We start from the raw sequence: 54,955 nt of genomic DNA on the forward strand, positions 1-54,955 counted from the left end.
GCCGACCAACCTTACCGCATCAAACGAAGCCACCGACACGCTGCCCGCGCCCTCGCCCAATGGCCGCTGGCTCGCCTGGGCGGCGATGGCCCGCCCGGGTTACGAGGCCGACCGGCTGATCATCTGGCTGCGCGACCTGCGGACCGGCGCGGTACGTCCGCTGACGGAACCGTTCGACCGGTCGTTCGGCTCAATCGCCTGGACGCCCGATTCGCGCTGGATCGTCGCCACCGCGCAAGACACTCTCGACACGCCCGCCTTCCGCATCGATCCGCGCACCGGGCGGGTCGAAAGGCTCGACCTGATCGCCGGCAACGAAGCGCATATCGCCAATGTTGTGCCGCTGCCCGGCAACCGGCTGCTGTTCACCCGCGATTCGGTGGGCAATCCGGCCGAACTCTATCTGTCGGCCAATTGGCGCCAGGCGACCCCGCTGACCGATGTGGCGACCACGCAGATGGGCCAGCGCGCCTCGATTGCGACCCGCCGCTTCAGCTTTGCCGGCGCGGGCGGGGCGACCGTCTGGGGCCAGATCCACAAGCCGGAAACGGTGCATGGGCCGCTGCCGGCGATCCTCTATGTCCATGGCGGGCCGCAAGGCTCGTTCAACGATAGCTGGTCGACCCGCTGGAACCCCAAGGTGCTGGCGAGCCAGGGCTATGCCGTGATCTCGATCGATTTCCACGGCAGCACCGGCTACGGGCAGGCCTTTGTCGATGCGATCAACCGCGATTGGGGCGGCAAGCCGCTGGTCGACCTGCAAAAGGGGCTGGAGGCCGCGTTGGCGATCGACCCGCAGATCGACGGCACCCGCGCCTGCGCGATGGGCGCGTCCTATGGCGGCTACATGATGAACTGGATTGCCGGCCAGTGGCCCGACCGGTTCGCCTGCCTGGTCAACCATAACGGCCTGTTCGATATGCGCAGCTTCTATTACGCGACCGAGGAGCAGTGGTTTCCGCGCTGGGATTTCGGCGGCACCTATGGTGAAGCCCGCGCGGTGTATGATCGCTGGAACCCGTCGGACCATGTCGCCAACTGGCGCACGCCGATGCTGGTGGTGCTGGGCGAGCGCGATTACCGCGTGCCCTATACGCAAGGGCTGGGCGCGTTCACCGCGTTACAGGAACGCGGGATTCCCGGCCAGTTGCTGGTGTTCCCGGACGAAAACCACTGGGTGCTCGGGGCGAAGAACTCGCTGCAATGGCACAACACCGTGTTCGCCTGGCTGGACCGCTGGCTGCGCCCGGCAACGCCGGCTGCCACCGCGCCTGCACAATGAGCGATCCGGCGCGCCTTGCCCGGGCGCGCCGCGCGCTGGCCAAGATTGGCGGCGAGGCGATCGGGCGGCACATCTTCCTCTGCGCGCTCAGCGACAAACAGCAATGCTGTTCCGCGGCGGAAGGTGACACCGCCTGGCGCTATCTCAAGATGCGCTTCAAGCAGCTCGATCTCAGCAAACCCGCCGATGGGCGTGTGCTATGCCAGCGGAGCAAGGCCAACTGCCTCCAAGTCTGCGAAGCTGGGCCGATCGCGGTCGTCTGGCCTGACGGGGTGTGGTATCATTCCTGCACTCCGGAGCGGCTCGAGAGGATCATCCAGCAGCATCTGATCGGCGGCGAGCCGGTCGAGGAGTTGCGGCTCTATCCCGACGCCGATCCGCTGGCCGGGCCAGTCGCGACCTACTGAAGGCGCCTAGCGCCGGTCGGTATCATCGACCGATTCGTCGTGGCCCGTCCCGGCGGAGAGGAACACCAGCCCCATCAGCGCCGACATCAACAGCATCGCCAAACCGATGCCGAGCGCAGTGGCGATGTAGAAATGGACCGAAATCATGCCGTTCCGGGCATAGAGCAGCCCCAGCGCGACGATCACCACCGCCACCGTCACGGCGAACATCCAGCGCATCAGCCGGCGATAACGCGCCCAGACGTAAGCGGCGCTTTCAGGATCGTCGAGAGGGCTGGACGGCATCACCCCCCTTTGCGCCCGCCGGCCGGGCTTGGCAATCGCCAAGCTGGCCTGCGCGGATTCGCCAAGCGCGCGCTTTCATGGCATCCTGCCGCGCAAGGGATGAAGGAGGACGCGATGGAAATTGCCCGGATCATCGCCGGCCGCACCAGCGGCGAGGTTATCACGGTCGCCAGCGCCATGCCGGTGCGCGACGCGGTAGCGCTATTGGCCGAACGGCGCATCGGCGCTGTCCCTGTGGTCGATGATGGCGCCGTGGTGGGGATCTTCTCCGAACGCGACGTGCTCTATTGCCTCGCCAAGGAAGGGCCGGCCTTCCTTGACCGGAATGTCGGCGAAGTGATGACCGCGCCCGCAATCACCGTTGATCCCAGCACGGTCGCGGTCGAGGCGTTGGCGTTGATGACGCGGCGCCGGGTGCGCCATCTGCCGGTCTGTTCGGCCGAGGGGATGTGCGGCTTCGTCTCGATCGGCGATCTCGTCAAATCGCGGATCGACGAAATCCAGCAGGAAGCCGAAGCGATGCGGATCTATATCCAGCAGGGCTGAGCTTGAGAGTGCGCCCCCCACACCCTAGATCGGCCCAATGACCATGCCCGATGCCGCCGCCATTCCCACGCTGACTGACGGGGCCGCCCGCCGGGTCGCCGCCATCGCCGCGCGCCAGCACAAGCCGGCGATCCTGCGGCTGGCGGTGGATGGCGGCGGCTGTTCGGGCTTCCAGTATCGCTTCGAACTGGCGGATGCGCCGGCTGCTGACGACGCTGTCAGTGAACATGACGGGGTGCGGCTGGTGGTCGATCCGGTCAGCCTCGACCTGATTGCCGGGGCCAGCGTCGATTATGTCGAATCATTGGGCGGGGCGGCCTTCCGCGTGACCAATCCGCAGGCCGCATCGGGTTGCGGCTGCGGCTCCAGCTTCGGCATCTGAGCGCGCGGCGCCCGTGAAAATCGCCAGCTTCAACATCAACGGCGTGCGCGCGCGGCTGCCGCGCCTCCTCGAATGGCTGGAGGAAACCCGCCCAACGGTCGCCTGTCTGCAGGAAATCAAGACACAGGATGAGGGCTTTCCCGCCGCCGAGTTCGAGCGGATCGGCTATCAGGCGATCTGGCACGGGCAGAAGGGATTCAACGGCGTCGCGATCCTGGCGGACGGCACCATGCCGGTGGAGGTGCAGCGCGGGCTGCCCGGCGATGCCGCCGACGAGCAGGCGCGTTATCTCGAAGCAGCGGTGGGCGGCGTGCTGATCGCCAATCTCTATCTGCCCAACGGCAACCCGCATCCCGGGCCGAAATTCGATTACAAGCTGGCTTGGCTGGAACGCCTGCGCGCGCGGCTGGCGACCTTGTGGGCGAGCGAGCAGCCCTGCGCCGTGGTCGGCGATTTCAATGTCATCCCCGAGGACAAGGACGTGTTTTCGGTGCGGGCGATGGCCAGCGATGCGCTGATGCAGCCCGAAGCGCGCGACGCCTATGCCCGGATCCTCGGCGATGGCTGGACCGACGCGATCGACACGCTGAACCCGCGCGGCGGGGTGTGGACCTTCTGGGACTATCAGGCGGGCGCCTGGCAGCGCGATCACGGCTTTCGGATCGACCATTTGCTGCTCAGTCCGGAACTGGCCGACCGGATGGTCGCCGCCGGCGTGGACAAGGCCTATCGCGGGCGGGAAAAGGCCAGCGACCACGCCCCCGTCTGGGTCGAGGTTCGCGACTGAGCCGGTCCCGCCCGCGTGCCGGGCGTCAGCGGTAGAAAACGTGCGTATCGATCGTCGCGCGGGCGATCTTGGTGCGGCTCCACCCCGGATTAACGTAGCGGGCGTGGAAATAGAGCGAATCGCGCGCCTCGCTGTCCCACTGCCCGTCATGGGCGATCGTGGCGATGGCGGTCGCGCGGCGCCATGCGGCCGAACTGCGCTCTACGGCCGGCATCCGCCCGCCGCGAACGAACGAGAATTGCGACGGCTGATAGACAACCCCGCAATAGCTGCCGGGGAACAGGCGCGATTTGCTGCGATTGACCACCACCTGGGCAACCGCAAGCTGCCCTTCGAGCGGTTCGCCGCGCGCTTCGAAATAGACCGCGCCGGCAAGGCATTCCATCTCCGGCGACAAGCGGCCGATCTGGGCATTCTGCTCGACCAGCGCGCGGAGCGAGCCGGCCTGTCGGGCGGGTGTTGCAGGGGAGGGGGCAGGCTCGGCGGCGGCTTCGCTGCGCTCGGGCAACGGCTGGACAACCGGCTCGGCCACGAATTGGGTCGCGGGCGCAACCGGGACCGTTTCGTCGGTCAGCACGGCGGTTTCCGCCGCGGAAATGAATTTCGCCTCGGCCGCGGCGGCCTGGGCATTGGCGCCGGAACTTTCCAGCCCGGCAAAGGTTACGATCGCTGTCCCGGCGAGGGCCATCAGCGAGAATCGGTGGGTCTTGCGACTCATTGCATCAACATTTTCGGCGGTGGACGCGCCTGACGCAGATCGGGGCCGCTCGCGTTAGCTGCGATAATTATGGCCCGTTGCGAATCTGCCGGTCGCCCCCCGTCTGCGTGCCAACGCCCACGGCCGGAATGCCGCGCGCGTCGCCTGCGCTGTAAGGGAGAGCGGGCGCAACTAGTCACAAATGAAACCAGGTCAAGCGATCAGGGCAGTGCTGCGATGAACCGTTCCGTGTCCGCGACGTCCGCCTCGATCAGCCACAGATCGGGGTCCTGCCGGCGGCGCCGCGCGAGGTAATCGGCAAAGTCGGCACGATTCGCCGGGCCTTCCTGCCGGGTCGCGACGAAGCGCCGGGAACCGTCCAGTTGCGGCATCCGCTCGTAAAGCTGTGCCCCTTCGCCGCGCGCCGTGACCACCAACGCAATCACCCCGCCATCGCGCTCGCCCCGCGCGAGCACGGTGGCGAACCCGCCCTGCGCCTCGATCAGCCGGATCAGGCCCGCGACCTCGACATGCGCGGGAAGCCGGTCAGCCATCTAATCGCCGAGCGCCGAATAGCCCGGCAATTCGGACAGCGGGATGCGCGAGCGCATGAAGGTGCCGGTGCCGCGCCCGATCTCGTCGCCTTCGGCATCGGTCAGCCGCGCTTCAGCCACCAGCACCCGCTTGCGCCCGCTGATCCATTGGCCTTCGGCAATCACCTGCCCGGCGCGCACCGGCTTGGTGAAATGGAGGTTGAACGAGGTGGTCAGCAAAAACCGGTCGGTGACCAGCGTGTTGGCGGCGTAAAAAGCCGCATCGTCGAGCATTTTGAAATAGATCGTCCCATGCGCCGCACCCGCCGCATGGTACACAGCTTCGCTCACATCGAACTCGATGCGCGCGCGCCCTTCGCCGGTCACTTCAAGGCGCGAGGAGAACAGCGCGTTGATCGGTGCCTGCGCGTACAGCCGCTCGAGGGCGCGATAATGCCCCGCCGCGCCGCTGATGCCGGCGGCCATGTGCCCGGTGTCAGGGGGTGTCTCAGGCGACGTCGCGGTCGGTCGCATTGGCCAGCAGCGCGTAGAGCGTATCGGAATCGGTCGCTTCGACCAACGCCTGGTGGATCGCATCGTCGCGAAGGACCCGTGACAGCGCAGCCAGCGCGTGCAGATGCGTGGCCCCGGCATTGGCAGGCGACAGCAGGCCGACCACCAGATTGACCGGCATCCCGTCGGCCGCGGCAAAATCGACCGGCTCGGACAAGCGCAGCAGCGCCGCCACCGGCCGGGTCAGTCCGTCGAGCCGCGCATGGGGAAGGGCGACCCCCTCGCCGAAGCCGGTACTGCCGAGCCGCTCGCGCTCTTCCAACCCGTCCAGCACGTGCCCGGCGTCAAGCCCGTAGGCGCTGGCCAGCACCTCGGCCAGCAGCGCCAGAATCGCGTCCTTGCCGCTGGCATCGGCGAGCCGCACCGCATCGGGCACGAGGCTGAAAGTTGGGTTCATGGATCAGATGGTTCCTGGCGGCCGGGCACGCGGCCCTGCATAAAAATGCCGAAATGAAAGCGACAGGAGCGGCGGGCCGGGGAGCGGTCGCGCGATCCTAGCGCGGTTCGACCCAGCCGATCGAACCGTCGTCGCGGCGATAGACCATATTATGCCGTCCGGTGCCAGCGTTTTTGAACAGCAAAGCATTGGTGTTCCTGAGGTCGAGCATCATCACCGCGTCGGCGACGCTCGATTCCGGAATGTCAGCCGTGGTTTCGGCAATGATCATCGGCGCGTCTTCACCCTCGGCAGCAACCTCCGCTTCGGGATCCTCGACCCCGGCGAAGATGCGATAGGCGGCCTCTTCCTGCCGGGGCGACAGGGCGGGGGAATGCGGCCGGTCCTGCAGGCGGCGCTTGTAGCGGCGCAGCTGCTTGTCAATCTTCTCCGCCGCCGCCTCGAACGCCTGATGGGCATCATGGGCGAGGCCCGTCGCCTTGAGGATCAGGCCCTGCATCACATGGGTGATGATATCGCACGAAAAGCTGCCGCCCGGCCCCTTGCCGAAGGTGACCTGCGAGGAGATGCCGCGGCTGAAATATTTCTCGACAATCGCGTTGAGCCGGTCGGCAACATGGTCCTGCAGGGCACTGCCGGTTTCCATCTGATGGCCCGAAACGCGAATATCCATGGCTCAGCTCTCCTTGTTATCAGCCTTGTATCTGGCCAATGTGAGAGCGCCGGCACGCCGCTTCAAGCAGGCTTAAGCGGCTGGCCCGGTCAGCTTGCCCAAAGGGGCTCGGCCATTGCTTGGATAAAGGCCCGGTGGCGCAGAAGTTCCGCCGCGCTGGCGGCGTGCGGCCGGGGCGGGCGGAATTCGCGGCGGATGCCGGCAAGCGGGCGGATGGCGACCACATTGGAGGCCGCCTCGTGTGCCGCGAGTTCGAGGCCGATCTGCCGCCCGCCGGTCAGTTCGATATAGACCTGCGCCAGCAATTCGGCATCCAGCAGCGCACCGTGCTTGACCCGGTGGCTGCGATCGATCCCGTAACGCGTGCACAGCGCATCGAGCGACAGCTTGGCCCCCGGATGGCGCCGCTTGGCGATGCCGACCGTATCGACCATACGCGACAGGCATACCGCCTCCAGCCCGCACAGATCGAGTTCGTAATTGAGGAAGGCGAAATCGAACCCGGCATTATGCGCCACCAGTGGCGCATCCCCGATGAAGTCGATCAGCTCGGCCACCCGGTCACGGAAGCGCGGCTTGTCGGCCAGGAAAGCGGCTGACAGCCCGTGCACCGCCTCGGCGCCGGCGGGCATATCGCGATCGGGGTTGAAATAGCCATGCCAGGTCGCCCCGGTGGGCACCCGATTGACCAGTTCGACGCAGCCAATCTCGACCATCCGGTCACCCGTCTTGGGATCAAGCCCGGTGGTTTCGGTATCGAAAACGATCTCGCGCATCACCGCACTCTATTCGCTTCCACGCCAAGGCTGGCAAGAGGCGTCGGGCGCTTTTCAGCGGCGCAGACGGGAGATAAGGTCTGCCACCGCCGCTTCGGTTTCCGCGAGCGAGGTGCCGGTATCGATCACGTGATCCGCCCGCGCGCGCTTCTCGGCATCGGGCACCTGGAGCACCAGAATATGGGCGAATTTGTCGGGGGTCATCCCTGCGCGGGCAATCACGCGGGCGCGCTGGACCTCGGCCGGGGCGGAGACGACCACGACTTCGTCAACCAGCGCCGCGCCACCTTTTTCGAACAATAGCGGAATGTCGAACACCACCAGCGGCGCACCGGCATGCTCGAGCAGGAACGCGCCGCGTTCGGCGGCGACGGCAGGGTGTGCGATGGCTTCCAACCGGGCGAGCGCGGCCGGATCGCCGAATACCTGCGCCCCCAGCGCCTCGCGGCGGACGCCCTCGGGCCCGGTCGCGCCGGGGAAAGCGGCTTCGATCGGTGCCACCAGCGGCCCGCCAGGCCCCTGCAGCCGGCGCACGGCGGCGTCGGCGTCGAACACCGGAACGCCATGGGCGGCAAACATCGCCGCGACGGTCGATTTGCCCATCCCGATCGATCCGGTCAGGCCGATGATGCGGGGCCTGGTCATGCTGTCAGCATCGCGCGCAATTCTCCGTCGCACTGGCGCGGGGCGGGCTGGCCAAAGAACAGTGCGAATGCCGCCGCTGCCTGGCCGATCAGCATCTCCAGCCCGTCAATCGTGCGCAAACCCGCCGCCTCGGCGCGGGTGATGAGGTCCGTGCGCAAGGGCGCGGTCACCAGATCGTAGATCACGCTGCGCGGCGGGACATGGCTGAGATCGAGCGCCAGCAGCGGTTGCCCTGCCATCCCCAGCGGGCTGGCGTTGACGATCAGGTCGCAGCAGCCATGCCGGTCGTCGAAGGCAAAGTCGGTCGGCGCGGCAAAATGTGCCATCGGGGCGACATGATGCTCGCCGCGGGGATCGAGTTCGGCCAGCAACGCCGCGGCCCTGGCGGGATCGCGCGCGGCGAGGACCAGCGTGAACCCATGTCCGGCCAGCGCCGAGACCACCGCGCGTGCCGCGCCGCCCGCGCCGAAAATGCGCGCCATGCGAAACAGATGCTCCTGCGCGAGCAGCGGCTGCAACGGTTCGAGAAAGCCGGCAACATCGGTGTTGTGCCCAACGAGCTGTCCGTCTGCGCTGCGGACCACCGTATTGACGGCCCCGACCTTCGCCGCCAGCGGATCCACCGCATCAAGCAGCGGGATGATCGCCTGCTTGTGCGGCATGGTGACATTGCACCCGCGCCAACCCGCATCGGCGCGGCGCGCGGCAATGTAATCGGCCAGCTCGCCGGGCCGGACGTGCACCGCATCATAGCTGGCGGCCAGGCCGAGCTGGTCCAGCCAGAAGCGGTGGATGGCGGGCGATTTCGACTGGGCGATGGGATCGCCGATAACCTCGGCTCTCATTCCGCCATCGCTCCGTATTGGCGCAACGCGCCGAGCACCGGCAGCAGTGGCATACCCAACACCGTGAAATGATCGCCGTCGATCCGGTCGAACAACTGGACCCCCCGCGCTTCGATGCGGAACACCCCGACACACGCACCGACCGCCGGCCATTCGGCGGCGAGATAATCGGCGATGAACGCCTCGGACAATTCCCGCACATGAAGGCGCGCGACCTCGCCCGCCGACCAGACCAGCGCGCCCGCGCGGGCGAGCGCGGCGGCCGAATGAAGATGCATCACCTTGCCCGAAAAAAACCGCAAATGCGCCGCCGCTTCCGCGCGGTCGGCGGGCTTGTCGAACCGCCGGCCGGCGACCGACACCAGCGAATCGCTGCCCAGCACCAGCGTATCGGCTGGCGCGGAAACGGCCTTCGCCTTGGCCTCGGCCAGCGCCAGCGCGACCGCTTCGGGCGGGGCGCCCGCCAGCGCCTGTTCAAGCGCGCGTTCGTCGATCCGCGCGGGCTCGGCACGAAACGGCACCCCGGCCGCCTCGAGCATCGCCCGGCGCGAGGCACTTTGCGAGGCGAGCACGAGCATCAGACCGGCCCCGCCATGATCGCGTCGCCGCCGCTCTGGTCATGCTCCTGATACAGCCGGATGATAGCCGCAGCCGTCTCCTCGATCGAGCGCCGCGTGACATCGATCACCGGCCAGCCATTATCGGCAAACATCCGCCGGGCAAAGCGCAGCTCGTCGTTCACCCGGTCGCTGTCGGCATAGCTGGTCTCGGCGCTTTCATTGAGGCTGAGCAGCCGGTTGCGGCGGATCTGCACCAGCCGCTCGGGCGCGGTGGTGAGGCCCACAACCAGCGGCCGGCGGAGCGAAAACAAGGCGGCAGGCGGGGGGCTTTCGACGACCAGCGGGATATTGGCCACCTTGTAGCCGCGATTGGCGAGATAGATGCTCGTCGGAGTCTTGGAACTGCGCGACACGCCGGCCAGCACGATGTCGGCCTGTTCCCAGTTTTCCCAGCCGATCCCGTCATCGTGCGCGATGGTGAACTGGATTGCCTCGACGCGGGCGAAATAGGCTTCGTCCATTGTGTGCTGGCGGCCGGGGCGGCCTTGCGCCTCCTGCCCCAATTGCGCCTCCAGCGCGTCATTCACCGCATCGAGCGCGGCGACGGCGGGCAGCCCGGCCTGGCGGCAATGCTCTTCCAGCCGTGCCCGCGTTTCGGGATTGACCAGCGTGAACAGCACCAGCCCGGGATGGGCGGCCAGCTCGCCGAAAATCCGATCGAGATGCTGGCGCGAGCGGACCATCGGCCAGAAATGCCGGCGGATATCGGCATCGTCGAACTGCGCTAGCGCCGCCTTGGCAATCATCTCCAGCGTTTCGCCGGTGGAATCGGACACCAGATGCAGGTTGAGCCGCGTCATGGCGCTCCGCGAAAAATGGACAGGGCGCCGGTGGAGCGCCGCCTGTGGACAAGAACCGGCATAAACCACGGGAGAGACCGGTCGACAAGTCCGGGCCGGCAAACCACCCCCACTACCGGCCATGCTCGGCGCGTCTTGTGAACAGCCCGGCAGCTCTACCCACAGGCTGGGGATAGTGGGGACAGAAGCTGCTTGACCACGCAGCTGCCGGGATTCGCCTTCGCTGCCGTATCTGTTCAGCGCGGGACAATTCGGGCAGAGGCGCGCTGTGCCCGCTTTCCACAGGGCCAACAGACTCCATCAATCTTCTTGAATCTAACTTGATTTGAAGAAAGCGACGACATGCCCGGTTTGCTACTCGACACTTTGCGCGGCCAGCGCGGCGACCAGGTGCCGCTATGGCTGATGCGTCAGGCCGGGCGCTATCTGCCCGAATATCGCGCGTTGCGGGCGGAAAAAGGCGGCTTCCTCGAGCTGGCTTACGATCCTGAGGCCGCGGCCGAGATCACGCTCCAGCCGATCCGCCGGTTCGGGTTCGACGGGGCGATCCTGTTTTCCGATATCCTGATCGTGCCGCACGCGATGGGCCAGCAGCTCGAATTCCTCGCCGGCGAGGGGCCGCGCCTGTCGCCGCCGCTGGCCCAGGCCGGAAATATCCAACAGGCCCTGAATGCCCTTCAGAGCGTCCCTCAGCGCCTTTCCAACATTTACGCTACCGTGGCCAGGGTCAGGGCCGGTTTGGGCCCTGAGACCACCTTGCTGGGCTTTGCCGGCAGTCCGTGGACGGTGGCGACCTACATGGCTGCGGGCGAGGGCAGCCGCGACCAGCACGTTACCCGCGCGCTGGCCTATCGCGATCCGGCAGGCTTTCAGCAGCTGGTCGACGCCATCATCGCCGTCACGGTCGACTATCTCGCCGGGCAGGCCGCAGCCGGGGCCGAGGCGGTGCAATTGTTCGACAGCTGGGCCGGCAGCCTCGCACCCGACGAGTTCGATCGCTGGGTGATCGCGCCCAATGCGGCGATTGTCGAACGGCTGCGCGCCCGCTGCCCTGACCTGCCGATCATCGGCTTTCCCAAGGGCGCGGGGGCCAAGCTGCCGGTCTATGCTGCGCAAACCGGCGTCGATGCGGTGGGCCTTGATGAAACGGTCGATCCTGTATGGGCCAACCGCGTGCTGCCCGCCGGGATGCCGGTGCAGGGCAATATCGACCCGCTGCTGCTGCTGGCGGGCGGCGAGCGGCTGATCGCCCGCGCTCATGCGATCCTCGCCGCCTTTGCCGGGCGGCCGCACGTCTTCAACCTTGGCCACGGGATCGACCGGACCACGCCGATCGCCCATGTCGAACAGCTCGTCGCCGCAGTGCGCGGCTGGCGGGGATGACATTGCCCGCAGGCCGCCCTAGAGGCGGGAGGCAATGCAGGAAGCGCTCGGCATGATCTATCTCTGGCTGAAGGCCGGACATATCATTTTCATGGTGTTCTGGATGGCGGGGCTGTTCATGCTGCCGCGCCAGATGATCTATATGCTCGGCACCGCGCCAGGTTCGGCCGAGGAAGCGGATTGGGCGCGGCGCAGCGGGCTGCTGCGCAAGATTATCCTCACTCCGAGCCTGATCGTGGTCTGGCTGCTCGGCCTCGCGCTGGCGCAAACGCTGGGCGTCTGGGCGGCGCCGTGGCTCCATCTGAAACTCGCGCTGGTGCTGGCGCTGACGGCGTTTCACGGGCTGATGGTCGCGCGCTCGAAACAGATGGCGCGCGGTGAGCGGCCCTTGAGCGAAAAGCAATTGCGCATCTGGGGCGAGGTGCCCGGCATTCTGCTCGCGCTGATTGTCGTGCTGGTGGTGGTCGGCCCGGCGCTGTTTTCGGCGAATTGACGCCGCCCGGGCGCGAGCGTAGAACCGCGCCATCGTTTCGGCAATAGGGGCGGGCTGCTGCCCCTGACCGGTCTGCTTTCTCCAAGCCCAACGACCTGCCGAAAAGCCCGTGAAATCCCAGTCTGACGGATAATTTCGACCATGCATCTCAAGGAATTGAAGCGCAAAGCCCCTGCCGAACTGGTCGAAATGGCCGAGGAGCTGGGGGTCGAAGGCGCCAGCACCATGCGGCGGCAGGATCTGATGTTCTGCATCCTGCGCGAACTGGCCGAGGACGAGGAATACGAAGAGCAGATCATGGGCGTCGGCACCATCGAGGTGCTGCAGGACGGCTTCGGCTTCCTGCGCTCGCCCGAAGCGAACTATCTCGCCGGGCCGGATGATATTTACGTGTCCCCCAACCAGGTCCGCAAATGGGGCCTGCGTACCGGGGACACGGTGGAAGGCGAGATCCGCGCCCCGCGGGAAGGCGAACGCTATTTCGCGCTGACCAGCCTAACCAGCGTCAATTTTGACGATCCCGATGCCGTCCGCCACCGGACCAATTTCGACAACCTGACCCCGCTATACCCGGAATCGAAGCTGATCCTCGACACCGCCGATCCGACCGTGAAGGACAAGAGCGCGCGGGTGATCGACATCATCAGCCCCCAGGGCAAGGGTCAGCGCGCGCTGATCGTCGCCCCGCCGCGCACCGGCAAGACGGTGCTGCTGCAGAACATCGCCAAGGCGATTACCGACAATCACCCCGAGGTGTTCCTGATCGTGCTGCTGGTCGACGAGCGGCCGGAAGAGGTTACCGACATGCAGCGCAGCGTGAAGGGCGAGGTGATTTCCTCCACCTTCGATGAACCCGCGACGCGCCACGTCCAGGTGGCCGAAATGGTGATCGAGAAGGCCAAGCGGCTGGTCGAACACAAGAAGGACGTGGTGATCCTGCTCGATTCCATCACCCGCCTCGGCCGCGCCTACAACACCGTGGTGCCGTCGAGCGGCAAGGTGCTGACCGGCGGTGTCGATGCCAATGCGCTGCAGCGGCCCAAGCGGTTCTTCGGCGCCGCGCGCAATATCGAGGAGGGCGGCTCGCTGTCGATCATTGCCACCGCGCTGATCGACACCGGCAGCCGCATGGACGAAGTGATCTTCGAAGAGTTCAAAGGCACCGGCAACAGCGAAATCGTGCTCGACCGCAAGGTGGCCGACAAGCGCATCTTCCCCGCATTGGATGTCGGCAAGTCGGGCACCCGCAAGGAAGAGCTGCTGGTCGAGAAGGATAAGCTCAGCAAGATGTGGGTCCTGCGCCGCATCCTGATGCAGATGGGCACCGTCGATGCGATGGAATTCCTGCTCGACAAGATGAAGGATTCCAAGACCAACGAGGATTTCTTCGCCACGATGAATCAGTAGCGGGGGCGTGCGTCCTATCCCGGCAGCTTCCCGGTAAACCTTGGGAGTTGGCTTGCGCTGAGAGCAATCCGGCTCACCGGCTGACATCGCTCCGGCGCAGGAAATCTTTGCGCCTAAAGGGAAATCTCGCTACCAGCCGCGCGTTACGGGCGACTGAGGGGGTCTCAGAATCCCCAACAAGGAAAGCCGGATGCACCGGATTATCTATATCAGTACTGCCGCTGACGGGCTGACCGATGCGGGGGTGGCTGATATCGTGGCCACGGCAGAGCGCGACAATCCGATCAACCAGCTGACCGGTTTTCTGCTCTATAACCAGCGCAATTTCCTGCAAATGCTCGAAGGGCCGCGCGATCGGATCGGCAGCCTGATGCGCCGGATCATCAGCGACGAGCGGCATCACGGCATCGTCATGATGGTGGACGAAGAGATCGCCGCGCGCAGCTGCGCCGATTGGCAGATGCGCTGGATCCGGCTGTCGCTCGACATGGGCCGGCGAAGCGAGGAGCTGCAAACCAGTCTTCCGGTGCTCAGCCCCGGCGCCACCCAGATCGTGCGCAATTTCGCGTTGCTCAACTGACCCATGGTCGGACCCGGTAGGCAATTGGTGCTGACCGGCCCGCCGGGCGGCGGCAAGACAACGCTGCTCGATGCGGCCGAACGGGTGGGTTTAAGCGTTTCGCACGAGGTTGCGCGTGCCATCCTGCGACAGCCCGGCGGGATGGCCCTGCGCGTGCGCGATCCGCTGGGTTTCGCCGAAGCCATGGCTGCGGCGCATCTGCGCGAAAAGACGCGTTTTGCCGGTCATGCGGCGCCGGTCATCTTTGACCGCGGGCTGCCCGATGTGGTCGGCTTCCTCAAGGTTTCGGGATTGCCTGTGCCGCCCGCGATCGACCGGGCATGCCGCGAGGTCCGCTATAGCGGGCCGATCCTGCGCGCGCCCGCCTGGCGGGCGATCTACCGGCAGGACGCGCAGCGTATCCAGAGCTGGGACGAAGCTGTTGCCAGTGACGCGGCGGTTACCCAGGCGTGGGAGCATTACGGATACGCCGTCACCATCCTGCCCTTCGCGCCGGTAACCGAGCGGCTGGCAGTCTTGCAGAGACTCGCGAGCCTCTAGCCGCCGGCGCGCTGCAGTTGCGCCGCCATCATTTCCCAGACCTTGTTGATCGCCTTCATCGGGCGGACCATGACCTTGAAATCGCGGATCATTCCGCTTTCGTCAAAGGTAATGAGGTCGATCCCGTTGACGCTGATCCCGTCGAGCTCGGTGAGGAATTCGAGCAGCGCCTGATCACCCGCGCTGAATTCGCGAACATAGCGGAAACTGTCGCCATTCAGCACCTGGCCGGCAGCGGCGAGATAGGCGACCACCTTGGCCCGGCCTTCCTGCGGGGTATGGACCACCGGCGAGTGGAACACCGCATCCTCGGCGATAATCGCGGCAAGTTCTTCCGGCTGGTTGCCGCCCGCGATCACGCGGTGCCAGTTGGCAAGACCCGCCGCCGCCGAGTCAGCCCTGATATTCACGCCAGATGCTCGGCAAAAAATGCAGCGGTGCGTTCGTCCGCCAGACGCGCCGCCTGCTCGCTGCGCCGCGCGCCGAACTGGGTGGCAAAGCCGTGATCCTCGCCCGGATAATCGTGCAGCACGACGCGCGGATGGTCGTCCAGCCCCTCATGCATGATGCGCTGTGTCGCTTCGTCGACAAAACCGTCATTGCCCGCGATATGCAGCATCAGCGGGCGGGCAATGGCGTGCTTTTCGCGCAGCAGATTGTCGATCCCGACCGCGTAATAGCCGACGCTGGCATCGGCATCGGTGCGTGCCGCGACCATGAAGGCGAGCCGCCCGCCAAGGCAGTAGCCGACCACCCCCACTTTGGTGCAGCCTTCGGCCTCGCGCGCATGGCGGATGGTTGCCTCGAGGTCCATTACTCCCTGATCCTGGTCGAACCGTCCCATCAGTTCGAGCGCGCGCTGGAACTGCTCGGGCACATCGGGGTCGAGCTCGATCCCGGGCTCCAGCCGCCAGAACAGGTCGGGCGCCAGCGCCAGATAACCTTCGCGCGCGAGGCTGTCGCATTTGTCGCGGATGCCGGCATTGACGCCGAAAATCTCCTGAATGACGATGATCGCCGCCCGCGGGGTCCCTTCGGGCCGCGCGATATAGGCGGCAAATTCGCCTTCGCCATCCAGCGGGGTGATGCGGCAATATTCGCTCATTGTCGGTGCTCCTGACTGGTATCGCGGGGTGCGCTCGCCTACCTCTAGCCCCGGAATGATGCGAAAGGCCAGCCGATGAAGGTTCATGTCGAAATCGATTGCACTCCGGAAGAAGCGCGCGCCTTCATGGGCCTGCCGGATGTCGCCAAGGCGAACGATGTCTATATCGACGCGGTGACCAAGGCGATGAAGGGGGTCAGCAATCCCGAGCAGTTGCAGACTTATGCCAAGCAATTGGCGCCGATGGGCGCGCTGGGGATGAAGTTGTTCCAGACTTTCATGGAGGGCGGGGTCGCGGCAGCGCAGGCCGGCGCGGGCAAACCGTCTGGCGCGCGCAAGGGTGACACCTCCGACAGCTGACACGCCCGGTGGCTGACACGATCTTCGCCCTGTCGAGCGGGGCGCCGCCAGCGGGGATCGGGGTGATCCGCATCAGCGGACCCACGGCTCATGCGGCGCTCGAAATGCTGGCAGGGCGTCTGCCGCCTGTCCGCCAGGCCCGCCTCGCCCGGCTGCGGAGCGGGGTGGGCGAACTGCTCGACGAGGCGCTGATCTTGCGTTTTGCCGGGCCGGCGAGCGCGACCGGCGAGGATCTGGCCGAGTTGCATTGTCATGGAGGCCGGGCGGTGGTCGCTGCGGTGCTGGCGGAGCTGGGCACCATTCCGGGCCTGCGCGCGGCCGAGCCGGGCGAGTTCACCCGCCGCGCTTTTGCCAATGGCCGGATCGACCTGGTCGAAGCCGAGGGGCTGGCCGACCTTCTGAATGCCGAGACCGAATTGCAGCGCCGCGCCGCGCTGGCGAGCGCGGGCGGGGTGTTCAGCGCGCAGATCGAGCAATGGCGCGAGGCGGTGCTGCGCCTGTCGGCGGTGGTCGAGGCCGTGCTCGATTTCGGCGACGAGGGCGATGTCGGCGAACTGCCGGCGGATTTCGCGGACCGCTGCCGAGACCTTGCAGCGGAGCTCGACGCATGGCTTGCACGCCCGCGGGCAGAGCGGCTGCGCGACGGTTATCGCGTCGTACTTGCCGGCCCGCCCAATGCAGGAAAATCCAGCCTGTTCAATGCGTTGGTGGATAGCGCAGCGGCCATTACCTCGCCCGTCGCAGGCACCACGCGCGACCTGATCGAGCGCCCGGTGGCGCTGGGCGGGGTGCCGTTCGTGTTTGTCGATACGGCTGGCCTCAACGAAACCAGCGAGGATGCGATCGAGCGCATCGGCGTCGGCCTGGCCCGCAATGCGCTGACTGCGGCCGACCTGGTGCTGTGGCTGGGGGCGCCCGCTGACCGGCCGGACGGGGCGTGGCAGGTGCAATCGCACGCCGACCTCGCGCCGCCTATGCTGGGAGCGAGGCATCGCGTTTCGGCAGTAACGAGCGAGGGCGTTGACGATCTGAAGCGCGCTATCGTGAGCCACGCGCTGGCCGCGCTGCCCAGGCCAGGCGAAGCGGCGCTCAATGCCCGGCAGCACGTGGTGCTGGCCGATGGCGAGCAAGCCATCCGCCTTGCAGGCGCTGAGCACGATCCGCTGCTTGCCGCCGAGCAGTTGCGTTTGGCCCGCCGCGCGCTCGACGCACTGACTGGCAGAGCATCAACAGAGGATATGCTCGATGCCCTGTTCGGAAGGTTCTGTATCGGGAAATGATGTTCCACGTGAAACATCGGTTTTGACCCTTCCGCTGTCGACGTTTAAGGTGCACCTATGCATTCGTATGATGTTATCGTCGTCGGCGGGGGGCACGCCGGGGTCGAGGCGGCGCTTGTCGCGGCCCGCATGGGCGCGGAAACGGCGCTGATCACCTTTGACGCCGCGGCCATCGGGGCGATGAGCTGTAACCCAGCGATTGGCGGGCTGGGCAAGGGCCATCTGGTGCGCGAAGTCGATGCGCTCGACGGTGTTATCGGCCGCGCTGCGGATGCGGCCGCTATCCATTACCGGATGCTCAACCGGTCCAAGGGCAGCGCCGTGTGGGGACCGCGCGTTCAGGCGGACCGCGCGTTGTTCCGCGACTATATCCGGGGGTGCTGCGCGATGCAGGCCGGACTGACGGTGGTGGAAGGAGAGGTTTCAGCACTGAAAATGGCGGGCGGGCGCGCCGCGGGCGTGGTGCTGGCTGATGACAGCCTGCTGGCTGCCAGCGCCGTCATCCTTTGCACGGGCACCTTCCTCGGCGGAACGCTTTTTCGCGGCGAGGAACGGCTCACCGGAGGCCGTATAGGCGAAGGTTCGGCATTACGCCTCGCGGCGCAGTTGCGCGAGGCGGACCTGCCGATGGGCCGGCTCAAGACGGGGACGCCCCCGCGGCTTGATGGCCGAACCATTGACTGGGCGCGGCTCGAAGAGCAACCCTCGGACGCAGAACCATGGACGATGTCGGCCCTAACCGAGCGGCGGTGCAACCCGCAGCTCTTTTGTGCGATCACGCGCACCAATGCCCGCACGCATGACATTATTCGTGGCGGGCTTGATCGCTCGCCCCTTTTTTCAGGCGCGATCGAAGGGCAGGGGCCGCGCTATTGCCCGTCGATTGAGGACAAGATCCACCGCTTCGGCGACCGGGATGGGCATCAAGTGTTTCTCGAACCGGAGGGGCTGAGTACGCACCTGGTCTATCCCAACGGGATCAGCACCTCGTTACCCGGGGACGTGCAACAAGACATGCTCCGGAGCATAACAGGGCTGGAACAGGTGCGGCTGGAAGTGCCCGGCTATGCGGTCGAGTATGACCATATCGACCCGCGTGCGCTCACTGGCGGGCTGGAAGTGCGTGCGATTGGCGGCCTGTATTGTGCGGGCCAGATCAACGGCACTACCGGATATGAGGAAGCCGCCGCGCAGGGGCTGGTGGCCGGGATGCACGCGGCCGGCGCGGTGCTCGGCCGTGAACCGGTTCCACTCGATCGCGGGAATTCCTACATCGCGGTAATGATCGACGACCTGACCCTGCATGGGGTCAGCGAGCCATATCGGATGCTGACCGCGCGGGCAGAATATCGCCTCAGGCTACGAGCAAACAACGCCGCCACGCGGTTGACCGGACTGGGCGTGGCCGCCGGGGTCATTGGCCCTGAACGCGCGGCGTGGTTCAACCGCCGGGCGCGCGAGCGCGTCGCCTGGGAGGACGCGCTAGCCATCAAGGTTTCCGGCCGCGAACTGGCCGCCGCTGGTGCGGCCGTCAGGGAGGACACGCCGCCGCGATCGCTCGGCGAGTGGCTGAGTCATGCGGAAGTGACCTTGGCCGCACTCAGCGCTTGGCTCCCAGATGATCTGGTCGCGGGTTCGGAGATCGGCGAAGAACTCGCCGAGGATGCGCATTACGCGCCCTATCTTGCCCGACAGGAGGGAGAACTACGCGATATGCGTGAGAGCGCCCATGTCGCGTTGCCGGCGGATTTCCCGTATCACGCGGTGCCGGGCCTTTCGAATGAGATGGTCGAACGACTCAGCGCTGCATGCCCGGCTGATCTTGCTGCTGCCGCCCGAGTTCGCGGGATTACGCCCGCGGCGCTGACGGCATTGTTGGTGCAAGCGCGCCGTTTGGCGCAGCGCGCCGCGTGATTGCGAGCGAAGAAGACGCCCGTGCTTTTGTCGCGGCTCGCTGTTCTGCAGCGTCGTTCGGCTTGCTTGAGCGGTTCGCAGCGGCGTTGCTGGACGAAAACGCCCAGCAGAACCTGATTGCCGCGGCAAGCGTTCCGCACCTCTGGCGTCGCCATGTCGCTGACAGCGCCCAGTTGCTCGACCATGTTTCACGTGAAACGGGGGTCTGGCTCGATCTCGGGAGTGGCCCTGGCCTCCCGGGCATGGTCATTGCTATCATGAGGCCCGGTTTGCGAGTGCATCTGGTCGAATCCCGCAGGCGGCGGTACGAATGGCTGGAGATGCAATGTCTTGCGTTGGGAATCCCCAATTGCTTAGTCCATGGGGCGCGCCTCGAAACGATCAGCACCGTACCCGCCGATATAATCAGCGCGCGAGCGTTTGCGCCTTTGCCGCGTTTGCTGGAACTGGCGCGACGCTTTTCCACAAACGACACACGATGGCTGTTGCCCAAGGGCCGTTCGGCGGCGCAAGAACTGGCGGAGCTACCCGCCGCGCTTCAGAGGATGTTTCACGTGGAACAATCACAAACGGATGCTGAGGCCGGTATCCTAGTAGGATGCGGGAAGATTTCCGCCAAAGCGCGCCAAGCATGATTACGATTGCTATCGCCAATCAGAAAGGCGGGGTGGGGAAGACGACCACAGCGATCAACATCGCCACCGCGATGGCCGCGACAGGCTGGAAGACGCTGCTTATCGATCTCGATCCGCAAGGCAATGCTTCAACCGGGCTGGGTATTGACGGGCCACACCGCCTCATGTCGAGCTACGATGTACTGGTGGATCAGGCGGGGATTGCCGCCTGTCGGCAGGCCACCTCGATCCCGGGCCTTGATATCGTTCCCGCGACAGTCGACCTCAGCGGGGCTGAAGTCGAACTGGTTTCCGTCACCGATCGAACCGATCGATTGAAGGCGCAACTGGCGGAATACCGCGACCATGACATATGCTTCATCGATTGCCCTCCATCGCTCGGGCTCCTGACGCTCAATGCTTTGGGCGCTGCCGATACGCTGCTCGTACCGCTGCAATGCGAGTTCTTCGCCCTGGAAGGCCTCAGCCAGCTCTTGTCGACGGTCGAGCGCGTCCAGCAGCGGTTTAATCCCGATCTGGGCATCATCGGCATCGTGCTGACAATGTTCGACCGGCGCAACCGCCTGACCGATCAGGTGGCCGAGGACGTACGCGATTGCCTGGGGTCGCTGGTGTTCGAATCGGTTATCCCGCGCAATGTCCGCCTGTCCGAGGCGCCAAGCCACGGACTGCCGGCGCTGGTTTACGATCACACCTGCGCGGGCAGCCGGGCCTATATCAACCTTGCGCGCGAGTTGATCGGCAGATTGCCCGGTGAAAGGAAAGCTGCATGAGCACTGCCAACGAGGCTGGTACGCATACCCCCCCGGTTCGCAAGAAGCTCGGGCGCGGCCTTGAGGCCTTGCTGGGCGAAAGCCGACGCGAAGAGCCGCTGGCGGTGCCGGCCAAATCGGAAAATAGTGTAGAAACAACAAGTTCTTATCCAGAAGCAGGGCTAGCATCTCTGCCTGTCGCAGCGATTGAGGCGCATCCCGATCAGCCGCGTCGCCATTTCGATGATGCGGCGCTCGATGAACTTGCGGCCTCGATCGCGGCGCGCGGGGTTATCCAACCCGTCGTCGTGCGGCCGCTAGGCGGCGGGCGCTATCAGCTGGTCGCCGGCGAGCGTCGCTGGCGCGCCGCGCAGAAGGCGCAGCTCCACGAGATCCCGGCGCTGATCCGCGCGCTCGACGAGCGCGAGGTTATGGTGCTGGCGCTGGTCGAGAATATCCAGCGCGAGGATCTGAATCCGATCGAGGAAGCGCGTGCCTATGCCCGGCTGGCCGAAGTCGAGGGGCTGACACAGGCGGACATCGCCGGGATGGTCGACAAGTCGCGCAGCCATGTGGCTAATCTGCAGCGCCTGCTCGCTCTGCCGGAGGAGGTTATCGCGCTGGTGGAGGCCGGGCAGCTCAGCATGGGCCATGCGCGGGCGCTGGTCGGCCATGCCGATGCCAGCGTTCTGGCGCAGCGCGCCGTGCGGGAGCGGCTGTCAGTGCGCGAGGTCGAAGCTGTGGCCGGCGACGGGGCGCCCCAGCGCCGCCGTACATCACGGTCCGCGCGCGACCCGGCGCGGGATGCCGATATCGCCGCGGTTCAGGCGCATCTTGAGGAATTTCTCGGCCTGACCGTGCGGATCAAAACCGATTCCGATCCCAGGTCGGGCCAGGTGACGATCCGCTATCGCACGCTCGACCAGCTAGACCTCGTCTGCCAGCGGCTGACCGGCGGCGATATCTGACGGGCCGCCTCTGCACTCCTGTCGAGGGTGTCGCGCTTAGCGCGGCGTTAACCATACCTTCCAATGAACCCTGAACCCGGGGTTTGTACCTAGGGCCCACGAACTGGCCGATTGCCGGGTCGCAAGGGTCGCTGACGAATCGGCGCTCTTGGGGGTTTATGCTTGGAAGGACCGGGTTTTTATGAAGAACGTATTTCGCCTTGGCGCCGTTGCTGCCGCTTTCGCCGTGATGGCTACCGGCACTACGGCTTATGCGGCCGACAATGCCGACGCCACTGCGACGGTCGAAGTGATGAAGCCGCTGACGCTGACCAAGACCGCCGATCTCAATTTCGGCCAGGCACTGGTGAGCGGCGCGGGCACGGTCGCCGTGTCGCCTGCCGGCGCGCTGACCTGCGCCTCGGCTGGCGTGGTCTGTTCGGGCGCGGTCAACGCCGCGGCGTTCGACATCACGGGCGGCACCGCGGCCAAGAAGGTCAGCGTGCACCTGCCGACCGTGACCAACCTTGTCCGCATCGGTGCGGCAGCTGGCACGACCGCTGCGTCCGACCTCATCGGCTTCGGCTCGCTGACCACTGACGCAGTGCTCAACGCCACGACGGGCGACCGTGAAGTCACGCTCGGCTCGACGGGCGCGGGCAGCTTCAAGGTTGGTGGCACGCTCACCTTCGACGGTTCGGAAGTTCCGGGCGTTTATGAAGCGACCTTCAACGTCAGCGTCGATTACAGCTGATCGTCGCTGCGCCTAGCGCATTGCGAGAACCAGGCCGCATCCGCTTCGCGCGGGTGCGGCCTTCACTTTTACCTGTGCCCGACCCGATGGTTTAAGCGTTCTTAACTATACCACAGGTAGAACCCCTCGAGCCGCGGCGATGGTCCGCGCTTGATGAGGTCTGTCGCTCCGTGTTCTCCACCCGTGCGTTTCTTTCATGTGTCGGCGTTGTCGCGGCATCGTTGGCCCCGCTTACCGCCCAAGCCCAAGGCGATCTGCTCATCGCGCCCACCCGCATCGTGCTCGACGGAAGGCAGGGGGGCGAAGTCATCCTCAGCAACATCGGTGACAGCGAAGCGACCTATCGCATCGAACTCGAATTGCGGCGCATGGACGGCAATGGCGCGCTAAGCGCGGTGCCGCGGGAGGCAGCGAACGAGAAGGAAACGGCGGCGCTGGCGATGGTCCGCTATGCACCGCGGCGCATCACCTTGCCGCCCAATCAGCCGCAATCGGTGCGAATCAGTGCCCGACCCGGCGCCGAACTGCCCGAGGGCGAATATCGGGTGCATATGTCATTCACCGCGATCCCAGCCGCGCGGCCGGTGACGCAGGGCGAGGATCCGCAGGGAATCGAGATCCGGCTGGTGCCGATCTACGGGGTGACCATCCCGGTATTCGTCCGCCACGGCCGGCTCGAGGCGCAAGTATCCATCGCCAATCCGGCGCTTCGTGCCGGCGCGTCGGGTAGCGAACTTACTTTCGACCTGATTCGCAACGGATCGAGTTCGACCTATGGCGAAGTGGTCATCCGCAAACCCGGTCAGGCCGAGCCGATCGCCGTGACCCGCGGTGTGGCGATCTACACCGAAGTTGCCTCGCGCAAGCTCGCACTGCCGCTCTCGCCCGAACAGACGGCGGCGCTGCGCGGCCCGGTCGAAATCGAATATCGCGAACTACCGGAAAATGGCGGTCGACTGCTCGCCAGCCTGACCACCACGATCGGCTGATACGGGCCGACGCGCTTTTTTCGAGCTCGCTCTGTGCGCTTACCCGGAACAGCCAGGGCCGCCGCGCTTGCCACGCTGGCGGCCATAGCCGTGTGCGGTGCGCTGCCGGCCTACGCGCAGGACGCGCCCGGGGGCTGGCAGCCGAATGAAGACGATTTCATGATGTTCACGCTCGATGCCCAGCGGCACCGGCTGAGCGATGATATTCGTGGATACGTCACACCCGACGGCACTTGTCTCGATCTTGTTGACGTCGTGCAGTCACTCGATCTGGCCGTGCGTATCGATGCGAAGTCGCGCCGCGCAACCGGATGGCTGTTCGATGAGGCGCGCACCATCTCGATTGACCGCGATTCAACTACGGTACAAATCATGAACAATCGCGAGTCGCCCGACGCCAGCCGGATTTATGACAGCCCCGAGGGTTGGTGCGTCGACAGTTCCGCGCTCGCCCGCTGGCTCGGCGTGCGTCTGACCGTCGATCGGTTCAATGCCGCGATTCGGCTCGATAGCGACAAGCCGCTGCCTTTCGTCGAAGCGCTCGAGCGGCGCCAGCGCGGCGAGCAATTGGCGCGCCGCCGCCCGCAGAACTTCGATCTGGCGCAATTTCCGCAAGCCGAAATGGAATACCGCCTGTGGCGTACGCCGATGGTCGATATGACCCTGCAGATAGGCGTGCAGACGCGCGCTGGCGGGAATGCAAGAATGACTGCGCGCGGCGAAAGCTTCGCTGCCGGCGAGTTGGGCAGGATCAGCTATGAGAGCCGCATCGCGACCGACGGGGCGTTCAAGCCAGCCTCCGTCCGCTTCACCGCCTTTCGCCGCGATCCGGCGGCCAAGCTGCTGGGGCCGCTGCAGGCGACCGAGGCGTTGATCGGCGATGTCCAGAGCGAAGGCGGGCGGCTGGTGGCGCAAGGCGGCATGGGGCGCGGCCTGTTCGTCTCGAACCGCCCGCTTGGCGTAACCGGCAACTTCTCGACAACCGACCTGCGTGGCACCTTGCCGGCGGGGTGGGACGCGGAACTGTATCGCAACGGCCAGTTGCTCGCCTTTCAGGCCGATCGCGGCGATGGACGCTATGACTTCAGCCAGGTCGAACTGGCAGTCGGCCGCAATGATTTCGAAGTCGTTCTTTATGGTCCGCAAGGCCAGGTGCGCCGCGAACAGAGCGCGGTCACGCTGGGCCAGGGGGCGCTGCCAGCGGGGCGGCTCCATTATTGGCTGGGCGCGTTGCAGCATGACCGCGACCTGTTCTCGCTGACCCGGCAAGACAGCGTTGACAACGCCGATGCACGGCATTGGCGCGGCGGCGCCGGAGTGGCCTATGGGATCGACAGGTGGACCAGTATAGCGATCTCAGCCCACAGCCTGCGCCACGCTGGCGAGCGACGCCAATATGTCGAAACTCGGCTGTGGCGGAGTCTGGGCGGGTTCGAGGCCGAACTCGCCGCAGCGCACGAACTCGGCGGCGGGGGCATGGCCCAGGCGGCACTGGTCGGGCGGCTGGGCGGCGTCAATGTGGCCTTCGATGGCGCGGCGCGATTGGGCAATTTCGTATCCGAGATGGTCCAGCCCGATCTCGCCTATCGCTATACGCTTCGCGCCGATGCTTCGGTGCGTCTCGGTGGTTTTGGCCTTCCGGTGCAGGCCGCCTATGGCCGGGTCCATCGGCGCGTCGGATCAAGCTATGCCGAATGGTTGGTGGCGAGCTCGCTCGCCGCGCGCGGTGTCGCCGTCCGCGCCGAGCTGGCACGCCGCGCCCGTAGCCCGGCACTCGCCGACCCGCAGCTTGAGACAAAAGCCCAAGTCCTTGTAAATACCCGGATAAGGGGCGTCAGATTGCGCGGCAGCGCGACCTATAATCTTGATGGCCGGGACAGGGGGTTCGACACCGCGCGGGTTGCTGCGGGCATCGATGTGGGCGACCGTGGCGATCTCGAAGCCGGATTCGAATACGATCTGCGCGCCGGGCAGCGCCGGTTCGAGCTTGGCTATGCCCATCGGTTTGACCGCTTCGCCCTGCGGGCTGACGCCAGCCATTCAGGCCGGGGTCAGGTGGGGTTACAGCTCGGCATCGCGTTCAGTTTTGCCCGCGATCCGCTCGGAGGAGGGGTGCGATTCTCGAGCGAGCGGCTGGCGCGCTACGGCCATGCTGAAGTGACCGTTTTCCGCGACGACAACGGCGACGGCCGCCGCTCGTTCGATGAGGAATTGCTGCCCGATGTAAGGGTCGAGGCGGGCCTGCGCAGCGACGACACGATCACCAATGCCGAGGGCCGTGCCGTGCTTGACCAGTTGCGCCCCAATGTTCCGGTTCTGGTGGGCATCGATCAGTCGTCTCTGCCTGATGCCTATCTCGCGCCGGCCGGGCCCGGCGTGGTCATCACCCCCCGTGCCGGCACAGTAGGGGCCATCATCCTGCCGGTTCTGCCATCCGGAGAGGTTGAGGGAATGCTTGTCGCGGCAGCAGGCGGCGGACAGGCCGGCGTGGAACTGGAGCTGGTCGGTGCGAGTGGCGCGGTGGTCGCGAAGACCTTGAGCGAATTTGACGGCTTCTTCCTGTTCCAGCGTGTCCCCTATGGTCGGTACTCTCTGCGGGTGGCCGAGGCGTCAGCGCGCCAACTCGATGTGCGGCAGGCGACCGCGGTTCAGGTGGAGGTTGGCCGCGCGCTCGATGTCGTGCGGCTCGGTCCGGTTCGCCTGGAACGTGACGTGCGGGCGATTGCCGATGCGGGCGGTGCGCCCGCCACCGGCGCGGCGCATTAGGTTTAGCGGCCGAGCGGGATCCGCTTGTCACCCGTCCGCCGCGCGGGGGCGCGCGGTGCAGGCGCCGCGCGGCGCGGCACAACCCGCTGGCGCGGTGCGGCGGCGGGCGCTTCGTCGATCCACTCGTCGACCGGCTCCTCGCGAATGACAGCGTGCTGGTTCACCGGTATCATCACCGGAACATAATGCATCGGGCGCCCGGCGGGCCCGCGCGCCTCCCAATCGGCAAGATAGCGTTCGCAATCGTCGATCCGGCCATCGCGGCGGGCTGTGTGGCTGGTAATGGCCGCCCCCGCCACCCCGCCCAGAGCTGCGCCGACGGCCGTGCCCAGCAGCCGGTCGCCGTCAGCCATGCGGTTGCCGACAAGGCCGCCCACGCCGGCGCCGATCAGCGCCCCGAGAACACCGCTGCGATCGCGCCCGCGGCGGTCGAGAAAGCGCGCCCGGCATTCCGCCAGCCAGGCATCGCGCTGGGCAGGATAGGCCGACTGCATCGCCTCGCCCGTCGCCTGCGCGTAGGCCGCATCATAGCTTGGCATTCCGGGGTAGAGCACGTCCGCGCCCGGCGGCGGATAGGTTTGGGTATAAGCCTGAGGATAGACAGGTGGATAGGGTGTCGACGGAGCTGCCGGCAGATAGACTGCGTCCGGCGCGTCGCCCTGCCATCCGGCGGGCGTTGCATAGGTGTAATCGGCCCCGGTCCTTTCGGGTGTCGGCATGTCCTGCGCGGATGCCATGCCGGGCATGGCAAGGATGACGAAAAGCGACAGGGCAAGGCGGTTCGGCATGGCTGATCCCCACAAGCGCCGCATCGGCGCCGGTTAACCGCCAGCTAACACGCCAAACGACAGCAGGGAAACGCCTTCGGGCGCGCTGTCCCGAATCGGTGCGGACGCCGCGCCTCAGGCGATGCGCGGCGCGAGCAGCGCGGCCAGCGCCTCGATACCGCGCGCATCCTCATCGTCGAAGCGGGCAGGTTCCGGACTGTCGAGGTCGATCACCGCGAGCAGGCGTTCTTCGTGCACCACCGGAACGACCAGCTCGGATCGGCTCGCCGCGTCGCAGGCAATATGGCCGGGAAAGGCGTGGACGTCCGCCACCAACTGCGTCCGGCGCTCGGCGGCGGCGGTGCCGCAGACGCCCGTGCCGAGCGCGATGCGGATGCAGGCCGGGCGGCCCATGAAGGGGCCCAGCACCAGTTCCGGGCCAATCAGCCGGTAGAACCCCGCCCAATTGAGTGCCGGCAGATATTCGGCGAGCAGCGCCGAAACATTCGCCATATTCGCCACCGGATCGCACTCGCCCGTGGTCAGCGCATCGGCGGCGGCGAGGAGATCGGCGTAGAGCGCCGGCTTGTCCTGCGCATGGTCGGGACGAAAGTCGAACATGGCGGCCGCTCTAGCCCGCTCGCCGGTTGCCGCAAGGGGCGCAGCGGTTTAATATCGGTAGATGCGCAAATGGCTGATCGCTCTTCTCGCCCTCGTCGCCCTCGTCGCGGTGGCGGCCGTCTTACTCCTGCGCGGGCAGACCGCCGAGCTGCCGCTGGCCGAGGTCACCGGGACCGAGCCGACCATCGCCGAGCCGAGCCCGGAGAAGTTTCCAACGGTCAAGGTCGCGCGGCCCGTGGGCTGGGGCGCCAGCGAGGTGCCGCAAGCGGCCGCGGGGCTGGCGGTCACCCGCTTTGCCAGCGGGCTCGATCATCCACGGGTGATCTACACCCTGCCCAATGGCGACGTGCTCGTGACGCTGACCAATCGCCCGCCGGGCAGCGGGCCCAAGGGGATCGCCGGCCTTGTCGCCAAGCTGCTGTTCGCCCGCGCGGGGGCCGATGTGCCATCGCCCGACCAGCTGGTGCTGCTGCGCGACAGCAATGGCGACGGGGCGGCCGATCAGCGCCATGTGTTGCGGACCGAATTGTCCTCGCCTTCGGGCATCGCCTGGCATGACGGGACGCTCTATCTGGCCAATCATGACGCGCTGCTGGCGTTTCCCTACGCGCTCGGCGCCAACCGGCTGGATGGTGCGCCGCGCAAGCTGATGGACCTGCCGCCGGGCGGCAATCACTGGATGCGCAATATCGCGCTGAACCCCGAAGGCACGCGGATCTATGTCGCGGTCGGCTCGGCCTCCAACATTGCCGAAAACGGGATCGAAGCCGAACAGGGCCGCGCGCGGATCTGGGAATATAATCTAGAAACGCGCCGCCAGCGGCCCTTCGCCACCGGCCTGCGCAATGCGAACGGGCTCGACTTCAACCCGTGGAGCGGCGAATTGTGGACCACGGTCAACGAGCGCGACCAGCTCGGCTCCGACCTGGTGCCCGATTATTTGACCAATGTGCCGGTGGGCGCGCAATATGGCTGGCCGTGGCTTTACTGGGGCGAGAATGTCGATCGCCGGGTCAAGGCGCCGATGCCGGCCTATCTGGTGGAATATTCGCGCACCCCTGAATATGCGCTGGGTCCGCACGTCGCGGCGCTGGGTCTCGCCTTCACCAAAGGCGGGCATCTGATGGGCGACCGCTTCGCCAGCGGGGCATTTATCGCCCGCCACGGATCGTGGAACCGCAAGCCGGCCGCAGGCTATGATGTCGTCTATGTCGCCTTTGACGAACGCGGTAATCCCACCGGCACGCCGGTTCCGGTGCTGTCGGGCTTCCTCAAGGATAATGGCGATACGCGCGGCCGGCCGACCTGGGTTGCCTGGGCGGGTGATGGGGCGCTGCTGGTGAGCGACGACACCGCCGGGATTATCTGGCGCGTAGCAGCACCGGGCGCGCAACCGGGCGCGGCGATCGAACGGCGTGCGACGCGAGCCCTGCCACCACGGCCCGAATTGTCCGGCGATCCGCGCGCGACATTTGGCGAAGCGGATTATGCGCGCCGCCAGCCCGCGCAATAGGCGCTATAGCGCGCGGCCGGCGCGGCCCGCCAGTTCGGTGACGTAGTGATAAGCCACCCGGCCCGAGCGCGCCCCGCGCCGCTTGGCCCATTCAAGCGCATCTGCGGCGGTGAAGGCCAGCCCGGCCGGCCCGGCATAGGCCGCGACCATCGCGAGGTAATCTTGCTGACTCGCCGCGTGAAAGCCCAGCGACAGGCCGAACCGGTCCGCCAGCGCCAGCCGATCGTCGATTGCATCGCGCGGATTGAGCGGATCGTCCTGCTCTGCCGCCTGCCGGGCGAGGATGGCGCGGTGGTTAGCAGTCACCGCCAGCCGGACATGGGCCGGCCGCGCCTCGACCCCGCCCTCGAGCCAGCTTCGCAGATGGCGGGGGCCGACATCGTCGCCCTCGGCAAAGCCGAGATCGTCGATGAAGACGAGGAACCGCCGCCCCGTCACCTCGTGCAGGCTGGCAAACAGATCGGGCAGCGCCGCCAGCGCATCGGTTGCCACCTGCACCAGCGCCAGCGCAGCCGGATCGGGCGCCTGCGCAGCGCGCACGGACGCGCGCACGAGCGCCGATTTGCCCATTCCCCGCGCGCCCCACAGGAGAATATCGTGGGCGGCATGGCCTTGCGCCAACCGGCGGGCATTCTCGGCGACAGCCGCTTTCTGCACGTCGAGCCCGCAGAGCTGATCGAGCATCGGCGCCTCGATCGAGGGAACCGCGCGCGGGCCTGTGCCCGTCCACAGATAGGCCGGCGCGCCAAGCCAGTCGGCGGGCGGGGGCGGGGCGATCCCGGCCATCCGCTCGAGCGCGGCAGCGATCCGCGCCAGCGGGTCCATCAGGGCAGCTGGTCTGCCGTCAGGCTATAGAGCAGGCCGGCACCCGCCACGGCCGAATCGTGCAGCCCGCGCGCTTCGGGGACGATGCGGTCGAGGAAGAACCGCGCTGTCACCGGCTTGCTCGCTGCAAGCGCGGGGGCAGCGCCATCCTCAACCGCGCGCATCTGGCGCAGCATCTGCCACCCGGCTACCGCGACGGCGGCCATGGTGCAAAACGGGACGGAACCCGCCAGCCGGTCCTCCACCGCCGCACCGCGCATCCAGCGGGCGATTTCGCTGCAATCAGTGGCCAGCGCGGCCAGCGCCTTTTCGCTGCCCACCGCCTCGCGCGCGACATCGGCGAGCAGATCCAGCAGCACTTCGCCGCCATCCAGTTCAAGTTTACGGGTCACCAGATCGGCCGCCTGGATGCCGTTGGTCCCCTCATAGATCGGCGCAATGCGCGAATCGCGCCAATGCTGCGCCGCGCCGGTTTCCTCGATGAACCCCATCCCGCCATGCACCTGGATACCCAAACTGGCGACCTCGACCCCGATATCAGTGCCCCACGCCTTCAGCAGCGGGACGAGCACCTCGGCGCGGCGCGCCGCCGCTTCGTCGCCCAGCGCGCCGCGATCGACCTGACCCGCGGTATAATAGAGCAGCGCGCGCACCGCTTCGGTCAGCGCCTTCATGCGGATGATCGTGCGGCGGACATCGGGATGCTCGATGATGGCCACCGGCGTGCGGTCGGCCGCGCCCGCCCTGGCCCCCTGCACGCGCTCGCGCGCATAGGACAGCGCCTGCTGCGTCGCGCGCTCCGCAATCTGGACGCCCTGATTGCCGACATTGATCCGCGCCGAGTTCATCATCGTGAACATCGCTTTCAGCCCGCCATTGGGCACGCCGACCATTTCGCCGATGCACTCGCCGCCGCTGGCCCCGTCGCCGAACATCATCACGCAGGTGGGCGAGGCATTGATCCCCAGCTTGTGTTCGAGGCTGACGCAGCGCAGATCGTTGCGCGGGCCCGGCTGGCCATCGGCGCCGACGAGATATTTTGGCACCACGAACAGCGAAATCCCCCGACTGCCGGCCGGCGCGTCGGGCAGGCGCGCCAGCACCAGATGGATGATGTTGCGCGACAGCTCGTGCTCGCCCCAGGTGATGAAGATCTTCTGCCCGGCGATGCGATATTTGCCGGCGTGTTCACCCTCGGTGATCGGGGTGGCGGTCGCTCGCAAGGCGCCCAGATCGCTGCCCGCCTGCGGCTCGGTCAGGTTCATCGTCCCCGACCATTCGCCGCTCACCAGTTTGGGTAAATAACGCGCCTTCTGCTCGGACGAGCCGTGATGGTCGAGCGCATCGATCGCCCCGACCGACAGGATCGGCAGCAGGGTGAAGGCCATGTTCGCCGCGCCGAGATTTTCGAGCACGTTGCAGGCAAGCGTAAAGGGCAGGCCCTGCCCGCCAAATTCCGCCGGCCCGGAAATCGCGTTCCAGCCCTGCTCGATGAAATGCTGATACGCCGCCTCGAACCCGTCGGGCAGGCGGACCACGCCGTTTTCGAGCCGCGCCCCTTCAACATCGCCCACGCGATTGAGCGGCGCGAATTCGCCGGCGGCAAACTGGCCGACGCCTTCGACGATTGCTTCGACCAGATCCGGCTCGGCGGCGGAAAAGCGGTCGCTGGCGGCGATCTCGGCGATTCCGGCGTTGACGGTGATGGCGAGCAATTGGTCAGCTGAGGGCGGGGCGTAAGGCGTCACCGGCAAAATCCTTGGGCTTGAGCGATGCTTCCACCTATAGCGCGCCGCCATGAGCGGCAAGAACGCTACGGAACGGTTGACGGCCGATGCGGCAGGGCTCGCGCGCGCGGCCGAGCTGCTGCGCGCCGGTGCGCTGGTCGCACTGCCGACTGAGACCGTCTACGGCCTTGCTGCGAGGGCAGACGATGCGGCGGCGGTGGCTGCGATCTATGCGGCGAAGGGCCGGCCATCGTTCAACCCGCTGATCGTCCATGTTGCGGACGTTGCCGCCGCCGAGCGGCTGGCGCGACTGGACGAGCGGTCGCGGGCGCTGGCGGCGCGGTTCTGGCCGGGACCGCTGACCATGGTGCTGCCGCTGCGCGATGATGCCGGCCTGGCGGGCGCCGTTACGGCCGGGTTGCCGACAGTCGCGCTGCGCTGCCCGGCACATCCGGTGATGCGGCAGGTGCTGGCGCAGGTTGCGCTGCCGCTGGCGGCGCCCTCGGCCAATCGCAGCGGCTTTGTCAGCCCGACCACCGCCGATCATGTGGCGGCCACGCTCGACGGGCGGATTGCGGCGATTGTCGATGGCGGGCCGTGCGCGGACGGGGTGGAATCCACCATCGTCGCCTTGCGGGCCGACGGCGCGTGGTCGCTGCTGCGCCCGGGCCCCATTGCGCATACCGAGCTCGCGGTGCTGCTCGGGCCGGGGGAGACAGGCTCTACCGGGATCGAGGCGCCGGGGCAGCTAACCAGCCATTACGCGCCGGGCAAGCCGATGCGGCTGGGTGCGCTGCGGGCTGAGGAGGGCGAATTTCTGATCGGCTTCGGCAATGTTACCGGCGAGGTGACGCTGTCGGCCACCGGCGACCTCGCGGAAGCTGCGGCGCGCCTCTATGCCTGCCTGCATCTCGCCGCCGAGGCACCGCAGGCGCGGATTGCGGTAGCGCCCGTGCCCGATAGCGGTCTCGGCGCGGCGATCAACGACCGGCTGCGCCGCGCTGCCGCCTGACGGCTTAACGGGGCTGTTCGGGCTCGACCGGAATCGAGGGGATCAGTCGCTGCATTTCGGCATAGGTGCTGCTGGCACGTTCGCAAGCGCGGCGGTCGCCATCCTGGCAGTCGCGCATCTCGCGCTGATATTGGCGCTCGAACTGCGCCAGCCGCTCCTCGCGCTGGCGGATTTCGCGCCCGCGCTTCTGATCGGCCTCGGACTGGCTGGTGGTGGCAAGGTCAACCGCGCGCCCGGCCACCTTGACCGGCAGCGTGGCCACATCGAGCACGGTGCTGGCGATGCAGCCTTGCAGCATCACTGCGCCAGCCACGGCTAACAGGGCAGAATATGCACGCATTACCTGCTCCTTTCGCCGGTCTGGCTAGGTGCGCCCGCGTTGCGCGCGACTGAACGCCGGCGCCAAACGCTCAGGCTTCTTCGCTGGTCTCGTAATATTGCGGCGCGTGGGTCCGCAGCACGTCGAGGATCTTGCCGAGCGCGGCCGGCTCGTCGGTCTTTTCCATCGCCGCCAGTTCACGCGCGAGCCGGCTCGATGCGGCTTCGAAGATCTGCCGTTCGGAGTAGGATTGCTCGGGCTGGTCTTCGGGGCGGAACAGGTCGCGCGTCACCTCGGCAATCGACACCAGGTCGCCCGAATTGATCTTCGCTTCATATTCCTGCGCCCGCCGGCTCCACATGGTCCGCTTGACCTTGGGCTTGCCCTTCAGCGTTTCCATCGCCTCTTTCAGCGTCTTGTCGCTCGACAGCTTGCGCATCCCGATCGATTCGACCTTGTTGGTCGGCACCCGCAGCGTCATCCGTTCCTTCTCGAACCGCAGCACATACAGTTCGAGCTTCATCCCGGCGATTTCCTGCTCCTGCAGTTCGATCACGCGGCCGACGCCGTGCTTGGGGTAAACGACATAATCGCCGACATCGAAGGCGGGGGCATTGCTGGCCATTCACGCATTCCTTGCTGGGCGGGCGCTCCCCCCGATGCGGCAGTCAGCCTGTCCGCTACCGCACCTGGTGGAAGGGCGGACGGTCATTCCGATGCTGCTGTCAGGGAAGTGGTGCCGGCCTTTCCGTTCCTGGGACGGGCGCAGAAACACACTGCACCGGTCCGCTTGTGCGGCACCATAGCAGAAAAGGTGGCACTTTGCCACCCAGCACGCCGCAACGGGCCAAGCGTCTGATTATCTATAATAATTCGGCAATGCGTCGCAGCCCGAAGGCGGTCTGCGAATCAGTCGCCCTCACCCGGTTCGGGCGAGAAGTACTTCTCGAACTTGGCTTCTTCGCCCTTGTGCTCGTCCGCGTCGACGGGCGGTTCCTTGCTCTGGGTGATGTTGGGCCATTCGGCCGAGAATTTGGCGTTCAATTCAAGCCATTGTTCCAGCCCGCTTTCGGTATCGGGCAGGATCGCTTCGGCCGGGCATTCGGGTTCGCACACGCCGCAATCGATGCATTCGCTGGGGTTGATGACGAGCATATTGTCGCCTTCATAGAAGCAATCGACCGGGCAGACCTCGACGCAATCGGTGTATTTGCATTTGATGCAGGCGTCGGTGACGACATAGGTCATGGCACGGTATCCCTTGGGCTCGCCGGTGTTTGTCCGGCTGCTAGGGCGCTTTGCCCGCCGGGGTCAAGCTCCCGATAATGGCTGCGCGCTTCGGCCGGGGGGCCGCGCCTGGAGGGCAGCGTGTCGAGCGCGATCACTCGCACCCGCGCGCCCAGCGGCAGGGTGAGGACATCGCCCGCGCACACCGGTTCGCTAGCGCGCAGCACCCGCCGGCCGTTGCGGCGCAGATGCCCGCTGGCGATCAGCGCCTGCGCCTGGCTGCGCGTCTTGACGAAGCGCAACAGGCACAGCGCCCGGTCGATCCTTATGCCGCCGCTCAGCGTAATGCGAGCCCGGCAAGCGCGGCAAAGGCGCTGCCTTCGCGCACGGCCACTTGCGACCGCGGCGGCGCGGCCTTGCGTGCCGGGCGCCAGTCCCACCGGTCGGGGGCAGGCGGGCCGAAGGCGCCGGTGGGCAAGGCCCGCCCACGCTGCACCCGGAAACCCGCCGCGCCGAGCAGCCGGTGGAAATTGTCCGCCGTCAGCCCGGTCGAGACCGCCAGCGCCGGGTCGATCGCAAACCGGTTGCGCTCCTTGCCGGTCGGGTTGGCTTTCGCCCGCGCCTCGAACGCGGCGCGCAGCAGCTTTTCGGCAATATCGACCCGCACGTGCTGATCGCCCGCCGGGCGATAGCCGGCCGGGACCTTGCCCTTGGCCGGGGCCACGCTGGGCATCGCGGCGACCAGCGGCCGGCGATCCGCGCCGAGCGCGTGCAGCAGGCTGCGCGGCGCAGGTTTGAGTAAGGCCGGCGCAAACACGTCGAGCGCGCCGAAGGTGACGCCAATGCGCCGCAGATAGGGCCGCATCTCCTTGGGCAGGCGGGCGATCCCGGCCTGCTCGCGCGTGACGGTGCCGTGGCCGGCAATCAGCGCCAGGAGCAGTGCCCGCGCCTCGCTACCAGCCGCCGGATCGCGCGTCGCCGCGCGCAGAGCGGTGAGCGGGGCCAGCGGCTTGAGCTGCTCGGCCAGCCACGAATCCAGCGCAGCGATGAACTGCGCGCGTGCTGGTTCTGGCACGGCACCGAGTTCGCGCGCGGGCGCAAGGCGCGGCGCGGCTGGATCGTCGCCTGTGAGGCTGGCCAGCGCAAATGCCGACCCTTCTGCGCCGTCTGGCCGCCAGACAAGTGACCCGCGGTCGATGGCGACGCCAGCAAACCCCCCCGCCGCCAGCGCGTCGGCGCGCTCGGCCAGCAGGCGCGGCAGTGCCTTTTCGCCCGCCGCCAGCAGCATCCGCCGATCCTCGTGATTGGCGCGGTGGTCGACCACGAAGCGGAAGCCTTCGATCCGGCCGATCGCCTCGTCCTCAACCGCCACCGTGCCGTCATCGGCAAGATTGACCGGCAGCAGCGCCGCGTCCTGTCCCATGCTCTTCATCAGGATCGAAGTCCTCCGGTTGACGAACCGCTCGGTCAGCCGCGCATGGAGCGCGTCGGACAGGCGGGCCTCGGCGCTGCGGGCGCGCGCTGCCATCTCGTCGCGCGCCAGCACCCAGTCGGGGCGCTGGCAGATATAGGCCCAGGAACGGATCGCCGCTATCCTGCCTTGCAGCGTATCGATATCCCCCTGCACGTGATCGAGTTCGGCAATCCGCGCCGCAACATAATCCGCGCCGAGATAGCCGCCGCGCAGATCCTCCCACAGGCGGGCAACAAAGCGTGCGTGCATTTCGGCGCCCTGCTGGCGAAAATCGGGCAGCGAACAGGCTTCCCAGAACCGGCGCACACTTGCCGACCCGCGAATGTCGCGGGCCAGCGGTTCCTCCGCCAGCCGTTTCAGCACTGCGAGGTCGATCGCTTCGGGTGCGAGCAGCAGTTCGGGCTCGCCCGGCTTTTCTTCCAGATCGCCAATCAGCGCCGCCACGCTGTCCAAGCGCGGCTCGGGATTACGCCAGTAGAAACGGGTCAGCGGGGCGAAGCGGTGTTCCTCGATCGCGTAGATTTCTTCCTCGGTGAATTCGGGCGCGCTGCCGCCATGACGGCTATTGCTACCATCGCCGCCGCCCGCACCACCGCCGAGCGTGCCGAAGGTGCCGTCTTTTTGATGCCGTCCTGCGCGCCCGGCGATCTGGGCCATTTCGGCAGGCGTCAGCCGCCGCTGGCGCTGCCCGTCGAACTTTGTCAGCCCGGCAAAGGCGACATGGCCGACATCGAGGTTGAGCCCCATGCCGATGGCGTCGGTGGCGACGATGTAATCGACCTCGCCCGACTGGAACAACCCGACCTGGCGGTTGCGGGTTGCCGGGCTTAGCCCGCCCATGACAACCGCCGCGCCGCCGCGAAACCGGCGCAGCATTTCAGCGGTGGCATAGACCTGCTCGGTCGAGAAGGCGACGATCGCGCTCCGTGGTGGCAGGCGCGACAGCTTGCGCGGGCCGAGATAGCTGAGCGTAGAGAAGCGCGGGCGCGAGATGATCTCGGCGTCGGGCAGCAGCTGGCGCACAAGTGGTTCGAGCGTGGCGGAGCCGAGCAGCATGGTCTCCTCCCGCCCGCGCGCGTGCAACAGCCGGTCGGTGAAGATATGGCCGCGCTCGCGGTCAGCGGCGAGCTGCGCCTCGTCCAGCGCGACGAAAGCGGGCGCCTGGGTCAGCCCCGGCGCGTCCTTCTGCCCCCAGATCACAGGCATCGCTTCAGCGGTGCAGAGGAAATAGCGCGCCTCAGGCGGTTCTATCCGTTCTTCGCCGGTAATCAACGCCACCGCGCGCTCGCCCTTGATCGCGACCACCCGGTCATAGACCTCGCGTGCCAGCAGCCGCAGCGGGAAGCCCATCGCCCCGCTCGAATGCGCGCACATCCGCTCGATCGCCAGATGCGTCTTGCCGGTATTGGTGGGGCCGAGCACGGCCTTCAGAGCGCCCTTCGTCACGCCGCATAGGTGGCATCGCACGGGGGCCGGGGCAATGGCGGCCAGCGCGCTTTTAAGTCCGTTTTAACCGCGCTCTGGCACGGTTGGACGAACGGTTGCAGGGGTTGGTGTCGAAGTGCCGAGCGCAGCACAGATGGGCGGCTTTGGCCGGCTGCGCGCCGATGCGCCCGCCGCCGAGCCCAGCCAGTTTCGCCGTAGCCTGCCCGCTCGTGCCCGCGCCCGCGCCGCCGGACGGGCCGGCGCGGTGAGCCTGCTGGCGCTGGTTGCCCTCGCCGTGTGGCCGGGCGTCACCAGCGTTCAGGCTGCCCCCTCGACGCTCTCCAGCGACCCGGTGCGCGACGAATATCGCAGCCAGATGATCCTGCCGCTGGCGCTGGGGGCCGATAGCGGCCGGCGGATGGGCGCTGGCGCGGCGGTTCGCCCGCTGGCAGCCGCGCCCGAACGCGCGCAGGTTGAACTGACCGCCACCTTGGGCGGCGGCGACAGCCTTGCCGCCATGTTGCAGCGCGCGGGCGTGGGTCCCCGCGATGCGGCGGCAGCGGCGGCGCTGATCGGCCAGGCGGTTCCGGCCCGGGCGATTGCGCAGGGGACCGAGGTGCAGGTGGTGCTCGGCCGCCGGCCGGCGCCGGGTGCCGCGCGCAGCCTCGCCGCCTTGTCGCTCCGTGCCCGGTTCGACCTCGACCTTGCGGTCAAGCGTAGCGGCGGCGGGTTGGTGCTCGAACGCCGCGCGCTGGCGGTGGACGACCGGCCGCTGCGAATTCGCGGACTGGTCGGGTCCAGCCTCTATCGCTCGGCGCGGGCGGCGGGCGCCCCGGCCAGCGCGGTGCAGCAATATCTGCGGACGCTGGCTGAACAGGGACAGCTCGGCGAAGGGCTGCTGCCGACCGACACTTACGATTTCGTGGTCGCCTATCGCCGCGCGGCGTCGGGCGAGGTCGATTCCGGCAAATTGCTGTTCGCGGGGGTCGAGCGCGGCGGCAAGCCGCGCGCGCAATTGCTGCGCTGGGGCCCCGATGGCCAGTTCCTCGAAGCGAGCGGCGTGGGTCAGCAACGCGAAGGGCTGCTGGCCCCAGTGCCGGGGCGCATCACCTCGCATTTCGGGATGCGCCGCCATCCGATCCTGCGCTATGCGCGGATGCATTCGGGGCTCGATTTCAAGGCTGGCTATGGCACGCCGATCCTCGCGGTGACCGATGCCGTGGTGCAGGCGGCGGGGCGGATGGGCGGCTGCGGTAACGCCGTCCGGCTGGCGCATGGCGGCGATGTTGCCACTCGCTATTGTCACCTCAGCCAGCTGGCGGTGGCGCCGGGGCAGGCGGTGCGCCGCGGGCAGGTGATCGGCTATGTCGGCTCGACCGGGCTCTCCACCGGGCCGCATCTGCATTACGAAATGTATCGCGGCGGTCGCGCGATCGATCCGGCCTCGGTCCGCTTTGTCACCCGCGCGCAGCTCGAAGGGGCCGAACTGGCGAGTTTCCGGCAGGCGCTGGCGACCTTGAAGGCGATTACCCCCGGCCCACGCTGATTGCAGGGCGCGGCCTTTTGCGGCAGGACGGGTACCGCCATGACCCTTGCCGCCTACCCCCATCTGCGCCTGCGCCGCACCCGCGCCTCGGGCTGGAGCCGCGCGCTATACCGCGAATGCGTGCTGACCCCGGCGGACCTTGTCTGGCCGCTGTTCGTAACTGGCGGGACCGGCGTCCACGAGCCGGTGGCGAGCCTGCCCGGCGTGTCGCGCTGGTCGGTCGATCTTGTCGCCCGCCGCGCGAAGGAAGCGGCCGCGCTGGGCATCCCGGCGATCGCGCTATTCCCCTACACCGACCCCGCGCGGCGCAGCGTTGACGGGGCCGAGGCGCTCAATCCGGACAATCTCGTCTGCCGCGCGATCCGGGCCGTGCGCGATGCCTGCGGGGATGCGATCGGTATCGTCACCGATGTCGCGCTCGACCCCTATACCAGCCACGGACAGGACGGGCTGGTCGATGACGGGGGCTATGTCGTCAATGACGACACCGTTGCCGTCCTGGTCGATCAGGCGCTGAATCAGGTAGCGGCGGGGGCCGATATGGTCGCCCCGTCCGACATGATGGACGGCCGCGTGCGCGCCATCCGCATGGCGCTCGAAATGAACGGGCACCCCAATGTGCAGATCCTTGCCTATGCGGCGAAATATGCCAGCGCCTTCTATGGCCCGTTCCGCGACGCGGTGGGTTCGGGCAACCTCTTGAAAGGCGACAAGAAAAGCTACCAGATGGACCCGGCCAACGGCGCCGAGGCATTACGCGAAGTGGCGCTCGACATCGCCGAAGGGGCCGATGCGGTGATGGTGAAGCCCGGCCTCGCCTATCTCGACGTGGTGGCGCGGGTGAAGGACCGCTTCGACGTGCCCGTCTTCGCCTATCAGGTGAGTGGCGAATATGCGATGATCGAAGCCGCTGCCGCCGCCGGCGCGGGCGACCGCGATGCGCTGGTGCTCGAAACGCTGATGGCGTTCAAGCGGGCGGGCTGCACCGGGGTGTTGACCTATCACGCAGCCGATGCGGCACGGCTGCTAAATGGCTGAGTTTCGCCACGAAACCGAACGGCTGCTACTGCGCGACTGGCGCGGCGAGGCGGATTGGGCGGAATTCTTCCGCCATACCAATACCGAAGCCGTCATGCGCTGGCTCGGCGGCGTGCTGGACGAGCACGGCATGGCCGCCACCCGCGCCCGGGTGGAGGGATGCGCAGCGCATCACGGCCATTGCTTCTGGCTCCTCGAACGCAAGCAGGATGGCGGCCCTCTGGCCGGCGAGGTGCTCGGTTTTTGCGGGCTGAAGCGCGCCAATGCGCCGGGCAGCACGGTCACCGGTATGATGGAGGTCGGCTGGCGCCTGCGCGAAGACGCCTGGGGCCAGGGCTATGCCAAGGAGGCTGCGCGCGCGGCGATTGACCTTGCCTTCACCCGCTTCGGCGCGGAAGAACTGGTCGCGCTGACCATTGCCGAAAACGAGGGCAGCTGGGGGTTGATGAACCGGCTCGGGTTCAGCCGCCGGGCGGACCTCGATTATCCCGACCCGCGCTATGCACCGCCGTGGCGCGACACGGTGGTCTATGCGCTTGCGCGCAGCGACTGGCAGCGCGCCGATGGCTGACATCATCACCGAGACCGCGCGGCTTGTGCTGCGTACGATCGAGGACGGCGATGCCGCGCTGCAATACCGCTTGCTCAACACACCGGCGGTGATGGCACGGCTCGGCGGGGTCAAGGAACTGCACGAGATCGAGGCCAAGCACGCCCGGTCGCAGGCGTTATATGCCCAGGAAGGCTTCTCTTTCCTGATGATGATCGAGAAGGCCACCGGCGAGCTGGTCGGCCATTGCGGCCTGAAGCGGGTGGACAATCCGCGGGCGCATAATCCGGGCGATCACGAGATCGGCTGGCTGGTGAGGCAGGATCGCTGGCGGCGCGGCTATGCCCAAGAGGCGGTGCGCGCAGTGCTCGATTGGGGTTTCGGCGCGGTCGGCGCGCAGCATATCGTCGCGCTGACCAGCCAGGCCAATGTCGCCAGCTGGAAGCTGATGGAGAAGCTGGGCATGGAACGCCGCAAAGACCTCGATTTCGACGATCCGGCCTATCCGCCCGAAGATCGCACGACCATCCTCTACAGCATTAATGCATCAATGTGGGAGAGCCAGCGATGTACCGCCCCGGCGTCCGCCTGATCCCGATCAATGGCAAGGTTCCGAATATCCACCCCGATGCTTTCATCGCGCCGGGCACGGTTATCATCGGGGATGTCACGATCGGCGCGGGCAGCTCGGTCTGGTACAATTGTGTGCTGCGCGCCGATGTCGAGCGGATCGTGATTGGCGAGCGCAGCAATGTGCAGGATGGCAGCGTTCTCCACGGCGATCCCGGCAGCCCGGTGCTGATCGGCAACGATGTGCTGGTCGGGCACATGGCGATGGTCCACGGCTGCACGGTGCACGATCGCGGGTTCGTCGGGCTGGGGGCGATTGCGATGAACCGGGCGGTGATCGGCAGTGAAGCCATGCTCGCCGCCGGTGCGATGTTGACCGAGGGCAAGGAAATGGCGCCGCGCACGCTATGGGGTGGACGCCCGGCGCGGTTCATGCGCGAGCTGGATGATGCCGCGATTGCCGGGATGCAGATGGGCGTCGCGCATTATGCCCGCAATGCCGTGGACCATGCCGCGGCCATCGCTGCCGCCCATGGCCCGCCCGAAAGCTGATCTGCCGCCGGCGGCAACGCTGCGGGCGCTGGCCTACGCCGAGGGACGGCTGGCCGTTCGGGTGACACCGGGCGCGCGCAGCGAATCGCTGGCGATTATTGACGGGCAACTTCACGCCAAGGTTCGTGCTCGGCCGACTGACGGGGCGGCGAACAGAGCGGTGATCGCCCTGCTCGCCGCCGCGCTTGAGATGCCGCCGTCGCAGCTCAGCCTGCTGCGCGGCGACACCGCCCGCAACAAGCTGATCCGGATCGCACCCTAGGCAGCGACCGCGCCGAACCGACCGGCTTGATAATCGGCGAAGGCCTGACGGATTTCGTCGGCGCTGTTCATCACGAACGGCCCGTGGCCAACGACCGGCTCGTCAATCGGTTCGCCCGTCATCACCAGCAGCATGACGTCGCCATTGGTAACAACCGGCGCGCCCTCGCCCGCGCGCGACAGGCGCGCGATTTCGCCCGCACCGATATCGCACCCGGCGATTGTCGCATGGCCGGCCAGCACTGCGACCAGGGTAGTGTGTCCGTCCGGCACGGGAAGCAGCGCCTCGGCGCCTGCGGGCAGACGGACATCCCACAGATTAACCGGGGTGAAGGTCGCCGCAGGACCGGCGACGCCATCGAAATGCCCGGCAATTATCCGCGCCGTGTCCCCGGCAAAGGGCGTTTCGGGAATCATATCGCGGGTGATCGCCTGATAACGCGGCGTGGTCAGCTTGTCGGCCGCGGGCAGATTGACCCACAATTGCACCATGCGGAACGGCCCGCCGCTGCGGGCAAAGCCGGGGGCGTGATATTCCTCGTGGATCACGCCGGCCCCGGCCGTCATCCACTGCACCTCGCCTGCGCCGATGGTCCCGCCGCCGCCAGCCGAATCGCGGTGGCTGACCGCACCGTCATAGACAATGGTCACGGTCTCGAAGCCGCGATGCGGATGCTGGCCCACGCCGCGCTGCTCGCCCTCTTCGGCCGGCTCAAAGGTCCACGGGCCGGCATAGTCGAAGAGCAGAAAGGGGCTGAGCGCAGCCGCATCGGCATGATAACTGAACAGCGAGCGCACGGGAAAACCGTTGCCGACCCAGTGGCCGGCCTCGCTAGTGAGCAGAGCGTCGAAAGTCTTCATTGCTTGGTCCTCAGCGCCCGGCGAAGACCGGGTCCGTCGACCCTGAGATGGGGATCGCCAAGGCGCCAGACAACGGCGGCGCCGTCTCGGGCGACGTTAGCTCCTCGCTTCGATCCGGGCGGCAGTGAGTGCGAGCAAGCCCGCCGCGACTGCGGCAAGCGCGGGGGCCGCCGATCCCAGCGCCTGCGTGGCCATCGCGCCCGCAACGGCGCCGCTGCCCAGCGACAGCCACAGCAGGCCGGCCGCCCGTGCGGCGCCGGTTTCGCGCCCGCCAATCCGGGCTGCAAGGCCTTGCCCCAGCCGCACCAGCGCGCCGGTCATGTAGGTGACCCCGACGGCCACCTCTCCATCCCGGCGGAAGGCATTGTTGAGCGCGCCCATCGCCAGCACCATTGTGCCTGCAAGGAGCGCGGCCGAACCCATCGCGGCACCCGTCGCGGCGATAATCAGGAGAGCGCAGACCAGGCTGAGGAGTGCGGTCTTGCGCCGCGCCGCTGCAAGGTCTGTGACAAGCGCGCCCGCGGCAACGCCGATGACAAAGCCCGCGATCAGCCCGGCCGGTACCCACGCGTTGCTTGGCTGCGCGACCAGATCGACCGCGAGCCGCGTCGTATTCCCCGACATGAACGAGACGAAGTAGCCATTCGCCGCGAGAAAGCCGATTGCATCAGTATAACCGGCAAGGCCGGCCATGCCGAGTGCAAGCATCTGGCGCGGGCGGTCATAACGTAGCACCGCTGCGCTTTAACGCCGCACCATCGCCTGCGCCATCATGTCGAGCCGTTCGGCCATCGTCCGACCCAGCGCCTTGTCAGCCGGCCCTGCCTCCGCAATCGCGCGGGCCATGGCATCGCTCCATTGGCCGGCGGTCTTGGCCGTGACGCCAAGGCTGCGATGGTAACTCATCATGCATTTGCCCGGATTGGCCGCGAACCAGTCCTGTGATCCGCCGGCCCATGCACTGAGCCAGCCGGTGAGCGACGCGCGCATCGGGCCAAGGTCGGCTGCGTGCATGGCCCGGAGTGCGCGATAGGTCGGCTCGGTATCCATCAGATCGTAGAATCGGTCGACAATCCGCGCGATTACCGCGGCGCCGCCCAGCGCGTCATAGGGGGTGGCTGGTTTGGCGATAGTCTGGGTCATTGGATTACGATTAGGCGCGGCCGGGAACGATGGCGTTGATCTGGCGCAAGTCAGTCCTGCACCAAGGCGGCGAGCGCCGAAATGCGGTCGGCCTCGTGCACCGGCTTGTCCCAGCGGATGCGGTGGATGCGCGGGAAGCGCATGGCGAGGCCCGATTTGTGGCGCTTGCTGGCGTGAACCGAATCGAACGCCACCTCGAACACCAGGCTGCGATCGGTTTCGCGCACCGGGCCGAAGCGATTGACGGTGTGCCGGCGAACATGGCGGTCGAGCTTCTTCAGCTCCTCGTCGGTGAAGCCTGAGTAAGCCTTGCCCACGGGAAGCAACTCGGCGCCGGCATCCGGGTCGCCATTCCAGCAGCCGAATGTGTAATCCGAATAGAAGCTGCTGCGTTTGCCGCTGCCACGCTGGGCATACATCAGCACGCAATCGATCAGCAGCGGGTCGCGCTTCCATTTATACCACAGCCCGGTGCGGCGGCCGGCGACATAGGGGCTGTCGCGGCGCTTGAGCATCACCCCCTCGATCGCCTCGTCGCGCGTGCGCCCGCGAATCTCGGCCAGCTCGGTGAAACTCCCTGCCGCGATCACCTGGCTGAGGTCGAAATGGCTTGCCGGCAGGCGGGTGACGAGCTGTTCGAGCCGCGCGCGGCGCGTGGTCCACGGCGCGGCGCGCAAGTCCTCGCCCTCGGCCAACAAGACGTCGTAGAGGCGCACGAAGGCCGGGTAATCGGCCAGCATGGCCTTCGACACGGTCTTGCGCCCCAACCGCTGTTGCAACGCGTTGAAGCTTGCCGCGCCGCCTTCCTCGCCACCCTGGTGGCTGCCGCGGACCAGCAACTCACCATCGAACACCGCCGGGAAGGGCAGGAGGTCGAGCAATTCGGGAAAGCTCGCCGAGATATCATCGCCCGATCGGGAGTAGACCCGGCTCTGATCACCCGCGCGGACCAGTTGCACCCGGATGCCGTCCCATTTCCACTCCGCCGCGTAATCGGCCAGATCGACCTCCAGTTCTTCCAGCGGGTGAGCCAGCATGAACGGGCGGAACGTGGGCAGATTGGCGATATCGGGCGGCGGCGCGCCGGCTGCTGCCCATGCGAACAGTTCCGCATAAGGCGGGGCGAGGCAATGCCAGTACTCTTCGACCTCTTCGACGCTGACGGCGAAGGCCTGCGCGAAAGCCACCTTGGCCAGCCGGCTGGAAATGCCGATCCGCATCGCGCCGGTCGCCAGCTTGAGCAGTGCGTAGCGCCCCGATGGATCGAGCCGGTCGAGCATGGCGGGCAATTCGGTGAGCACGCTCTTGCGGGTCATCGCCCCGAGCAGCGCCACCGCCTCCGACACGGTGGGCGGCGGACCAGCAGGGGCGAGAGGCGCGGGCCATAGCAGGCTGGCGGTTTCGGCCGTATCGCCGACGAAATCGCGGCTCAGCGTCCACAGCACCGGATCGACCCGCTCCATCAGGATCGTGCGAATGGTCGAGCTCTTCACCGCCGGGAAATCGAGCCCGTCGGTCAGCGCGGCGAGCGCCCAACCGCGATCGGGATCGGGCGTGGCGCGCAGATAGTCCGCGATCAGCCGCAATTTCTCGTTGCGGCTGCGAGTATAGACCAGCGCGTCGATCAGGGCGGCGAACTTCTCCACCCGTTAATCGTCCTCGTCCTCATACCCCACCAGCGCGAGCGCGCGGGCGCGGCGTTGGTGGAGTTCGTGCCAGCGGAGCAGCGCCTCCTCGCGGCCGTGGGTAATCCAGGTTTCGTACGGATTCACCTCCTCGACGGTGGCGGTGAGCTCACCCCAATCGGCGTGGTCCGAGATGATCAGTGGCAGCTCGACATTGCGCTGCCGGGCGCGCTGGCGCACCCGCATCCAGCCACTGGCCATGGCGGTGATCGGATCGGGCAGCCGGCGGCTCCAGCGGTCGTTGAGTGCCGAGGGCGGGCAGACCACCACATGGCCGCGCATCTGGTCCTTGGTGGCATCGGCCACCAGCCGCAGATCGCCCAGCGGTACGCCCAGCTCTTCATACAGCCGGCACATCCGCTCCATCGCGCCGTGGAGATAGATCGGCTGGTGATGCCCGGCGGCGCGCAATTCGGCGATCACCCGCTGCGCCTTGCCCAGCGCATAGGCGCCGACCAGCACGCAAGCGTCGGGATGATCGGCGAGTGCCTGGAGCAGCTTGCCGATTTCCTGTTCGATCGGCGGATGGGTGAACAGCGGCAGGCCGAAGGTCGCCTCGGTGATGAAGATATCGCACGGCGTCACTTCGAAGGGCGGGCAGGTCGGATCGGGCCGCCGTTTGTAATCACCGGTAATCACCACCCGTTCGCCAGCGTGCTCGAGCAGGATCTGCGCGCTGCCGAGCACGTGCCCGGCAGGGATGAAGCTGGCCGTCACCCCGCCCGCCAGCGCCAGCGTCTCGCCATATTGCGCCGGCAGCGCGCCCTCGCGGGTGTTGTAGCGCAGATCCATGATCGCCAGCGTTTCGGGCGTCGCCACCGTCTGGCCGTGCCCGCCGCGCGCATGGTCGGCATGGCCATGCGTGACCAGCGCGCGGTCAACGGGGCGCGAGGGATCGACCCAGCAATCGGCCGGCACGACATGAATGCCGTGCGGTTCGGCCCGGATCCAGGAAAATGGCGCGCTCACCGCCCGATAGCGCGGCGAGAGGGCGTTGGTTCCGCCCACCGCGCCGCGCCTGTCAGTCCTGTCCGTCGGCGGCGCTGGCCTCTTCACCGTCCGCCGGCTCGGCCGCCGGCCTGCCGCGCAGCTTCTTGGGCTTGGGCGGGGCGGGGGTTATCTCGAAGGACGGCTTCCCATCCTTGACGCTTACCTGAACTTCGCCGCCTTCAGACAGTTTGCCGAACAGCAATTCTTCGGCCAGCGGCTGCTTGATCCTTTCCTGGATCAGCCGCGCCATCGGCCGCGCACCATAAAGCTTGTCATAGCCCTTCTCGCCCAGCCAGTCGCGCGCTTCGCGGTCGAACTGGATGTGGACGTTTTGTTCGGCAAGCTGCAATTCGAGCTGCAGGATGAACTTGTCGACCACCCGCGCCACCGTCTCGCGACCGAGATAGGTGAACGGCACGATCGCATCGAGCCGGTTGCGGAATTCGGGGGTGAACATCTTTTTCACCGCTTCGTCCTGCGCGTCTTCCTTGCTGACATCGCCGAAGCCGATACCCTGCCGCGCCATGTCGGACGCGCCGGCATTGGTGGTCATGATCAGCACGACATTGCGGAAATCGACCGTCTTGCCGTGATGGTCGGTCAGCCGGCCATTATCCATCACCTGCAACAGGATGTTGAACAGGTCCGGGTGGGCCTTCTCGATCTCGTCGAGCAGCAGCACGCAATGCGGGTTCTGATCGACCGCATCGGTCAGCAGGCCGCCCTGATCGTAGCCGACATAGCCCGGCGGCGCGCCGATCAGCCGGCTGACCGAATGGCGCTCCATATATTCGCTCATGTCGAAGCGCTTGAGCTCAATCCCCATGATGCTGGCAAGCTGGCGCGCGACCTCGGTCTTGCCGACGCCGGTGGGGCCCGAAAACAGGAAGCTGCCGATCGGCTTGTCGGGATCGCGCAGGCCCGCGCGGGACAGCTTCATCGCGGTGGCGAGTTTCTGCACCGCGGCATCCTGGCCGAACACCACCTGCTTGAGATCGCGTTCGAGGTTTTCCAGCGCGCGCTTGTCGTCGCTCGACACCGATTTGGGCGGGATGCGCGCCATTGTCGCGATCACCTGCTCGATTTCGCGCGGAGTGATCTTCTTCTTGCGCCGCGCCGGCGGGACCAGCATCTGCATCGCGCCGACTTCGTCTATCACGTCGATCGCCTTGTCGGGCAGCTTGCGGTCGTTGATGTAGCGCGCCGACAGCTCCACCGCGGTCTTGATCGCGTCGGGGGTGTAGGTGACCTTGTGGTGCTCCTCGAACGCGCTGCGCAGGCCCTTGAGGATCTTGACCGTGTCCTCGACCGTCGGTTCGTTGACGTCGATCTTCTGGAACCGGCGCAGCAGCGCGCGGTCCTTCTCGAAATGGTTGCGGAATTCCTTATAGGTGGTCGAACCGATGCAGCGGATTGCGCCCGATGACAGGGCGGGCTTGAGCAGGTTCGAAGCATCCATCGCCCCGCCGCTGGTGGCGCCGGCGCCGATCACGGTGTGAATCTCGTCGATAAACAGGACCGCGTCGGGCATGCCCTCCAGCTCGGTGACAACCTGCTTCAGCCGTTCCTCGAAATCGCCGCGATAGCGTGTGCCGGCGAGCAGCGCGCCCATGTCGAGCGAGTAGATCACCGCGTCCTGCAGCACTTCGGGCACCTCGCCCTCGACGATCTTGCGCGCCAGCCCTTCGGCAATGGCGGTCTTGCCAACGCCCGGATCGCCGACATAGAGCGGGTTGTTCTTGCTGCGGCGGCAGAGGATCTGGATCGTCCGGTCAACTTCCGGCCCGCGGCCGATCAGTGGATCAACCTTGCCGCTCTTGGCCTTCTCGTTGAGGTTGACGGTGAACTGGTCGAGCGCGGTTTCCTTCTTCGCCTCGCCCTTCTCGTCCGCCTTGGTGCCTTCGTCCGCGCCCTGCGGCGGGCGGGCGGCCTGAGCGCCGTTCTTGCCGATGCCGTGGCTGATGAAGCTGACCGCGTCGAGCCGGCTCATATCCTGCTGCTGGAGGAAATAGACCGCGTAGCTGTCGCGTTCGGAAAACAGCGCCACCAGCACATTGGCGCCGGTGACCGTATCCTTGCCCGAGGACTGGACATGGAGAATCGCGCGCTGGACCACCCGCTGGAACCCGGCGGTGGGCTGCGGATCGCTGCCGTCCTCGCCTTTCAGCGACTGATATTCCTGGTCGAGATATTGCGTAACCACCTCGGCCAGTTCCGCCAAGTCCACGCCGCAGGCGGTCATCACCTGCGCAGCATCCTCATCCTCGATCAGCGCCAGCAGGAGGTGCTCGAGCGTGGCATATTCGTGCCGCCGCTCGCTCGCCTGGTGGAGCGCATTGTGAAGCGTGGTTTCAAGGTTCGAGGCAAAAGAGGGCATGGGTGCGTCCGCTGGTGGCAATAGGAGGTGCCTGAGAGGAACCGGTGCGGCCGGTATGCCCGGCGGCGGGTGAATGGCGGCTGGCTGCCGTCACAAGGTGATATGGTGCCGCGCCCGGCAATTGCGAGGGCGCGCCCGCGTTCATCCGGGGGATTTTCCGAACAAAGCGGCAGCGGCGCTGAGGTGATCGCCCTTGGCCTGACGGTGCGCCGCCACGCGCGCGATCTCGGCTTCGAGCAGCGCCACGCGGGCATCGAGCTCGGCCAGCGAATAGGGTGACAGATCCTCAGCCGCGAGCCGGCTGGCGGCATCTCCGAAGGCGCGGGGGCGATCATCCTCGTCCATCGCTGGCAGCATCCGCCGGGCGGTGCTTGCTGTCAATGCCGCGCGCAGCTAGGGCGCGCATAACCACCGCTTTTGTCGCCGGCCCGCCAGAGGTCGGGGCATTGCGAAGGGAGCTTGGGGGCGCAGATGGGGCAGGTTCCGATACCCGAGACGATGCGCGCAGCATCGTTCGACGCGCCCGGCGGGCCAGAGGTGCTGCGGGTGGCGACGCTGCCCGTCCCGCGCCCCGGCCCGGGCGAAGTGCTGATCGCGGTCGATTATGCCGGGGTCAACCGGCCCGATTGCATCCAGCGCCGCGGGCTCTATCCCCCGCCGCCGGGCGCCTCGCCGCTGCTCGGGCTGGAGGTGGCGGGTGAGGTGGTCGCGCTGGGCGAAGGGGTCGATACGCTGTTCGTGGGCCAGCCCGTCTGCGCGCTGACGCCGGGCGGCGGCTATGCCGAATATTGCGTAGTCCACGCCGGCCATTGCCTCCCGGTCCCCGCGTCGATGGCGCTGTCCGAGGCGGCGGCGCTGCCTGAAACGCTGTTCACCGTCTGGCACAATGTGTTCGAGCGCGGCTGGGCGAGCGAGGGCGAGACGCTGCTGGTGCATGGCGGGACCAGCGGCATCGGGACGATGGCGACGATGCTCGCCAAGGCGTTCGGGCTGACGGTGATCGTGACCTGCGGCGACGATGGCAAATGCGCTGCCGCGCTCGGTGTCGGGGCCGATCATGCGATCAATTACCGGACTCATGATTTCGTCGCCGAAGTGGCGGGGATCACCGAGGGGCGCGGGGTCAATCTGGTGCTCGACATGGTGTCGGGCGAATATGTTGCGCGCAATCTCGCCTGCCTTGCCGAAGATGGCCGCCATGTGACCATCGCGGTGCTCGGCGGGACGCGGGCGGAAATCGACATGGCGCTGGTCATGCGCCGCCGGCTGACGCTGACCGGATCGACGCTGCGGCCGCGCAGCGATGCCTTCAAGACCCTGCTGGCGGACGAAATCGCCGCCAATGCCTGGTCGCTGTTCGAAGACGGCACGCTGGCCCCGGTGATGGACCGGATCTATTCGCTCGACCAGGTGGCTGAGGCGCACCGGCGGATGGAAGCGGGTGAGCATATCGGCAAGATCGTGCTGCAGGTGCGCGGCGGATAGCTGTCATGGGCGGGTCACAAAGACCCATGCGCGTCACGCGGCTGTGAATCGCCTGTAACATTGGCATGCTAGGGCAGGCTCATCCGAGGCTGCCCGAAAGGCCACCGCCAGTGACCGAGCCGATGCCCCTGCCCGCGCTGGCCGATAGCTTCGGCAACGTCGCGGCCTTCCCGCTGCCCCATGCAGTCGCACCCGAACCGACGGTGCCAGAGCCGGAAATCACCGAACGCCTCCGGTTCCGCACGATCTGGATCAGCGATGTCCATCTCGGAACGAAAGGCTGCAATGCCGAGCTGCTGATCGACTTCCTCGACCATACTGACAGCGACACGATCTATCTGGTCGGCGACATTATCGATGGCTGGCGGCTGAAGAAGAAGGTCTACTGGCCGGCAGCGCACAACGATATCGTCTGGCGCGTGCTGAAGCGTGCGAAGCGCGGCACGCGGATCGTCTATATCCCGGGCAATCACGACGAGATGGTGCGCCAGTTCTGCGGGATGGATTTCGGCGGCGTCGAAATACGCCGTGCGGCGGTGCACGAAACCGCTGATGGGCGGCGGCTGCTGGTGCTGCACGGCGATGAATTCGACGCGGTCATGCTGGCCCATCGCTGGCTCGCCTTCATCGGCGATGCGGCCTATCATGCGCTGATGGAGGCCAACCGCTGGGTCAATGCGGTTCGCCGGCGGCTGGGCCTGCCCTATTGGTCGCTGTCCAAAACCGCCAAGCACAAGGTCAAGAACGCGGTCGAATTCATCTCGGCCTATGAGGAGATCGTCGCCCGCGCGGCGGCGGAACGCGGCGTGGACGGGGTCGTCTGCGGTCATATCCACACCGCCGAAATCCGCCAGTTTGGCCAGGTCGCCTATTACAATGATGGCGACTGGGTCGAAGGCTGCACCGCGTTGGTCGAACATTTCGACGGACGGATGGAAATCCTCCATTGGTCCGAGGAAGTTGCGCGGCGCAACGCTGCCCAGCAAGCTTCCGCAGCGGCCGCGCCCGCGGCGGTGGCGGCATGATGGCAGCAACGGCTCTTGCGCGTGACTGGCCGCTCGACCCGGCGGCGCACGGCTACCCGCAGCGGCTGGGGCGGCGGTGGCGTGATCAGAGTTCAGCCCCGCGACCAGCGGTCCCGGGCAGCATTGCGATCGTCACCGACGCCTGGGCGCCGCAGGTTAACGGCGTGGTGCGCACGCTGGAAACCACCATCGCCGGGCTGCGCGCACGGGGCCACCGGGTTGATGTCATCGCGCCCGACCAGTTCCGCTCGCTGCCCTGCCCGACCTATCCGGAAATCCGCCTCGCTCTGCCGATGCCGGGAGAGATTTCCCGCCGGTTGTGCGACCTTGCGCCCGAGGCGATCCACATCGCCACCGAGGGGCCTCTGGGTCTGGCGGCGCGCAGCTATTGCCTGGATACCGTCACGCCGTTCACCACCGCCTATCACACGCAGTTTCCGCAATATCTGGCACGCCGCACGCGCCTGCCGGCGGCGCTGTTCTGGCCCTATATCCAGTGGTTTCACGCGCCGGCGGAGCGGATCATGGTGGCGACCGAGGGGGTCGAGCGCGAATTGCACGCGCATGGCCTTGTCCGCACGCATCGCTGGAGCCGGGGGGTCGATCTCGATTGCTTCACGCCCGACGCGCCGCCGCCGCCCGAATATGCCGCGCTGCCCCGGCCGATCCAGCTTTATGTCGGACGGGTCGCGGTCGAAAAGAACTTGGAGGGGTTTCTCGCCGCGCCCTATCCGGGCAGCAAGGTGGTGGTCGGCGACGGCCCGGCGCGGGCGGCGCTGGCGGCGCGCTTTCCCGCCGCACACTTCCTTGGTCCGCGCAGCGGCGCCGCGCTGGCGGGGTGTTATGCCGGGGCAGATGTATTTGTTTTTCCTAGCAAAACAGACACGTTCGGTCTGGTCATGGTCGAGGCGCTGGCCTGCGGCACGCCGGTCGCCGCTTTCCCCGTCACCGGCCCGCGCGACATCGTCACCGATCAGGCGGGCGCGCTGGCCGACGATCGTGGCCGGGCGATCGGCGCGGCGCTGTTTTCCCGGCGAGAGGCGTGCATCGCGCGCGCGGCGGAATTTTCGTGGGAACGGGCGACCGACCAGTTCCTTTCCGGGCTGGTTGCGGCGCGCCGCACGTAAAAGTGCCAATGTTCGCTATACGTTCCGGAAACGGGGGCTACAGCCCCTTTCCAACATCGGCGCTAGTGGAGTGGCGGGGCGCGCCATTATCGCGCTGAGCGTGGCTTCAGAGGCAATCCTGGGCTATTCGCCGGCTGGGGGCGGTGTCCATGTCAGGATGCTTGCCGAGCGCGCCACTTTCGCCTAGGCCAATTGCCAACGGCCGCTCCGCAAGGGGCGGCCCTTATCGTATTCAGGAGATTCTTCGATGGCCCAGCCCACCCCGCTGATGCCGCACGCGACCGCCACCTGGCTGGTCGACAACACCGCCCTGAGCTTCGAGCAGATCGCCGAATTCTGTGGCATCCATATTCTCGAAGTGCAGGCCATGGCCGACGATCTGGCGAGCAGCAAATATACCGGCCGCGACCCGGTCCATGCCGGCGAACTGACGCAGGAAGAAATCGAGAAGGGTCAGGCCGATCCTTCCTATGCGCTGAAGATGCACAAGGCGCCGGTCGAGGTCACCCGCACCAAGGGGCCGCGTTACACGCCCGTTTCCAAGCGGCAGGACAAGCCCGACGGGATCGCGTGGATCATCCGCAATCACCCCGAGGTGTCGGATGCGCAGATTTCGAAGCTTATCGGCACCACCCGCACTACTATCACCGCGATCCGCGAACGCAGCCACTGGAACATCCAGAACATTCAGGCGAAAGATCCGGTGACGCTGGGCCTGTGCTCGCAGCGCGAGCTCGACGCGATTGTCGCCAAGGCGGCCAAGGCTGCGGGCACCGACGGGCAGAGCGCCGGCGCCGCCGATACGACCGACCGCGACAGGCTGATCGAGGAATTGCGCGCCGAGCGCGAGGCGCAGGTCAAGGCGGCGTCTGATGCGGCGCAGCAGGCCGAAGCCGATGCCTGGCTCGAGAACAAGCGCGCGCAGGAAGCGGACGGGGCGGGCCAGGCCTGACCTCGGCGAAGCGGCGCCCGCCCCGGTGTGCCGCTTGATGCGCGGCGGGACTTGCGCCATGGGGCTGACATGCCTGTAAATAATGGAGTTCCGCCGGCTGCTTCCTACGGCCATCCGTGTCCGTGGGACATGGGTTTTGCCCCTGTGCCGCTGCCGCAATTGCTGATCGAAAGCGTGCGGCGCACGCCCGATGCGCGCGCGTGCGATTTTATGGGCCGGCCCACCAGCTATGCCGCGATGCTGGGTCTGGCCGAGCGTTTCGCTGCCGGGCTCCAGGCGCATGGCATCGCCAAAGGGGACCGGGTCGGGCTCTATCTGCCCAATGTGCCGATCTATATCGCCGCCTATTACGGGGCGATGCTGGCCGGGGCGACGGTGGTCAATTTCTCGCCGCTCTATACCGCCACCGAATTGAGCCATCAGGTGGCCGATTCGGGCACGCGGCTGCTGGTGACGCTCGACGTGCCGGCGCTGCTGCCCACTGCGCTCGAGGTGCTCGGTGCGTCGGCGCTGGAAACGCTCGTCGTTGGCAGCCTTGCCGCGCAATTGCCGAGCGTGAAGGGCTGGGCGCTGCGGATGCTCAAGCGCCGCGATCTGGCGCCGGTGCCCGCGCGCGCCGATGTGATCGCCTTCGACGCCTTCCTGCGCGCCGGGCCGCCGGCCCCGGTGGACATCGACCCCGAGGCCGACATCGCGCTGCTGCAATATACCGGCGGCACCACCGGCACGCCCAAGGGGGCGATGCTGACGCACGCCAACCTTGCTGCCAATGCGCGGCAGGTCGATGCGATCGATCCGTTCGGCGCCGACGGTGACATCATCATGGCGGTGCTGCCATTCTTCCATGTCTTCGCCAATACCTGCGTGCTCAACCGCACGATCGCCAAGGGCGGCTGCATCGCGATGCTGCCGCGCTTCGATGCCGGGCAGACGCTGAAAGCGATCGGGCGGGTCAAGCCGACCGCATTTCCCGGCGTGCCGACGATGTATCAGGCGCTGCTCGACCATCCGGCGATCGGCAGCACCGATTTCTCCTCGCTCCGGGTGTGCGTGTCGGGCGGGGCAGGCCTGCCCGCGCCGGTGCGCGAAAAGTTCGAGGCGGTAAGCAGTGCGCGGCTGGTCGAAGGCTATGGCCTGACCGAGAGTTCGGGCGTGGTCTCGGTCAATCCCTATGAGGGGCGCCGCAAGCCGGGCACGATCGGCCAGGTGCTGCCGCAGACGCGCGTGCAATTGCGCGACAAGGAAGACGCCAACCGCCCCGCGCCCGAGGGCGAACCGGGCGAGCTGGTGGTGGCGGGGCCGCAGATCATGCGCGGTTACTGGAACCGGCCGGAAAGCGACGCCGATGCGTTCGTGATGATCGATGGCGAACGGTGGCTGCGCACCGGCGATATCGCGACGATCGACGAGGATGGTTTCATCGCCATCGTCGACCGCAGCAAGGACATGATCGCGGTGGGCGGGTTCAAGGTCTTCCCGAGCCAGGTCGAAGCGGTGCTGGTCGAGCATCCATCGGTGAAGGAGGCGCTGGTGATCGGCGTGCCCGACGATTATCGCGGCGAGGTGCCGCGCGCCTTCGTGGTCCGTCAGGCGGATGATGACACCGCGCCCGAAGCGATCGAGCAGTGGCTTAACGCCCGCCTCGGCAAGCATGAGCGGGTGTTCGGCCTGACGCTGCGCGACAGCCTGCCCAAGACGATGATCGGCAAGCTCGACCGCAAGGCGCTGCG

Annotated in this window: 61 protein-coding genes (2 of these 61 cut by a window edge); 32 read left to right on the forward strand and 29 right to left on the reverse strand. The window is 66.9% G+C overall.

Features of this window, described 5'->3' with window-relative positions:
* Positions 1-1,282, forward strand: the 3' portion of a protein-coding gene (locus ILT46_RS08510) for a dipeptidyl-peptidase 5 (RefSeq protein ID WP_199504215.1). 902 nt of this gene lie to the left of the window's left edge; the window shows 1,282 of its 2,184 coding nt (coding positions 903-2,184); its start codon lies off the left edge, out of view; it ends in the stop codon at positions 1,280-1,282.
* Positions 1,279-1,689 carry a (2Fe-2S) ferredoxin domain-containing protein gene (locus ILT46_RS08515; protein ID WP_199504216.1) on the forward strand — a complete coding sequence of 137 codons (411 nt, stop codon included), beginning with the start codon at positions 1,279-1,281 and terminating at the stop codon, positions 1,687-1,689. Before ILT46_RS08510 ends, ILT46_RS08515 begins: the two co-directional genes overlap by 4 nt.
* A gap of 6 nt (positions 1,690-1,695) precedes the next feature.
* On the opposite strand, the gene ILT46_RS08520 is transcribed toward ILT46_RS08515, so the two are convergent.
* A complete protein-coding gene (locus ILT46_RS08520) occupies positions 1,696-1,977 on the reverse strand; it encodes a hypothetical protein (protein WP_199504298.1) in 282 nt (93 codons plus the stop codon).
* A gap of 111 nt (positions 1,978-2,088) precedes the next feature.
* Here ILT46_RS08520 and ILT46_RS08525 point away from each other — a divergent pair, with 111 nt between their 5' ends.
* The 3 genes from ILT46_RS08525 to xth are packed head-to-tail and all read left to right on the forward strand — an operon-like array spanning position 2,089 to position 3,689.
* Positions 2,089-2,520, forward strand: coding sequence for a CBS domain-containing protein (locus tag ILT46_RS08525; RefSeq protein ID WP_199504217.1), 432 nt, complete (start codon positions 2,089-2,091; stop codon positions 2,518-2,520).
* Positions 2,521-2,557: 37 nt separating this feature from the next.
* Positions 2,558-2,902 carry a HesB/IscA family protein gene (locus tag ILT46_RS08530; RefSeq protein ID WP_199504218.1) on the forward strand — a complete coding sequence of 115 codons (345 nt, stop codon included), beginning with the start codon at positions 2,558-2,560 and terminating at the stop codon, positions 2,900-2,902.
* A gap of 13 nt (positions 2,903-2,915) precedes the next feature.
* Entirely contained in the window at positions 2,916-3,689 is a 774-nt protein-coding gene (gene xth, locus ILT46_RS08535) for an exodeoxyribonuclease III (RefSeq protein ID WP_199504219.1), read from the forward strand.
* A 25-nt stretch (positions 3,690-3,714) separates the two neighbouring features.
* On the opposite strand, the gene ILT46_RS08540 is transcribed toward xth, so the two are convergent.
* From ILT46_RS08540 to ILT46_RS08585, 10 genes are all read right to left on the reverse strand, one after another.
* Entirely contained in the window at positions 3,715-4,407 is a 693-nt protein-coding gene (locus ILT46_RS08540; RefSeq protein ID WP_199504220.1) for a cell wall hydrolase, read from the reverse strand.
* A gap of 200 nt (positions 4,408-4,607) precedes the next feature.
* Entirely contained in the window at positions 4,608-4,940 is a 333-nt protein-coding gene (locus ILT46_RS08545; RefSeq protein WP_199504221.1) for a DUF1491 family protein, read from the reverse strand.
* The gene (locus tag ILT46_RS08550; RefSeq protein ID WP_199504222.1) at positions 4,941-5,405 is read right to left on the reverse strand and encodes a PaaI family thioesterase; all 465 of its coding nucleotides are present in this window, start codon (positions 5,403-5,405) and stop codon (positions 4,941-4,943) included.
* Between the two features lie 22 nt (positions 5,406-5,427).
* A complete protein-coding gene (locus ILT46_RS08555; RefSeq protein WP_199504223.1) occupies positions 5,428-5,889 on the reverse strand; it encodes a PTS sugar transporter subunit IIA in 462 nt (153 codons plus the stop codon).
* 97 nt (positions 5,890-5,986) lie between these two features.
* Positions 5,987-6,562, reverse strand: a complete 576-nt coding sequence (hpf, locus tag ILT46_RS08560; protein ID WP_199504224.1) for a ribosome hibernation-promoting factor, HPF/YfiA family — start codon at positions 6,560-6,562, stop codon at positions 5,987-5,989.
* Positions 6,563-6,651: 89 nt separating this feature from the next.
* The gene (gene dnaQ / locus ILT46_RS08565) at positions 6,652-7,338 is read right to left on the reverse strand and encodes a DNA polymerase III subunit epsilon (RefSeq protein ID WP_199504225.1); all 687 of its coding nucleotides are present in this window, start codon (positions 7,336-7,338) and stop codon (positions 6,652-6,654) included.
* Between the two features lie 54 nt (positions 7,339-7,392).
* Complete coding sequence (gene coaE / locus ILT46_RS08570; protein WP_199504226.1) at positions 7,393-7,983, reverse strand: dephospho-CoA kinase; 591 nt, start codon at positions 7,981-7,983, stop codon at positions 7,393-7,395.
* The gene (locus ILT46_RS08575) at positions 7,980-8,828 is read right to left on the reverse strand and encodes a shikimate dehydrogenase family protein (protein WP_199504227.1); all 849 of its coding nucleotides are present in this window, start codon (positions 8,826-8,828) and stop codon (positions 7,980-7,982) included. The genes coaE and ILT46_RS08575 overlap by 4 nt, the downstream gene beginning before the upstream one ends.
* Entirely contained in the window at positions 8,825-9,406 is a 582-nt protein-coding gene (locus tag ILT46_RS08580; RefSeq protein WP_199504228.1) for a Maf family protein, read from the reverse strand. Before ILT46_RS08580 ends, ILT46_RS08575 begins: the two co-directional genes overlap by 4 nt.
* Positions 9,406-10,248 (reverse strand): pyruvate, water dikinase regulatory protein, encoded by an 843-nt coding sequence (locus ILT46_RS08585; RefSeq protein ID WP_199504229.1) that lies wholly within the window; start codon positions 10,246-10,248, stop codon positions 9,406-9,408. Before ILT46_RS08585 ends, ILT46_RS08580 begins: the two co-directional genes overlap by 1 nt.
* A gap of 342 nt (positions 10,249-10,590) precedes the next feature.
* Between ILT46_RS08585 and hemE the strand changes: the two genes are divergently transcribed.
* From hemE to ILT46_RS08610, 5 genes are all read left to right on the forward strand, one after another.
* Positions 10,591-11,631: a uroporphyrinogen decarboxylase gene (hemE, locus tag ILT46_RS08590; RefSeq protein ID WP_199504230.1), complete on the forward strand. Its 1,041-nt coding sequence runs from the start codon at positions 10,591-10,593 to the stop codon at positions 11,629-11,631.
* Positions 11,632-11,665: 34 nt separating this feature from the next.
* On the forward strand, positions 11,666-12,124 hold the full coding sequence (locus ILT46_RS08595) for a CopD family protein (RefSeq protein WP_199504231.1): 459 nt from the start codon (positions 11,666-11,668) through the stop codon (positions 12,122-12,124).
* 141 nt (positions 12,125-12,265) lie between these two features.
* Complete coding sequence (rho, locus tag ILT46_RS08600) at positions 12,266-13,531, forward strand: transcription termination factor Rho (RefSeq protein WP_199504232.1); 1,266 nt, start codon at positions 12,266-12,268, stop codon at positions 13,529-13,531.
* 190 nt (positions 13,532-13,721) lie between these two features.
* Complete coding sequence (locus ILT46_RS08605; protein ID WP_199504233.1) at positions 13,722-14,111, forward strand: BLUF domain-containing protein; 390 nt, start codon at positions 13,722-13,724, stop codon at positions 14,109-14,111.
* A 3-nt stretch (positions 14,112-14,114) separates the two neighbouring features.
* Positions 14,115-14,651 carry an AAA family ATPase gene (locus ILT46_RS08610; protein WP_199504234.1) on the forward strand — a complete coding sequence of 179 codons (537 nt, stop codon included), beginning with the start codon at positions 14,115-14,117 and terminating at the stop codon, positions 14,649-14,651.
* On the opposite strand, the gene ILT46_RS08615 is transcribed toward ILT46_RS08610, so the two are convergent.
* The gene (locus ILT46_RS08615; protein WP_370592391.1) at positions 14,648-15,061 is read right to left on the reverse strand and encodes a nuclear transport factor 2 family protein; all 414 of its coding nucleotides are present in this window, start codon (positions 15,059-15,061) and stop codon (positions 14,648-14,650) included. The two genes, ILT46_RS08610 and ILT46_RS08615, sit on opposite strands and share 4 nt — an antisense overlap.
* Positions 15,058-15,756: a dienelactone hydrolase family protein gene (locus tag ILT46_RS08620; protein ID WP_199504235.1), complete on the reverse strand. Its 699-nt coding sequence runs from the start codon at positions 15,754-15,756 to the stop codon at positions 15,058-15,060. The genes ILT46_RS08615 and ILT46_RS08620 overlap by 4 nt, the downstream gene beginning before the upstream one ends.
* A gap of 75 nt (positions 15,757-15,831) precedes the next feature.
* Here ILT46_RS08620 and ILT46_RS08625 point away from each other — a divergent pair, with 75 nt between their 5' ends.
* From ILT46_RS08625 to ILT46_RS08665, 9 genes are all read left to right on the forward strand, one after another.
* Positions 15,832-16,116, forward strand: coding sequence for a DUF6489 family protein (locus tag ILT46_RS08625; RefSeq protein WP_199504236.1), 285 nt, complete (start codon positions 15,832-15,834; stop codon positions 16,114-16,116).
* A gap of 8 nt (positions 16,117-16,124) precedes the next feature.
* Positions 16,125-17,396, forward strand: coding sequence for a tRNA uridine-5-carboxymethylaminomethyl(34) synthesis GTPase MnmE (gene mnmE, locus ILT46_RS08630; RefSeq protein WP_199504237.1), 1,272 nt, complete (start codon positions 16,125-16,127; stop codon positions 17,394-17,396).
* 57 nt (positions 17,397-17,453) lie between these two features.
* Complete coding sequence (gene mnmG, locus ILT46_RS08635; RefSeq protein ID WP_199504238.1) at positions 17,454-19,310, forward strand: tRNA uridine-5-carboxymethylaminomethyl(34) synthesis enzyme MnmG; 1,857 nt, start codon at positions 17,454-17,456, stop codon at positions 19,308-19,310.
* Positions 19,307-19,945, forward strand: a complete 639-nt coding sequence (rsmG, locus tag ILT46_RS08640; protein ID WP_199504239.1) for a 16S rRNA (guanine(527)-N(7))-methyltransferase RsmG — start codon at positions 19,307-19,309, stop codon at positions 19,943-19,945. Before mnmG ends, rsmG begins: the two co-directional genes overlap by 4 nt.
* Positions 19,942-20,718: a ParA family protein gene (locus tag ILT46_RS08645; RefSeq protein WP_199504240.1), complete on the forward strand. Its 777-nt coding sequence runs from the start codon at positions 19,942-19,944 to the stop codon at positions 20,716-20,718. Before rsmG ends, ILT46_RS08645 begins: the two co-directional genes overlap by 4 nt.
* The gene (locus tag ILT46_RS08650) at positions 20,715-21,665 is read left to right on the forward strand and encodes a ParB/RepB/Spo0J family partition protein (RefSeq protein ID WP_199504241.1); all 951 of its coding nucleotides are present in this window, start codon (positions 20,715-20,717) and stop codon (positions 21,663-21,665) included. The genes ILT46_RS08645 and ILT46_RS08650 overlap by 4 nt, the downstream gene beginning before the upstream one ends.
* 181 nt (positions 21,666-21,846) lie before the next feature.
* Positions 21,847-22,398: a DUF4402 domain-containing protein gene (locus ILT46_RS08655; protein WP_199504242.1), complete on the forward strand. Its 552-nt coding sequence runs from the start codon at positions 21,847-21,849 to the stop codon at positions 22,396-22,398.
* A gap of 221 nt (positions 22,399-22,619) precedes the next feature.
* A complete protein-coding gene (locus tag ILT46_RS08660) occupies positions 22,620-23,387 on the forward strand; it encodes a molecular chaperone (RefSeq protein WP_233397126.1) in 768 nt (255 codons plus the stop codon).
* A gap of 33 nt (positions 23,388-23,420) precedes the next feature.
* A complete protein-coding gene (locus ILT46_RS08665) occupies positions 23,421-26,153 on the forward strand; it encodes a carboxypeptidase regulatory-like domain-containing protein (RefSeq protein ID WP_199504244.1) in 2,733 nt (910 codons plus the stop codon).
* 2 nt (positions 26,154-26,155) lie between these two features.
* Here ILT46_RS08665 and ILT46_RS08670 read toward each other — a convergent pair whose 3' ends face one another.
* Positions 26,156-26,941 (reverse strand): glycine zipper 2TM domain-containing protein, encoded by a 786-nt coding sequence (locus tag ILT46_RS08670; RefSeq protein WP_199504245.1) that lies wholly within the window; start codon positions 26,939-26,941, stop codon positions 26,156-26,158.
* Between the two features lie 114 nt (positions 26,942-27,055).
* The gene (locus tag ILT46_RS08675) at positions 27,056-27,541 is read right to left on the reverse strand and encodes a GAF domain-containing protein (RefSeq protein ID WP_199504246.1); all 486 of its coding nucleotides are present in this window, start codon (positions 27,539-27,541) and stop codon (positions 27,056-27,058) included.
* Positions 27,542-27,602: 61 nt separating this feature from the next.
* Here ILT46_RS08675 and ILT46_RS08680 point away from each other — a divergent pair, with 61 nt between their 5' ends.
* Positions 27,603-29,054 carry a PQQ-dependent sugar dehydrogenase gene (locus tag ILT46_RS08680; protein ID WP_199504247.1) on the forward strand — a complete coding sequence of 484 codons (1,452 nt, stop codon included), beginning with the start codon at positions 27,603-27,605 and terminating at the stop codon, positions 29,052-29,054.
* Positions 29,055-29,057: 3 nt separating this feature from the next.
* Here ILT46_RS08680 and ILT46_RS08685 read toward each other — a convergent pair whose 3' ends face one another.
* Both ILT46_RS08685 and ILT46_RS08690 read right to left on the reverse strand, forming a co-directional pair.
* Positions 29,058-29,879: a DUF815 domain-containing protein gene (locus tag ILT46_RS08685; RefSeq protein WP_199504248.1), complete on the reverse strand. Its 822-nt coding sequence runs from the start codon at positions 29,877-29,879 to the stop codon at positions 29,058-29,060.
* A complete protein-coding gene (locus ILT46_RS08690; RefSeq protein ID WP_199504249.1) occupies positions 29,879-31,678 on the reverse strand; it encodes an acyl-CoA dehydrogenase in 1,800 nt (599 codons plus the stop codon). Before ILT46_RS08690 ends, ILT46_RS08685 begins: the two co-directional genes overlap by 1 nt.
* Here ILT46_RS08690 and ILT46_RS08695 point away from each other — a divergent pair.
* The gene (locus tag ILT46_RS08695) at positions 31,677-32,618 is read left to right on the forward strand and encodes an L-threonylcarbamoyladenylate synthase (protein ID WP_199504250.1); all 942 of its coding nucleotides are present in this window, start codon (positions 31,677-31,679) and stop codon (positions 32,616-32,618) included. The two genes, ILT46_RS08690 and ILT46_RS08695, sit on opposite strands and share 2 nt — an antisense overlap.
* Positions 32,619-32,622: 4 nt before the next feature.
* Here ILT46_RS08695 and ILT46_RS08700 read toward each other — a convergent pair whose 3' ends face one another.
* The 5 genes from ILT46_RS08700 to ILT46_RS08720 form a co-directional block, all read right to left on the reverse strand.
* Complete coding sequence (locus tag ILT46_RS08700) at positions 32,623-32,958, reverse strand: hypothetical protein (protein ID WP_233397127.1); 336 nt, start codon at positions 32,956-32,958, stop codon at positions 32,623-32,625.
* A gap of 70 nt (positions 32,959-33,028) precedes the next feature.
* A complete protein-coding gene (locus tag ILT46_RS08705) occupies positions 33,029-33,562 on the reverse strand; it encodes a CarD family transcriptional regulator (protein ID WP_199504251.1) in 534 nt (177 codons plus the stop codon).
* 284 nt (positions 33,563-33,846) lie between these two features.
* The gene (gene fdxA, locus ILT46_RS08710; protein ID WP_199504252.1) at positions 33,847-34,185 is read right to left on the reverse strand and encodes a ferredoxin FdxA; all 339 of its coding nucleotides are present in this window, start codon (positions 34,183-34,185) and stop codon (positions 33,847-33,849) included.
* Positions 34,182-34,466, reverse strand: coding sequence for a S4 domain-containing protein (locus tag ILT46_RS08715; protein WP_233397128.1), 285 nt, complete (start codon positions 34,464-34,466; stop codon positions 34,182-34,184). Before ILT46_RS08715 ends, fdxA begins: the two co-directional genes overlap by 4 nt.
* A 35-nt stretch (positions 34,467-34,501) precedes the next feature.
* Positions 34,502-37,084, reverse strand: a complete 2,583-nt coding sequence (locus ILT46_RS08720) for a helicase-related protein (RefSeq protein WP_370592392.1) — start codon at positions 37,082-37,084, stop codon at positions 34,502-34,504.
* 115 nt (positions 37,085-37,199) lie between these two features.
* Here ILT46_RS08720 and ILT46_RS08725 point away from each other — a divergent pair, with 115 nt between their 5' ends.
* Genes ILT46_RS08725 through ILT46_RS08750 form a run of 6 tightly spaced genes read left to right on the forward strand, consistent with a single transcriptional unit; the run spans position 37,200 to position 41,581 of the window.
* Positions 37,200-38,609, forward strand: coding sequence for a M23 family metallopeptidase (locus tag ILT46_RS08725; protein ID WP_370592393.1), 1,410 nt, complete (start codon positions 37,200-37,202; stop codon positions 38,607-38,609).
* Positions 38,610-38,648: 39 nt separating this feature from the next.
* Positions 38,649-39,647 (forward strand): porphobilinogen synthase, encoded by a 999-nt coding sequence (gene hemB, locus ILT46_RS08730; protein WP_199504253.1) that lies wholly within the window; start codon positions 38,649-38,651, stop codon positions 39,645-39,647.
* Entirely contained in the window at positions 39,640-40,218 is a 579-nt protein-coding gene (locus ILT46_RS08735) for a GNAT family N-acetyltransferase (protein WP_199504254.1), read from the forward strand. The genes hemB and ILT46_RS08735 overlap by 8 nt, the downstream gene beginning before the upstream one ends.
* Positions 40,211-40,789, forward strand: coding sequence for a GNAT family N-acetyltransferase (locus tag ILT46_RS08740; RefSeq protein WP_199504255.1), 579 nt, complete (start codon positions 40,211-40,213; stop codon positions 40,787-40,789). The genes ILT46_RS08735 and ILT46_RS08740 overlap by 8 nt, the downstream gene beginning before the upstream one ends.
* Positions 40,765-41,319: a gamma carbonic anhydrase family protein gene (locus ILT46_RS08745; protein ID WP_199504256.1), complete on the forward strand. Its 555-nt coding sequence runs from the start codon at positions 40,765-40,767 to the stop codon at positions 41,317-41,319. Before ILT46_RS08740 ends, ILT46_RS08745 begins: the two co-directional genes overlap by 25 nt.
* Complete coding sequence (locus tag ILT46_RS08750) at positions 41,300-41,581, forward strand: DUF167 domain-containing protein (RefSeq protein ID WP_199504257.1); 282 nt, start codon at positions 41,300-41,302, stop codon at positions 41,579-41,581. The genes ILT46_RS08745 and ILT46_RS08750 overlap by 20 nt, the downstream gene beginning before the upstream one ends.
* On the opposite strand, the gene ILT46_RS08755 is transcribed toward ILT46_RS08750, so the two are convergent.
* The 7 genes from ILT46_RS08755 to ILT46_RS08785 all read right to left on the reverse strand — a co-directional run bounded on the left by ILT46_RS08755 (position 41,578) and on the right by ILT46_RS08785 (position 49,017).
* Positions 41,578-42,441: a pirin family protein gene (locus ILT46_RS08755; RefSeq protein WP_199504258.1), complete on the reverse strand. Its 864-nt coding sequence runs from the start codon at positions 42,439-42,441 to the stop codon at positions 41,578-41,580. The two genes, ILT46_RS08750 and ILT46_RS08755, sit on opposite strands and share 4 nt — an antisense overlap.
* A gap of 96 nt (positions 42,442-42,537) precedes the next feature.
* Positions 42,538-43,176 carry a YoaK family protein gene (locus tag ILT46_RS08760; protein ID WP_199504259.1) on the reverse strand — a complete coding sequence of 213 codons (639 nt, stop codon included), beginning with the start codon at positions 43,174-43,176 and terminating at the stop codon, positions 42,538-42,540.
* A 9-nt stretch (positions 43,177-43,185) separates the two neighbouring features.
* Complete coding sequence (locus ILT46_RS08765; protein ID WP_199504260.1) at positions 43,186-43,584, reverse strand: globin domain-containing protein; 399 nt, start codon at positions 43,582-43,584, stop codon at positions 43,186-43,188.
* Between the two features lie 50 nt (positions 43,585-43,634).
* Positions 43,635-45,230, reverse strand: coding sequence for a cisplatin damage response ATP-dependent DNA ligase (locus tag ILT46_RS08770; protein WP_199504261.1), 1,596 nt, complete (start codon positions 45,228-45,230; stop codon positions 43,635-43,637).
* Positions 45,231-45,233: 3 nt separating this feature from the next.
* Positions 45,234-46,238, reverse strand: a complete 1,005-nt coding sequence (locus tag ILT46_RS08775; RefSeq protein ID WP_199504304.1) for a ligase-associated DNA damage response exonuclease — start codon at positions 46,236-46,238, stop codon at positions 45,234-45,236.
* Between the two features lie 52 nt (positions 46,239-46,290).
* On the reverse strand, positions 46,291-48,636 hold the full coding sequence (gene clpA / locus ILT46_RS08780) for an ATP-dependent Clp protease ATP-binding subunit ClpA (protein WP_199504262.1): 2,346 nt from the start codon (positions 48,634-48,636) through the stop codon (positions 46,291-46,293).
* A 141-nt stretch (positions 48,637-48,777) separates the two neighbouring features.
* Positions 48,778-49,017 carry a DUF1192 domain-containing protein gene (locus tag ILT46_RS08785; RefSeq protein ID WP_370592395.1) on the reverse strand — a complete coding sequence of 80 codons (240 nt, stop codon included), beginning with the start codon at positions 49,015-49,017 and terminating at the stop codon, positions 48,778-48,780.
* Positions 49,018-49,107: 90 nt separating this feature from the next.
* On the opposite strand from ILT46_RS08785, the gene ILT46_RS08790 reads away from it, so the two are divergent.
* The 5 genes from ILT46_RS08790 to ILT46_RS08810 form a co-directional block, all read left to right on the forward strand.
* The gene (locus tag ILT46_RS08790; RefSeq protein WP_233397129.1) at positions 49,108-50,121 is read left to right on the forward strand and encodes an NAD(P)H-quinone oxidoreductase; all 1,014 of its coding nucleotides are present in this window, start codon (positions 49,108-49,110) and stop codon (positions 50,119-50,121) included.
* Positions 50,122-50,243: 122 nt separating this feature from the next.
* Positions 50,244-51,146, forward strand: coding sequence for a UDP-2,3-diacylglucosamine diphosphatase (locus ILT46_RS08795; protein WP_199504307.1), 903 nt, complete (start codon positions 50,244-50,246; stop codon positions 51,144-51,146).
* Positions 51,146-52,273, forward strand: coding sequence for a glycosyltransferase family 4 protein (locus ILT46_RS08800; protein WP_199504263.1), 1,128 nt, complete (start codon positions 51,146-51,148; stop codon positions 52,271-52,273). Before ILT46_RS08795 ends, ILT46_RS08800 begins: the two co-directional genes overlap by 1 nt.
* A gap of 247 nt (positions 52,274-52,520) precedes the next feature.
* Positions 52,521-53,225, forward strand: coding sequence for a cell cycle transcriptional regulator TrcR (locus ILT46_RS08805; RefSeq protein WP_199504264.1), 705 nt, complete (start codon positions 52,521-52,523; stop codon positions 53,223-53,225).
* Positions 53,226-53,354: 129 nt separating this feature from the next.
* Positions 53,355-54,955, forward strand: the 5' portion of a protein-coding gene (locus ILT46_RS08810) for a long-chain-fatty-acid--CoA ligase (protein WP_370592396.1). Its footprint extends 22 nt past the window's final position; the window shows 1,601 of its 1,623 coding nt (coding positions 1-1,601); it begins with the start codon at positions 53,355-53,357; its stop codon lies off the right edge, out of view.

The organism is Qipengyuania sp. YIM B01966 (assembly GCF_016461955.1).
GTDB lineage: Bacteria > Pseudomonadota > Alphaproteobacteria > Sphingomonadales > Sphingomonadaceae > QFOP01.

Excerpts from the sequence above, each read along its gene's own strand:
- ILT46_RS08515 (WP_199504216.1), top strand. The coding sequence starts at position 1,279 with ATGAGCGATCCGGCGCGCCTTGCCCGGGCGCGCCGCGCGCTGGCCAAG.
- ILT46_RS08525 (WP_199504217.1), top strand. The coding sequence starts at position 2,089 with ATGGAAATTGCCCGGATCATCGCCGGCCGCACCAGCGGCGAGGTTATC.
- ILT46_RS08530 (WP_199504218.1), top strand. The coding sequence starts at position 2,558 with ATGACCATGCCCGATGCCGCCGCCATTCCCACGCTGACTGACGGGGCC.
- ILT46_RS08540 (WP_199504220.1), bottom strand. The coding sequence starts at position 4,407 with ATGAGTCGCAAGACCCACCGATTCTCGCTGATGGCCCTCGCCGGGACA.
- ILT46_RS08545 (WP_199504221.1), bottom strand. The coding sequence starts at position 4,940 with ATGGCTGACCGGCTTCCCGCGCATGTCGAGGTCGCGGGCCTGATCCGG.
- ILT46_RS08550 (WP_199504222.1), bottom strand. The coding sequence starts at position 5,405 with ATGGCCGCCGGCATCAGCGGCGCGGCGGGGCATTATCGCGCCCTCGAG.
- ILT46_RS08555 (WP_199504223.1), bottom strand. The coding sequence starts at position 5,889 with ATGAACCCAACTTTCAGCCTCGTGCCCGATGCGGTGCGGCTCGCCGAT.
- hpf (WP_199504224.1), bottom strand. The coding sequence starts at position 6,562 with ATGGATATTCGCGTTTCGGGCCATCAGATGGAAACCGGCAGTGCCCTG.
- dnaQ (WP_199504225.1), bottom strand. The coding sequence starts at position 7,338 with ATGCGCGAGATCGTTTTCGATACCGAAACCACCGGGCTTGATCCCAAG.
- coaE (WP_199504226.1), bottom strand. The coding sequence starts at position 7,983 with ATGACCAGGCCCCGCATCATCGGCCTGACCGGATCGATCGGGATGGGC.
- ILT46_RS08575 (WP_199504227.1), bottom strand. The coding sequence starts at position 8,828 with ATGAGAGCCGAGGTTATCGGCGATCCCATCGCCCAGTCGAAATCGCCC.
- ILT46_RS08580 (WP_199504228.1), bottom strand. The coding sequence starts at position 9,406 with ATGCTCGTGCTCGCCTCGCAAAGTGCCTCGCGCCGGGCGATGCTCGAG.
- ILT46_RS08585 (WP_199504229.1), bottom strand. The coding sequence starts at position 10,248 with ATGACGCGGCTCAACCTGCATCTGGTGTCCGATTCCACCGGCGAAACG.
- hemE (WP_199504230.1), top strand. The coding sequence starts at position 10,591 with ATGCCCGGTTTGCTACTCGACACTTTGCGCGGCCAGCGCGGCGACCAG.
- ILT46_RS08595 (WP_199504231.1), top strand. The coding sequence starts at position 11,666 with ATGCAGGAAGCGCTCGGCATGATCTATCTCTGGCTGAAGGCCGGACAT.
- rho (WP_199504232.1), top strand. The coding sequence starts at position 12,266 with ATGCATCTCAAGGAATTGAAGCGCAAAGCCCCTGCCGAACTGGTCGAA.
- ILT46_RS08605 (WP_199504233.1), top strand. The coding sequence starts at position 13,722 with ATGCACCGGATTATCTATATCAGTACTGCCGCTGACGGGCTGACCGAT.
- ILT46_RS08610 (WP_199504234.1), top strand. The coding sequence starts at position 14,115 with ATGGTCGGACCCGGTAGGCAATTGGTGCTGACCGGCCCGCCGGGCGGC.
- ILT46_RS08620 (WP_199504235.1), bottom strand. The coding sequence starts at position 15,756 with ATGAGCGAATATTGCCGCATCACCCCGCTGGATGGCGAAGGCGAATTT.
- ILT46_RS08625 (WP_199504236.1), top strand. The coding sequence starts at position 15,832 with ATGAAGGTTCATGTCGAAATCGATTGCACTCCGGAAGAAGCGCGCGCC.
- mnmG (WP_199504238.1), top strand. The coding sequence starts at position 17,454 with ATGCATTCGTATGATGTTATCGTCGTCGGCGGGGGGCACGCCGGGGTC.
- ILT46_RS08645 (WP_199504240.1), top strand. The coding sequence starts at position 19,942 with ATGATTACGATTGCTATCGCCAATCAGAAAGGCGGGGTGGGGAAGACG.
- ILT46_RS08650 (WP_199504241.1), top strand. The coding sequence starts at position 20,715 with ATGAGCACTGCCAACGAGGCTGGTACGCATACCCCCCCGGTTCGCAAG.
- ILT46_RS08655 (WP_199504242.1), top strand. The coding sequence starts at position 21,847 with ATGAAGAACGTATTTCGCCTTGGCGCCGTTGCTGCCGCTTTCGCCGTG.
- ILT46_RS08670 (WP_199504245.1), bottom strand. The coding sequence starts at position 26,941 with ATGCCGAACCGCCTTGCCCTGTCGCTTTTCGTCATCCTTGCCATGCCC.
- ILT46_RS08675 (WP_199504246.1), bottom strand. The coding sequence starts at position 27,541 with ATGTTCGACTTTCGTCCCGACCATGCGCAGGACAAGCCGGCGCTCTAC.
- ILT46_RS08680 (WP_199504247.1), top strand. The coding sequence starts at position 27,603 with ATGCGCAAATGGCTGATCGCTCTTCTCGCCCTCGTCGCCCTCGTCGCG.
- ILT46_RS08685 (WP_199504248.1), bottom strand. The coding sequence starts at position 29,879 with ATGGACCCGCTGGCGCGGATCGCTGCCGCGCTCGAGCGGATGGCCGGG.
- ILT46_RS08695 (WP_199504250.1), top strand. The coding sequence starts at position 31,677 with ATGAGCGGCAAGAACGCTACGGAACGGTTGACGGCCGATGCGGCAGGG.
- ILT46_RS08690 (WP_199504249.1), bottom strand. The coding sequence starts at position 31,678 with ATGGCGGCGCGCTATAGGTGGAAGCATCGCTCAAGCCCAAGGATTTTG.
- ILT46_RS08700 (WP_233397127.1), bottom strand. The coding sequence starts at position 32,958 with ATGCGTGCATATTCTGCCCTGTTAGCCGTGGCTGGCGCAGTGATGCTG.
- ILT46_RS08705 (WP_199504251.1), bottom strand. The coding sequence starts at position 33,562 with ATGGCCAGCAATGCCCCCGCCTTCGATGTCGGCGATTATGTCGTTTAC.
- fdxA (WP_199504252.1), bottom strand. The coding sequence starts at position 34,185 with ATGACCTATGTCGTCACCGACGCCTGCATCAAATGCAAATACACCGAT.
- hemB (WP_199504253.1), top strand. The coding sequence starts at position 38,649 with ATGACCCTTGCCGCCTACCCCCATCTGCGCCTGCGCCGCACCCGCGCC.
- ILT46_RS08735 (WP_199504254.1), top strand. The coding sequence starts at position 39,640 with ATGGCTGAGTTTCGCCACGAAACCGAACGGCTGCTACTGCGCGACTGG.
- ILT46_RS08740 (WP_199504255.1), top strand. The coding sequence starts at position 40,211 with ATGGCTGACATCATCACCGAGACCGCGCGGCTTGTGCTGCGTACGATC.
- ILT46_RS08745 (WP_199504256.1), top strand. The coding sequence starts at position 40,765 with ATGTACCGCCCCGGCGTCCGCCTGATCCCGATCAATGGCAAGGTTCCG.
- ILT46_RS08750 (WP_199504257.1), top strand. The coding sequence starts at position 41,300 with ATGGCCCGCCCGAAAGCTGATCTGCCGCCGGCGGCAACGCTGCGGGCG.
- ILT46_RS08755 (WP_199504258.1), bottom strand. The coding sequence starts at position 42,441 with ATGAAGACTTTCGACGCTCTGCTCACTAGCGAGGCCGGCCACTGGGTC.
- ILT46_RS08765 (WP_199504260.1), bottom strand. The coding sequence starts at position 43,584 with ATGACCCAGACTATCGCCAAACCAGCCACCCCCTATGACGCGCTGGGC.
- clpA (WP_199504262.1), bottom strand. The coding sequence starts at position 48,636 with ATGCCCTCTTTTGCCTCGAACCTTGAAACCACGCTTCACAATGCGCTC.
- ILT46_RS08790 (WP_233397129.1), top strand. The coding sequence starts at position 49,108 with ATGGGGCAGGTTCCGATACCCGAGACGATGCGCGCAGCATCGTTCGAC.
- ILT46_RS08795 (WP_199504307.1), top strand. The coding sequence starts at position 50,244 with ATGCCCCTGCCCGCGCTGGCCGATAGCTTCGGCAACGTCGCGGCCTTC.
- ILT46_RS08800 (WP_199504263.1), top strand. The coding sequence starts at position 51,146 with ATGGCAGCAACGGCTCTTGCGCGTGACTGGCCGCTCGACCCGGCGGCG.
- ILT46_RS08805 (WP_199504264.1), top strand. The coding sequence starts at position 52,521 with ATGGCCCAGCCCACCCCGCTGATGCCGCACGCGACCGCCACCTGGCTG.